Genomic DNA, 57,096 nt, shown 5'->3' with positions numbered 1-57,096 from the left:
CTCCTGGCGGCCGTGCGGGGCGTGGCCGGCCCGACGTGGGACGTGCTCGTCCCCGGCGTCGCCCGTGCGGGCGCGCGCTGGGCGACCGGCTGAGCCCCGGCGCGGGAGCGCCGCTCCTCCGTCGCGCCGCTCGCGGCGGCTCCGGACCCGGACGGGTGACCGCGCCCACGCCCGGTGCCGCGGGCGGGCCCGGTGCTACAGTCGGGATGCCGGACCTGCTCCGGGTACGACACCGGGCGCCTCCTCGACGAGGCGCCGGCACCTCGGACCCGTGGGAGCCCCCGGCGACACTCACCCCCACCCGGTGCCCACCGCGCCGGACGACGCATCCACGACGGACGCGGACCCCGTGCCCGCACGGGCCGGGCTCCGAGCCACCGGTGCGTCGAGCAGGGGGTGGTCCCTGCCGGCAAGTCAGCCCGGCGCACCCTGCGGCCGCCATCTGCCGAGCCGCTGACGAGGGGGAAGGACCTTCGTGACAGACACCACCGACATCGCGCAGCCCGCGACGGCCGACGGGGACGGCGCCGCGCCGGCGCGGCGCGCCCCCCTGTCCCAGCTGCGTCTGGGTCAGCTGCAGGAGCTCGCCTCCTCGCTGGGGGTCGCCGGGACGGCGACCATGCGCAAGAGCGACCTCCTCGCCGCGATCCGCGCCGAGCAGGGCACCTCGTCGCGCGCCCGCCGCGCCGACCGCGAGACCGAGCCGCCGGCGTCCGGTCGGTCCCGGCAGGAGACCTCTCCGGCGCAGGGGGCCCAGGCACCCGCGGCCGACGCGGGCACCGGCCGCACCTCCGGGCCGCCGCAGCCGCGACGGGGCGACGACGACGGCGTCTCCGGCGCGGCCGGGCCGGCCGGCGCCGCCACGGGCCCGGCACCCGCCGGGGACGACGCCGGTGCGGACCAGGGCCCGTCGCGGCGGACCCGCGGTCGCCGCGCCGAGCGCGCCGCCGGCGCCCCCGGGGCCGGGGGACCGGCCACCGAGGACCGGCGCGGGGAGACGGACGGCCGCCCCGAGGGCGGTCGTCCCGACGGCCGCAGCCACGAGGGCACCCCGCAGGTCCAGGAGCGGACCCCGGAGAGGGCCCAGGAGCGGACGCAGGAGAGGACCACGGAGCGCCCGACCTCCGAGCGGGGGACGTCGGAGCGCGGCGGTCGCCCCGAGGCCCGGCTCGACGCGCGCGCCCAGCTGGAGCAGTCGCTCGACCTGCGCGAGCGCGCCCGGCACCGTCGGGGCGAGACCTCCGAGGGCGCCGACGGCGCCGGCCGGGAGGGTCAGGGCGGGCAGGAGTCCCGCCAGGACCGCGGTGACCAGGGGGACCGCCAGCGCCAGCGCGACGACCGCCCGCGCGACGAGCGTCAGCGCGACGACCGTCAGGGGGGCGGCCAGCAGGACCGTGGCCAGGACTCCCGCGAGACCTCGGACGACGACGAGCTCGGCGGTCGCCGCGGCCGCCGCGGCCGCTACCGGGACCGCAAGCGCCGCGGGCGCGACGGCGTCGGCGGGCAGGGGGGCCAGGGCGGCCAGGCGCAGGACGCCGAGCCGGAGGTCTCCGACGACGACGTGCTGACGCCCGTCGCCGGCGTCCTCGACGTGCTCGACTCCTACGCCTTCGTCCGCACGTCGGGCTACCTGCCCGGGCCGAACGACGTCTACGTGACGCTCGCCCAGGTCAAGAAGCACGGCATGCGCAAGGGCGACGTCGTCACGGGGGCCGTGCGGGCCCGCGGCGACGGCGACGGCGACGGCCAGGACGCGCCGGGCGGCAGCGGTCGCGGCGGCCGCCAGCAGCGCCAGCAGCGGGCGCAGAAGTTCAACCCGCTCGTCCGCGTCGACACCGTCAACGGCCTGCAGCCGGACGGCGCCCGCCGCCGTCCGGACTTCACCAAGCTGACGCCCCTGTACCCCCAGGACCGGTTGCGCCTGGAGACCGAGCGCGGGCAGTACACGCAGCGCGTCATCGACCTCGTCGCCCCGATCGGCAAGGGCCAGCGCGGCCTCATCGTCGCGCCGCCCAAGGCCGGCAAGACGATCGTCATGCAGCAGATCGCCAACGCGATCACGCGCAACAACCCGGACGTCCACCTCATGGTCGTGCTCGTCGACGAGCGCCCCGAGGAGGTCACCGACATGCAGCGGACGGTGAAGGGCGAGGTCATCGCCTCGACCTTCGACCGGCCGGCCGAGGACCACACGACCGTCGCCGAGCTCGCCATCGAGCGCGCCAAGCGGCTCGTGGAGCTCGGCCACGACGTCGTCGTGCTGCTGGACTCGCTCACCCGGCTGTCGCGGGCCTACAACACCTCGGCGCCGGCGTCGGGCCGGATCCTGTCCGGCGGGATCGACGCGTCGGCGCTCTACCCGCCGAAGCGCTTCTTCGGCGCCGCCCGCAACATCGAGAACGGCGGCTCGCTGACCATCCTCGCCTCGGCCCTGGTCGAGACCGGCTCGAAGGCCGACGAGGTCATCTTCGAGGAGTTCAAGGGCACCGGGAACATGGAGCTGCGCCTGGCGCGGCACCTCGCCGACAAGCGGATCTTCCCGGCCGTGGACGTCAACGCCTCGGGCACGCGGCGCGAGGAGATCCTCATGTCGCCCGAGGAGCTCAAGGTCGTCTACAAGCTGCGTCGCGTGCTCGGCGCGCTGGACTCCACCCAGGCGATCGAGCTGGTGCTCGGCAAGCTGCGCGAGACGGGCAGCAACGCGGAGTTCCTCATGCAGGTGCAGCGCACGGCCCCCGCCGGGCCGGGCGGCGACGCGGCGAGCGAGCTCACGCCGCGCGGCTGAGCGCCGTCCCCGCCCGCCGTCCCCGCCCGCCGGACCGGCCCGGAGGTCGGCCCAGGAGCGGGCGGGGAAGCGGTCGGGCGTCTCCGGCGTTGGAGGGGGCGTCCGCCGCTCTGGCAGGATGGGACGACGGGTACCGGTTCACGTGCGCGCACCGCGCTGCACGACCCGGCGCCGAGACGGAGAGGAACCACCATGAAGGCCGGACAGCACCCCGACTACGTGACGACCACCGTGTCGTGCACGTGCGGCGAGACGTTCACGACCCGCAGCACCGACACCCGCGGTGAGATGAAGGTCGACGTCTGCTCCGCGTGCCACCCGTTCTACACGGGCAAGCAGAAGATCCTGGACACCGGTGGCCGTGTGGCCCGGTTCCAGGCGCGCTACGGCAAGACCGCCGCGAAGAAGTAGCCGCGGCCACGACGGCGCCGGTCCGCCCCTGCCGGGGTGGGCCGGCGCCGTCGTCGTGCCGGGGTCGCGGCGCCCGTTCCGCCCCGTCCCCCTCGCCCGGCGCCTCTGCCGCCCCACCCCTGCCCCTGCCGAGCCCGCCGGCCGGCCCCCGCCCCGCGAAGGAGCCCGCGTGCGCGACGTCGTCGCCCCGCTGCTGGAGGAGCACGCCGCCCTCGAGCAGCAGCTCGCGGACCCGGCCCTGCACGCCGACGCCGCCCGCGCCCGACGGGTCGGGCGCCGCTACGCCGAGCTCGGCGCCGTGGTCCGCGCGGAGGCCGGCTGGCGCGCCGCCGCGGACGACGTCGCCGCGGCGCGGGCGCTGGCGGTCGAGGACGCCTCCTTCGCCGAGGAGCTGCCCGGCCTCGTCGAGGCCGAGGCCACCGCGGCCGAGCGACTGCGCCGGCTGCTCGTGCCCCGTGACCCCGACGACGGGCGCGACGTGATCCTCGAGGTCCGGGCGGGGGAGGGCGGCGAGGAGTCGGCCCTGTTCGCCGGGGACCTGCTGCGGATGTACCTGCGCTACGCCGAGCGGCGGGGCTGGCGCGCGGAGGTCCTCGACAGCGCGCCCTCCGACCTGGGCGGCGTCAAGGAGGCCGCGCTCGCCGTGCGGGGGCGCGGCGGCGAGCCCGGCGACGGCGTCTACGCGTCGCTGAAGTTCGAGGGCGGGGTCCACCGGGTGCAGCGCGTGCCCGTCACGGAGAGCGCCGGACGCATCCACACCTCCGCGGCGGGGGTCCTCGTGCTGCCCGAGCCGGAGGAGGTCGACGAGGTCGAGGTCGACCCCGCCGACCTGCGGGTGGACGTCTACCGCTCCTCGGGCCCGGGGGGCCAGAGCGTCAACACGACCGACTCGGCCGTGCGCCTCACCCACCTGCCGACGGGCCTCGTCGTCTCCTGCCAGAACGAGAAGAGCCAGCTGCAGAACAAGGAGCAGGCGCTGCGCATCCTGCGGGCGCGGCTGCGGGCGCTGGCCGCCGACGAGGCGGCGCAGGCGGCCTCCGGCGCCCGGCGGGCGCAGGTCCGCACCGTCGACCGGTCCGAGCGCATCCGCACGTACAACTTCCCGGAGAACCGGGTGAGCGACCACCGCACGGGGTTCAAGAGCCACACCCTCGACGCCGTCCTGGACGGCGACCTCGACGCCGTCGTCGCCTCCTGCGTGCAGGCGGACGAGGACGAGCGGCTGCAGGCGGCCGAGACGTCGCGCGGATGAGCACGGGAGCGGGCGGCCTCCCCGCGGGCGCGGGGGGCACGGACCTCGCGGCCCTGCTGCGGGCCGCCGCGGCCCGCCTCGCCACGGCCGGCGTCCCGAGCCCCCGCGCCGACGCCGAGCAGCTGCTCGCGCACGTGCTGGGGCGTCCCCGGGCCGCGGTCGTGACGGCCGCGCTGCGCGGGGACGCCGGCCCGGACGAGGGGGCGCGGCGCGTCCTCGCCGGGCTCGTGGCGCGCCGCGCGCGGCGCGAGCCCCTGCAGCACCTCACCGGGACGGCCGGCTTCCGCGGCCTGGAGCTACGGGTGGGGCCCGGGGTGTTCGTGCCGCGCCCGGAGACCGAGCTCGTCGCCGGTGCCGCCGTGGCCGCGGCGCAGGAGGTGCAGGCGCGCGCCGGGCGGCCCGCCGTCGTCGTCGACCTGTGCACGGGCTCCGGGGCGATCGCCCTCGCCGTCGCCGCCGAGGTGCCCGCCGCCCGCGTGGTCGGGGTCGAGCTCGAGGAGGACGCCCTCGTGTGGGCGCGCCGCAACGCCGGCGCGCAGGGGTCGTCCGCGGGACGGCCCGGCGGGCCGGTCGAGGTCGTCGCCGGGGACGCCGCCACCGCCCTGCCCGGGCTCGAGGGCGCCGTCGACGTCGTCGTCAGCAACCCGCCGTACGTGCCGCCGGGCGCCACGCCCGTGGACCCGGAGGTGCGCGACCACGACCCGGCGCCGGCGCTCTACGGCGGCGGGCCGGACGGCCTCGCGGTCCCCCGCGCGGTCCTCGCCCGCGCCGCCGCCCTGCTGCGCCCGGGCGGCGTGCTGCTCGTCGAGCACGCCGACGTCCAGCAGGACGCGCTGCTCGCCGCGCTCGCCGCCGGGCCGTGGGAGGACGCGCGAGGGCACGCCGACCTGACGGGGCGGCCCCGCTGGGTCCGTGCGCTCCGCGCCGACGGAGCCGACCGCGCCGGGGCCGCCGCGCCTGCCGACGCCGGGCCGCGGCCGTGCCACGATGCGACGTCGTGAGCACGCTCCACGACTGCCGTGACCCCGAGGGCCGCGACGCCGGCCTCCGCGAGGCCGTCGACGCGCTGGAGCGGGGCGAGCTCGTCGTGCTGCCGACGGACACCGTGTACGGGGTCGGGGCCGACGCCTTCGACGCCGACGCCGTCGCGGCGCTGCTCGCGGCGAAGGGCCGCGACCGGACGATGCCGCCCCCCGTGCTGGTGCACGACGTCCGCTCCGTCGACGCGCTGGTGGAGCGGTCGGGGAGCGCGGCGTCCTCGTCGGTCGACGACCTGGCCGAGGCCTTCTGGCCGGGCGGCCTGACGCTCGTGTGCTGGGCCCGGGGCTCGCTGCGCTGGGACCTCGGCGACACCGGCGGCACCGTCGCCGTGCGCGTGCCCGACGACGACCTGGCGCGGGAGCTGCTCGCCCGCAGCGGGCCGCTCGCCGTCAGCAGCGCCAACCTCACGGGGCGCCCACCGGGGCAGACCGCCGCAGCGGCCCGCGAGCAGCTCGGGGAGGCGGTGACCTGCTACCTGGAGGGCGGCCCGCGCGAGGGCGGCGAGCCCTCCACGGTGCTGGACCTCACCGGCCCCCGCCCGCAGGTCCTGCGCCAGGGCGTCGTCGCGCTGGAGGACCTGCGCCGCGTCGTCCCCGACGTGCGCGCCGTCCGGCCGCCGTCGCCGTCGCCGGTGGAGGCCGCGGGCGACGAGGGCGGCGCCCCGCCCGCCGGCGCGACGCCGGGGGAGGGCGTCCGGGCCGACGACGTCCGGGCCGACGACCGGGCCGACGACCGGGCCGACAACCGGGCCGGCGACCGGGCCGACGACCTGGCCGACGACCGGGTCGACGACCGGGCCGACGCCCGGGCCGACGACCGGGCCGACGACCGGGCCGACGACCGGGGCGAGGACGAGCCCGGTGAGGGCGGTCCCGCGCCCGGCACGCGGTGAGGGCCTACCTCCTCGTGCTCGTCACCGCCGCGGCGGTGACCTACCTCTGCACGCCCCTCGCCCGCCGGCTGGCCGAACGGCTGGGGGCGATGTCGCCCGTGCGCGCCCGCGACGTCCACAGCGTCCCCACCCCCCGGCTCGGCGGGACGGCGATGCTCGCGGGCCTGGCCGCCGCGCTCGTCGTCGCGAGCCGGCTGCCCTTCCTCGACGCCGTCTTCGCCGACTCGAGAGGTCCGTGGGCGGTGCTCGGCGCCGGCGCCCTGCTGTCCCTCATCGGCGTCGCGGACGACGTCTGGGGGCTCGACGCGCTGGCCAAGCTGGGCGGGCAGGTCCTCGCCGCGTCGCTGCTGGCGTGGGGAGGGGTGCAGCTGCTCTCGCTGCCGGTCTTCGGGGTCACGGTCGGCTCGGGCCCGACCTTCTTCGCCCTGACGGTGCTCGGGGTCCTCGTCGCCGTCAACGCCGTCAACTTCATCGACGGGCTCGACGGTCTCGCCGCCGGCGTCATGCTCATCAGCGGCTCCGCCTTCTTCGTCTACACCTACCTGCTGAGCCAGGACGCCAGCCCCGACGACTACTCCAACCTCGCCACGCTCGTCGCCGCGGCGCTGGTGGGCTGCTGCCTGGGCTTCCTGCCGCACAACCTCCACCCGGCCCGCATCTTCATGGGGGACTCGGGCTCCATGCTCCTCGGGCTCCTGCTCGCGGCGACCGGCGTCGCCGCCTCCGGCGTGGACCCGGCCGTCCTGTCCCGGGTGCAGGTCGCCCCCGTGTTCCTCCCGCTGCTGCTGCCGCTGGCGGTGCTGCTGCTGCCGCTGCTCGACCTCGTGTGGGCGGTCGTGCGGCGCCTCGCCAAGGGGCAGTCGCCCTTCACGCCCGACCGGCTGCACCTGCACCACCGCCTGCTCGACCTCGGCCACAGCCACGCCCGCGCCGTCGGCGTCATGTACGCGTGGGCCGCGGTGGTCTCCTTCGGCGCCGTCTCGACGGCCTTCGTCCCCCTGACGACCGCGCTGCCCGTCTGGGGGGCCGCCGTCGTGGTCGTCGCCGTCGTCACCCTCCGCATCCGTCGCGGGGCCCCGGAGACCGCTGCGGCCACGCTCGGCGAGGGGCGCCCGAGTCGCTTGTGATAATGTTCACAAGCGCTGCAACGGCCACGACGGCAGTCCCCGTGGCCCGCCGAGGCAGCCCCGACGCCCCCTCGACCGAGCGCTGGAGCCCACCCTGAGCACCCACGACGACGCGGTCGCGCCCCCGCCCGAGGCCTTCGCCGGGATGCTCCGTGCCGCCCTCGCGCCGGCCCTGGTCGCGGGCGCCGTGTGCGCCGTCGTCGCGCTGGTGGTCTCCGGGCCGGCCGGCCTGGTGGCGGCCCTCGTGGGCGTCGTGCTGGTGGTCCTCTTCTTCGGGAGCACCCTCGTCGTCCTCGCCCGGGTCGCTCGGCGCGCGCCGCAGACGGTCATGGTCGTGGCGCTCGGGACCTACACCGCGAAGGTCGTGCTCCTCGCCGTCGCCTTCGTCGTCCTCGCCCGCGTGACGTCGCTGCCGGGCCCCGCCCTGGGCCTGACGACGATCGTCGTCACGGCGGTCTGGCTCGGCTTCGAGCTGCGCGGCTTCCTGCGGGCCCGTCACCCCGTGGTGGACGACCCCGGTCCCGCCCGGGGCACGGGTGGTGGACGGTGACCCGCCGCCCCGCTGCTAGCGTCTGCCGCACCATGGCCGACGACGACAGCCGCCGACCCTCGCCGGGCGCGACCCGTGGCGGTGACCGCCCGGGCCCGGACGCGTCGGCGTCCCCCCGCCCCCACGGTCGCGACGACGTCTGGGGGGCCACCTCCTACCTCGTCGCCGGACCCCTGACCTTCGGGGCCCTCGGCTTCGGCCTCGACCACCTGCTGGGGACGGCGTTCTTCGGCCCGGTCGGCATCATCGGCGGCATCGTGCTCGCCGTCTGGTACGTGTGGTTCCGGTACGGTGACGCGGGCGAGGCCATCTCCGCGACGGACCGACCGAGCCGCCCGCACCCCCGTACCCACGACGACGTCCGCGCGGAGGAGACCACGTGAGCCCCGCCCTGATGGCCCCCGTGCTGACCGCGGAGAGCCACACCTACGAGCCCCCGGGCACCGAGATCTTCTGGCAGCCCCTCTTCGGCACCGAGGGGGCGCTCGCCGTCACCCGGCCCGCGATCGTCGCCCTCATCTCCGTGGCGGTGCTCGTCGTGGTGCTGCTCGTGGGCACGCGCCGGATGTCGGTGGTCCCCGGCAAGGGCCAGATGGCGCTCGAGACCGTCTACGGCGCCATCCGGAACACGGTGGGCCGCGACATCATCGGCGAGCAGCACTTCCGCCGCTTCATGCCCCTGCTGTTCGGGCTCTTCGTCTTCATCTACGTCAACAACCTCTTCGGCGTCCTGCCGCCCTTCCAGTACCCGACGATGGCGCGCATCGCCTTCCCCCTCGTGCTGGCGCTGGTGGTCTACGTCGTCTACCACGCGCTCGCGGTGAAGAGGAAGGGCGTCGGCGGCTACCTGAAGGGGCTCGTCCCGGCCGGCCTGCCGGGCTGGATCGTGCCGATCGTCTTCGTGCTCGAGGTCGTCACCTACTTCGTCACCCGGCCCGTCACCCTGGCCCTGCGGCTGTTCGGCAACATGTTCGCCGGCCACCTCATCCTCGTGCTCTTCGTCGGGGGCGCCGAGTACATGCTGGTCGACGGCGGCGCCCTGCTGAAGCTGGTGTCGATCCCGACCTTCCTCATGGCGTTCCTCATGACGCTGTTCGAGATCCTCGTGCAGTTCCTGCAGGCCTACGTCTTCGTGCTGCTGTCGGCGACGTACATCGCCGACGCCTACGCCGAGGAGCACTGACGCCCCACGGCGTCCACAGACCGCACCACCCGCTCGACCGCACCACCCGCAGGACCACCGGGCGCACACCGCGTCGCGGCACCACGGACAGAAGTTGGAGAGGACCATGACCGGAGACCTCGCGATCGTCGGCTACGGCCTGTCGGCCATCGGCCCCGGCGTCGGGATCGGCCTGATCTTCGCCGCCTACATCAACGGCGTCGCCCGCCAGCCCGAGGCCCGCGGCATGCTGCAGAGCATCGCCATCCTCGGCTTCGCCCTCGCCGAGGCGCTCGCGATCTTCGGCATCGCGCTCGCCTTCGTCTTCGCCGGCGGCTGACCACCCGGTCAGGACCAGGGCACCCCCACCACCGGGCTCAGGAGGAGCAGTGACCTTTCCCGCCACCGCGGTGCTCGCGGCAGCCGCGGAGTCGGACCCGCCGGGCGACCCGCTCTACCCGATCCTCCCGCACCTCGGGGAGCTGATCTTCGGGATCATCGCCTTCGCCATCATCCTCGCGGTGGTGGCCGTGAAGGTGGTCCCGCGCCTCGAGGCCGTCTACGAGGAGCGTCGGGCCGCCATCGAGGGCGGCGTCGAGAAGGCCGAGCGCGCCCAGGAGGAGGCCGAGCGCACGCTCGCCGAGTACAAGGCGCAGCTCGCCGACGCGCGCGAGGAGGCCGGCCGCATCCGTGAGGAGGCGCGCGCCCAGGGCGCGCAGATCCTCGAGGAGATGCGCCAGCGTGCCGAGTCCGAGGCGCAGCGCGTCGCGGAGTCGGCGCAGCGGCAGATCGCCTCGGAGCGCCAGCAGGCGATGCTGTCGCTGCGCAGCGAGGTCGGCGGCCTCGCCACCGACCTGGCCTCGCGCATCGTCGGCGAGTCGTTGTCCGACGAGGCCCGCCAGTCACGCGTCGTCGACCGCTTCCTCGAGGACCTTGAGCGCGGCGACGCGGCGGGTTCGGCCGCACCGGGGCAGCGCAGCGAGCAGGGCGTCTGATGCGGGGGGCGAGCCGCACCTCGCTCGGCGCGGTCACCGAGGACGTCCGCCCGGTGCTGGAGGGCGCGCGGGGCACGGAGCTCGGCGAGCAGCTGTTCGGGGTGGTCGACCTGCTCGACTCCTCCGGACCGCTGCGGCGGGCGCTCACCGACCCGGCACGGGCGGTCGACGACCGCACCGGGCTCCTCGAGCGGCTGCTCCGCGGGCAGGTGGGGGACGAGGCGCTCGACGTCGTCCGCCGCCTCGTGCAGGGGCGCTGGTCGGCGGCCCGGGACCTGCCCGACGCCGTCGAGGAGCTCGCCGTCCTGGCCACCGTGTCGGGCGCCTCGCAGGCCGACGACTCCGGCGACGGCGTGGACCGCGTCGAGGAGGAGCTCTTCCGGGTGGAGCGCCTGCTCTCCGGCGACCGGGCGCTGCGCGCGGCCGTCGCCGACCGCTACGCCCCCGAGCAGGCCCGCCGGGACCTGCTGGACCGGCTGCTCGGCGACCGCGTCGCCCCGGGGACCCTCCTGCTGGTCCGCCGCGCGGCGACGCGCTCCCGCGGGCTCACGCCCGAGCGGGCGCTGACGCGGTACGGCGAGCTGGCGGCGGAGTGGCGGCGCCGCGTCGTCGCGCTGGTCACCACCGCGGTGCCGCTGCGCGACGACCAACGTCAGCGGCTCGTCGAGCTGCTGACGCGCCAGTACGGGCGTCAGGTCCACGTCGACTCGGCGGTGGACCCCTCCGTCGTCGGCGGGGTCCGGCTCGAGGTCGGCGGCGAGCTGGTCGACAGCACCGTCGCCTCCCGCCTGGACGAGACCCGGCGGCGCCTCACCCGGTAGCAGCAGGCACCATCGGGCCAGGGCACCGGACCCCGAAGCGCCCGACCCCGAAGCACCGGACCCGAAGCACCGAGCACCAGAGCACGGCACCACCCGCGGGGCCGCCGGCACCGCACCGGCAGGACCCGCACCGCCCCTCGCGCACGTCGGGGGAGCGGACGAGACGAGGAGGAGCACCCATGGCGGAGCTGACCATCCGGCCCGAGGAGATCCGCGACGCGCTGGACTCCTTCGTCCAGTCCTTCGACCCGACCGGCGCGGAGCGGGAGGAGGTCGGCCGCGTCACGGAGACGGCGGACGGCATCGCCCGCGTCGAGGGCCTTCCGAGCGCGATGGCCAACGAGCTGCTGCGCTTCGAGGACGGCACGCTCGGCCTCGCGCTGAACCTGGACGTCCGCGAGATCGGCGTCGTCATCCTCGGCGACTTCGCCGGCATCGAGGAGGGCCAGGCCGTGCACCGCACCGGCGAGGTCCTGTCCGTGCCCGTGGGCGACGGCTACCTCGGCCGCGTCGTCGACCCCCTCGGCCAGCCGATCGACGGCCGGGGCGAGATCGAGACCGAGAGCCGCCGGGCCCTCGAGCTCCAGGCCCCGTCGGTCGTGCAGCGCAAGTCGGTGCACGAGCCGATGCAGACGGGCATCAAGGCCATCGACGCGATGACGCCGATCGGCCGGGGCCAGCGCCAGCTGATCATCGGCGACCGCCAGACGGGCAAGTCCGCCGTCGCGATCGACACGATCATCAACCAGCGCGCCAACTGGGAGTCGGGCGACCCGACGAAGCAGGTGCGCTGCGTCTACGTGGCCATCGGGCAGAAGGGGTCGACGATCCAGTCCGTCCGGGGCTCGCTGGAGGCCGCGGGCGCGATGGAGTACACGACCATCGTCGCGGCCCCCGCCTCGGACCCGGCGGGCTTCAAGTACATCGCCCCCTACACCGGCTCGGCCATCGGCCAGCACTGGATGTACGGCGGCAAGCACGTCCTCATCGTCTTCGACGACCTCTCCAAGCAGGCCGACGCCTACCGCGCCGTGTCGCTGCTGCTGCGCCGCCCGCCGGGCCGCGAGGCCTACCCGGGCGACGTCTTCTACCTGCACTCCCGGCTGCTCGAGCGCTGCGCCAAGCTCAGCGACGAGATGGGCGGCGGCTCGATGACGGGCCTGCCGATCATCGAGACCAAGGGCAACGACGTCTCGGCGTTCATCCCGACCAACGTCATCTCGATCACCGACGGCCAGATCTTCCTCGAGTCGGACCTGTTCAACGCGAACCAGCGGCCGGCGGTGAACGTCGGCGTCTCGGTGAGCCGGGTCGGCGGCGACGCCCAGACCAAGGCCGTCAAGAAGGTCTCCGGCACGCTGAAGATCGACCTGGCGCAGTTCCGCTCGCTCGAGGCGTTCGCCATGTTCGCCTCGGACCTGGACGCGGCCTCGCGCCAGCAGCTCGGCCGTGGCCAGCGCCTCATGGAGCTGCTGAAGCAGCCCCAGTTCTCCCCCTTCCCCTTCGAGGAGGAGGCGGTGTCGATCTGGATGGGCACCAAGGGCATCCTCGACGACGTGCCCGTCGACGACGTGCGCCGCTTCGAGGCCGAGGCGCTCGAGTCGCTGCGCGGCGGGGACCTGCTGCGGACCATCCGTGAGACGGGCCGCCTCGAGGACGACACGACGGCCGAGCTCGAGCGCCAGCTGCGCGACTTCAAGCAGGGCTTCCGGACCAGCGCGGACGCGCCGGTCGAGCCGGAGGACGTCGAGGCCAGCGACGCCGACGAGGAGTCGCAGGAGAAGATCGTCCGCCAGAAGCGCTGAGGCGCGCTCCCGGCGGGCCGCGAGCACGGCGGCCCGCCGGGGACCGACCCCGCCGTCCGCCCGGAGCGGGCGCGCGGGGCCACCCACCAGGCAGGAGGAGCAGGACCGTGGCAGGCCAGCAGAGGGTCTACAAGCAGCGGATCGGGTCGACGCGGTCGATGCAGCAGATCTTCCGCGCCATGGAGCTCATCGCGACCTCGCGCATCACGCGGGCGCGTCAGGCGGTGCAGGCGTCGACGCCGTACGCGCGGGCCATCACCCGCGCCGTCTCCGCGGTGGCCACCTACTCCGACGCCGACCACCCCCTCACCACCGAGCGCGAGGACGTGCGGCGCTCGGCCGTCGTGGTCGTGACGAGCGACCGCGGCATGGCCGGTGCGTACTCGGCCAGCGTCCTGCGCGAGGCGGAGCGCCTGGTCTCGCGCCTGCGCGAGGAGGGCCGCGAGGCCGTCCTCTACGTGGTCGGCCGCAAGGGGATCGCGTACTACCGCTTCCGCCGGCGGGACGTGGCGCAGGAGTGGAGCGGCTTCTCGGAGGCGCCGCGCTTCGACGACGCGCGGGAGATCGGCGAGGCCCTCGTCGAGCAGTTCGTCCGCAGCTCCTCCCCGGAGGACGGCGGGGCGCCCGGCGTGGACGAGATCCACGTCGTCTCGACCACCTTCGTGAGCATGGTCACCCAGGAGCCGCAGGTGAACCGCCTGCTGCCGCTCGAGGTGGTCGAGGGCGTCGAGCCCCCCAGCAGCGACGACCTGCTGCCGCTCTACGAGTTCGAGCCCTCCGGCCCGGAGGTGCTCGACGCGCTGCTGCCGCGATACATCTCCAGCCGCATCCACAACGCGCTGCTGCAGGCCGCGGCCAGCGAGCACGCCGCGCGCCAGCGGGCCATGAAGACCGCCGGCGACAACGCCGAGGACCTCGTGAAGATGTACACGCGCCTGGCCAACCAGGCGCGCCAGGCGGAGATCACGCAGGAGATCACCGAGATCGTCGGCGGCGCGGACGCGCTCGCCGCGAGCTCGAGGTCCTGACCCGCGCGCACCGCCCGCACCACGCTCCGCACCCCACGCTCGGAACAGGCCCGGCACCACCGGGCACCCCGCCCGCCGGCACGGCCGAAGGAGAGCACCGCACATGACCGCCACCGCCACCGAGGACCGCACCCAGGGCGGCGCCGCCGCCACCGGGCGCGTGAGCCGCGTCATCGGCCCCGTCGTCGACATCGAGTTCCCGCCGGACGCCATCCCGGACATCAACAACGCGCTGACGATCTCCTACGAGCTGCTGGGCGAGCAGACGTCCATGACGCTGGAGGTCGCCCAGCACCTCGGTGACGGCGTCGTCCGCGCCATCGCGCTCAAGCCGTCGGACGGCCTCGTGCGCGGCACCGACGTGGTCGACACGGGGAGCCCGATCACGGTCCCGGTCGGCGACGTGACGCTCGGCCACGTCTTCGACGTGACCGGCAACGTCCTCAACCTCGAGGAGGGCGAGCGGCTCGAGATCACCGAGCGCTGGCCGATCCACCGTCAGGCGCCGGCCTTCGACCAGCTCGAGTCCAAGACGCAGATGTTCGAGACGGGCATCAAGTCCATCGACCTGCTCACGCCCTACGTCCAGGGCGGGAAGATCGGCCTCTTCGGGGGTGCGGGCGTCGGCAAGACCGTCCTCATCCAGGAGATGATCCAGCGGGTCGCCCAGAACCACGGCGGCGTGTCCGTCTTCGCGGGCGTCGGCGAGCGCACCCGCGAGGGCAACGACCTCATCGGGGAGATGGCCGAGGCCGGCGTCTTCGACAAGACGGCGCTGGTCTTCGGCCAGATGGACGAGCCCCCGGGCACGCGGCTGCGCGTGGCCCTGTCGGCGCTGACGATGGCGGAGTACTTCCGCGACGTGCAGAACCAGGACGTCCTGCTCTTCATCGACAACATCTTCCGGTTCACGCAGGCCGGCTCCGAGGTCTCGACGCTGCTCGGACGCATGCCCTCGGCGGTCGGCTACCAGCCGAACCTCGCCGACGAGATGGGCGTGCTGCAGGAGCGGATCACCTCGACCCGCGGCCACTCGATCACCTCGCTGCAGGCGATCTACGTGCCGGCGGACGACTACACCGACCCGGCTCCGGCGACGACCTTCGCCCACCTCGACGCGACGACCGAGCTCTCCCGCGAGATCGCCTCGCGCGGCCTGTACCCGGCGATCGACCCGCTGACCTCGACGTCGCGGATCCTCGACCCGCAGTACATCTCCCGCGAGCACTACGACACGGCGACGGCGGTCAAGCAGATCCTCCAGCGCAACAAGGAGCTGCAGGACATCATCGCCATCCTCGGCGTCGACGAGCTGTCCGAGGACGACAAGGTCATCGTCAACCGGGCCCGCCGCATCCAGCAGTTCCTGTCCCAGAACACGTACATGGCGGAGAAGTTCACGGGCGTCGTCGGCTCCACGGTGCCGCTGGACGAGACCGTCGAGTCCTTCAAGCGCATCACCGAGGGCAAGTACGACCAGGTCGCCGAGCAGGCGTTCTTCAACGTCGGCGGCATCGAGGACGTCGAGCGCAACTGGGACCGCATCCAGAAGGAGACCGGCGCCTGATGGCCGGTCTCAACGTGGAGCTCGTCTCCGCCGAGCGGCAGGTCTGGTCGGGAGGCGCCTCGCGCCTGTCGGTGCGCACCGTCGAGGGCGACCTGGGGGTGCTGCCCGGCCACGAGCCCGTCCTGGCCGTGCTCGTCGACGGCGAGGTCCGGATCGAGGCCACGGAGGGCGAGTCCCTGCGCGCCACGATCGGCGGGGGCTTCCTGTCGGTCGACCACGACCGCGCCGTCGTGGTGGCCGAGGACGTCGACGTGCAGGGAGCCGGCGGCTCCGCCGGTCGCTGAGGCGGGTCGGCGGTCGTGGGCGGTGTCCTCCTCCCGCTGGAGGTCGCCGCCGGCCTGCTCGCCCTGGTGGTCCTGGGCGTGCTGCTCGTCTCGCTGAGGCGCCGGGTGCTCACCCGGCGCCTCGGCGCGTTCGACTGCTCCGCGCGTCGTGAGGGCGGTCGGTGGGTGCTCGGCGTCGCCGGCTTCCGCCACGACGAGATGGCCTGGTACCGCGTCTTCGGCGTCGACGTCGGTGGCGGGCGCACCTGGGGCCGTCACGACATCGAGGTGCTCCGGCGCCGACGGCCGCAGGGCAGCGAGGCCTTCGCGGTGCTCCCCGACGCCGTCGTCGTGGAGTGCCGTCACCACGAGCGGCAGCTGGACCTCGCCATGAGCGAGGAGGCGTACACCGGTTTCGCGTCCTGGTTGGAGAGCTCCCCGCCGGGGTACCGCGTCGACGTGGCCTGACACCTGCGGGAGCACCCGCGCGGCGCGGTGGTGCCCGCGCCGTCGGGGGCCGGACGTAGGGTCGTGGCCCATGACCACGACCGACGCGCACCGCAGCGCCGAGCCCGCGGCCCGTCCCGGCCCCCGGCCGCAGGACGACCTCTTCCGCGCCGTGAACGGCAGCTGGCTCGCGGACGCGCGGATCGCGCCGGACCGGTCCGTCGCCGGCGTCTTCGTCGACCTGCGGGACGCGGCCGAGGAGGCCGTCCGGGTCATCTGCGAGGACGCCCGCGACGCGGGGGAGGCGGGGTCCGCGACGGAGCGCCTCGTCGGGGGCCTGTACGCGAGCTTCCTCGACGAGGCGGCCGTGGACGCCGCCGGGACGTCACCGCTCGCGGGGCCGCTCGCCCGCGTCGCCGAGGTGCAGGACGTCATCGGCCTCCTCCGGCTGCTCGGCGAGCTCGACCGCGTCGGGTCGGGCGGGCTCGTCGGGCTCTCCGTGGACACCGACCTGGGGAACCCCGACCGGTACCTGCCCTACCTCGGGCAGGGCGGGCTGGGCCTGCCGGACGAGGCGTACTACCGCGAGGAGCAGCACGCCGAGGTGCTGGCCGCCTACCGCCCGCACGTCGCCGCGATGCTCGCCCTGGCCGGGTGCCCGGACGCCGACGCGCTGGCGGGCGAGGTCGTCGGCCTCGAGACCGAGCTGGCGGCCGAGCACTGGGACCGGGTCCGCCGCCGCGACGTCCAGCAGATGTACAACCTGCTCGACGCGGAGGGGCTGCAGGCCCTGGCTCCGGGGCTGCCCTGGTCGGCCTGGCTGGAGGGCCTCGGCGCGCCCGCGTCTGCGCTGGCCGAGGTCGTCGTCGCGCAGCCGTCCTTCGTCGAGGCCCTCGGGCGCCTGCTCGTCCCCGAGCGGCTGCCCGCCTGGCGGGCCTGGCTGACCTGGCGGGTCGTCCACTCCGCGGGCCCGTACCTCACGGCTCCCTTCGTCGAGGAGGGCTTCGCCTTCTACGGCCGCCGCCTGTCGGGCACCGAGGAGATGCGCGAGCGCTGGAAGCGGGGCGTCTCCCTCGTCGAGGGCGGCGTCGGCGAGGCCGTCGGCCAGATCTACGTGCAGCGCCACTTCCCCCCGCAGGCGAAGGCCCAGGTGCAGCTCCTCGTGGACCGTCTCGTCGAGGCCTACGCGCAGGAGATCGCCGCGCTGTCCTGGATGACGCAGGAGACGCGGGACCGCGCCCTGGAGAAGCTCCACCTGTTCACCCCCAAGGTCGGCTACCCGGAGGAGTGGAAGAGCTACGAGGGGCTCGTCGTCGACCGCTCCGACCTCGTGGGCAACGTCCGCCGCGTCACCGCCCACGAGAGCGACCGCGAGCTCGCCAAGCTCGGGCGACCGGTGGACGCCGGCGAGTGGTTCATGACGCCGCAGACCGTCAACGCCTACTTCAACCCGGGCATGAACGAGATCGTCTTCCCCGCGGCCATCCTCCAGCCGCCGTTCTTCGACCCGGCCGCCGGCGACGCCGCCAACTACGGGGCCATCGGCGCCGTCATCGGGCACGAGATCGGGCACGGCTTCGACGACCAGGGCTCCCGGTTCGACGGCCGCGGGCAGCTGCGCGACTGGTGGACCCCGCAGGACCGCGCCTCCTTCGACGCCCTCACGCAGCGTCTCGTGGCCCAGTACGACGCCCTGGAGCCCGAGCAGACGCCCGGCCACACCGTCAACGGAGCCCTCACCGTCGGGGAGAACATCGGTGACCTGGGCGGCCTCGGCATCGCCCTCGTGGCCCTGCGCCTCGCCCGCCGCGCCGACGGGGACGACCTCACCCCCGACCAGGTCCGCGACGCCCTCACGTCCTGGGCGACCGCCTGGCGGGCCGTCGCCCGCCCCGAGGAGCGACTGCGGCGCCTGGCCACGGACCCCCACTCGCCCGAGGAGTTCCGCTGCAACCAGGTGGTGAAGAACCTCGACGAGTTCCACGCCGCCTTCGGGACCGAGGCCGGCGACGGCATGTGGATGGAGCCGGCCGAGCGCGTGCGCATCTGGTGACGTGAGCCGCGGCTCCGGCGCGCGCCGGCTCGGCCGCGCTGTCCGGAGGGGCTGGGCTGGCGGGGCGGTGGCGGCTCGTCCGGACGCACTGGCTCGATCCACGGCGGGGCTCGCGCCCCGCGCCATGGGTCGGCCTGACGTGCCACCGGACGACCCGCCACCGCCCTGGCCCGTCACCTGCCGGGCACGTCCGCCTGCCGGAGGTCCGCCACTGTGTGGCTGGGGCGCCGGGGGCGCGCCCGCTACCGCTCGGTGTGCGTGCCCCCCGGGCGCCAGAGGACGTCGCCGTCGCCGCCGAGGTCGGGGGTGTTGGCGGTGCGGGCGAGGACGAAGAGCAGGTCCGACAGGCGGTTGAGGTAGCGCGCCGTCAGGGGGTTGACGCCGCCGTCGCCGTCGCCGTGGGCGGCGATCGCGGCCCACACCGAGCGCTCGGCGCGGCGTGCCACCGTGCGGGCCAGGTGCAGGTGGGCCGCGGCGGGGGTGCCACCGGCGAGGACGAAGCTCGTGAGCGGGGGCAGCGCCTCGGTGAGCGCGTCGATCTCGCGCTCCAGGTCACCCACCCACGGCTCCTGGACGCGCAGGGGGGTGTGCTCGACCCGCGCGCCGACCGGCAGGCAGAGGTCGGCGCCGACGTCGAAGAGGTCGTTCTGGACGCGGCGCACGACCGCGCGCACCCGTCCCAGGACGGGCGGCGGGGCGGCGCTCTCGTCCGGGGAGCGGGACGGGGTCGGCAGCGCCGCGAGCACGAGCCCGAGCGCGGCGCCCGTCTCGTCGACGTCGGCGAAGGCCTGCAGCCGGGGATCGGTCTTGCTCGTCCGGGAGAAGTCGCCCAGACCCGTCGTCCCGTCGTCCCCCGTGCCCGTCCAGATCCTCGTCAGCCGCACCGCCATGCCCGCAGCGTCGCAGAGGTGGGCGCTCTCGACGCGTCGGGCACCCGCCCGTCCGGGGAGTCCTGGGGCGCACGTCGACGACGTCTTGCGGTGGGTGGGCGGTCAAGGGCGCACTTCGACGACTTCTTGCGGTGGGTGGAGCCTCTGGGGCGCACTTCGACGACTACTCGCGGTGAATGGGTGCCCTGGGGCGCACTTCGACGACTTGTCGCGGTGGGTGGGTGTCCTGGGGCGCGTTTCGACGACTTCTTGCGGTGGGTGGGTGTCCTGGGGCGCACTTCGACGACTTCTTGCGGTGGGTGGGGCTCCTGGGGCGCACGTCGACGACGTCGTGCGGTGGGTGGGCGGTCCGGGGCGCACGCCGACGACGTGCGCCGGGGCCGCGCGGTGAGGCGGGCGGCCGGGGAGCGGGCACCTACGCTGCCCGCCGTGGAGCGCATCCTCGTCACCGGCGGAGCCGTCCTGGAGGGGGCGGTCCACGTGCCCGGCGCCAAGAACAGCGTCCTCAAGCTCATGGCGGCGAGCCTGCTCGCCACCGGGCCGACGGAGCTCACGTCCGTCCCCGGCATCGTCGACGTGCGGATCATGGCCGAGCTGCTGCGCCGGCTGGGCGCGGACGTGGAGCACGACGCGGCAGCGCGGACCTGCCGCATCGACGTCCCGGAGGAGATCGGCCACCGCGCCGACTACGAGCTGGTGCGGGCCATGCGCGCCTCCATCAGCGTCCTCGGCCCCCTCACCGCCCGGGTCGGGCGCGCCGACGTCGCCGTGCCGGGCGGGGACGCCATCGGGTCGCGGGGGCTGGACCTGCACGTGGACGGCCTGCGGGCGATGGGGGCCGAGGTCCACGTCGACCACGGGTACCTCGTCACCGAGGCCCCCGCCGGTGGCCTGCGCGGGGCCGACATCTCGCTGGCCTTCCCGAGCGTGGGCGCCACCGAGAACCTCCTCATGGCCGCCACGCTGGCGCGCGGGCGCACCGTCCTGTCCGGCGTGGCCCGGGAGCCGGAGATCGACGACCTCGTCGACCTCCTGCTCGCGATGGGGGCGCGGGTCGAGGGCCGCGGCGGCTCCCGGCTCGTCGTCGACGGCGTGGACGCGCTCTCGCCCGTGCGGCACCCGGTCGTGCCGGACCGCGTCGTCGCCGGGACGTGGGCCTACGCCGCCGCGATCACCGGAGGTCGGGTGGACGTCCGCGGCGGGCGGCTCGAGCACCTCGGCATGGCGGTGTCCAAGCTGGAGGCCGCCGGGGCCCGGGTGGAGCCGGTCGAGGGCGGCTTCGTCGTCGAGGGTCCCCGGCGGCCGCGCCCCGTCGACGTGGCGACGCTGCCCTACCCCGGCTTCCCCACGGACCTGCAGCCCTTCGCCCTGGCGCTCGCCGCCGTCGCCGACGGCAGCTGCGTCCTCACCGAGAACCTGTTCGAGGCGCGCTTCCGCTTCGCCCACGAGCTCGAGCGGCTCGGCGCCGACCTCGTCGTCGACGGCCACCACGTCCTGGTCCGCGGTCGGCCGGGGCTGTCCGCCGCCCCCGTCGAGGCGAGCGACATCCGCGCCGGGGCGGCGCTCGTCGTCGCGGCGCTGCGGGCCGAGGGCACCACCGCGGTCCACGGCGTCGCCCACGTCGACCGGGGCTACGAGGACGTCGTCGCCTCGCTGCGCGGGCTCGGCGCCGACGTCCGCCGCGAGGTCGTCCCGGACGACGCCGGTGTGCCCGGCCTCGCCGGCGGCTGAGCCGCCCGGTCCGCGGGCGGGCGCCTCAGGCGCTGCGCCGCAGGATGTCCCGGGCGACGTGCTCGTCCCGGGGGAACACGAGCACCCGCGGCCCCTCGGTCGTGGGGGCGAGCGTCGCGCGCAGCCCCTCCGCCTCGAGCCGGCGTCGCAACGCCTCGGCCTCGACGAAGGTCGCCGGCTCGGCGACGGGCACCAGGAGCCCGTAGTCGGCCGGCGCGCCCGCGCGCGCCCGGCCCGGCACCAGCGAGTGCCCCCGGCTCCACCCCCAGCGCAGGAGCAGGGCGATGAGGGCCACGGCGGCGAAGGCGACGAGGGGTCCGAAGAGGATCGAGTAACTGCCCCAGCCCGTCACCCGAGGAGTGTGCGCCCCGGTCGGTCCGGGCGGCGGTCGGACCCGTCCGGCGGACGACGGACGCCGCTGTAGTACGCGCGTACCACTCGTCTGGTACGGTCGTACCGATCGGGCGTCGCGAGGGCGCCCCGGAGGAGGAGGTCCTCGTGGCCTGGGTGCTCGTGGTCGTGGCCGGCCTGCTCGAGACGTGCTTCGCGGTCTCGCTGAAGCTCTCCGACGGGTTCAGCCGGCACGGCTGGACCGCCGCCTTCGTCGTGTTCGCGGTCGGCAGCTTCACCCTCCTGTCCCGGGCGCTGGGCGACCTGCCGGTCGGCACCGCCTACGCCGTGTGGGTCGGCATCGGCGCGGTGGGGACGGCTCTCGTCGGCATGGTGTGGCTCGGGGACCCGGTGAGCACCGGGCGCCTGGTGGCGCTCGGCCTCGTCGTCGCCGGCGTCGTCGGCCTCCAGCTGACGTCCGGCGGGTCGGCGCACTGATGGCCGCCCCGGGGTCGGACGTCGAGGGGCCGGACGTCGGGGGGCCGGGTGGCGCGCCGCGGGGCCGGCAGCGACGGGTCGCCCTCGTCGAGGCCGCGGCCGGGCTCCTCTCCGAGGGCGGGCCCGAGGCGGTGACGGCGCGGGCCACCGCCCGGGCCGCTGGCCTGCCGCTCGCCGCCGTCAGCTACCACGTCGAGGACGTCGCCACGCTCGTGCGCGAGGGGGCCGACCTCCTGCTCGACCGCCTCGAGGAGCAGGTGCGACGTCGGGTCGAGCGACCGGCCCCGGGCGCCGCGCACGACCCGGCGGGTCGGCTCCTGGCCGCGGCGCTCGTCGACCTCGTGCTCGGCTCCTACGCCGGGCGCGGGCCCGACGGCGTCCGCGCGCTGTACGCGCGCACGCTGGAGCTCTCGGACGACCCGGCGCTCGCCGGCCGGCTGCGGCGCTTCGACGCCGCCTGCGCCGAGGGCGTGCGGGCCCTGCTCGCCGCCGCGGGGCGTCGCACCGACGCCGCGCGCGCCGTGCTGGCGCTCGTGGACGGCTGGCTGGTCGCGGCCCTCGTCGCCGGGGGCTCGGGGTCCGGGACGGGGACCGCCGGCGCGGGGGACGACGGGGACCGCACGGACCTGGCGGGCTGGGCCGCCGAGCGGCTCGCCCCCGGCCTCGTCGCGCTCGCCCCGCCGACGCACCCCTAGCCGCCGCCCCTCGGCCCCCGTCGTCCTCCCCGTGCTCCCGGCGGCACGATGCCCTCGTGGAGACCGCGCTCGAGCTCGTCGTCATCGCCGCCGTCGTGGTCGCCGCGGAGCTCGTGGTCCGGCGGACGGGCGGGTCGGCGCCGCTGCTGCTCGTCCTCGTCGGGGTGGTCGCCTCCTACCTGCCGTTCGTGCCGTCGCTCGTGCTCGACCCGGAGCTCGTGCTCGTCGGGCTCCTGCCGCCGTTGCTGTACTCCTCGGCGCTGCAGACGTCGATCGGGGACCTCAAGCACAACGTGCGGGCGATCTCGCTGCTGTCCGTGGGGCTGGTCGTCGTCACGGCGCTGGTCGTGGGCGTCGTGGTCAGCGCGCTGCTGCCCGTCCCGCTCGCCGTCGGCGTCGCGCTCGGCGCGGTCGTCGCGCCGCCGGACGCGGTCGCGGCCACCGCGGTCGCCCGGCGCGTGGGGCTCCCGCGCCGTCTCGTGACGGTGCTCGAGGGGGAGAGCCTCGTCAACGACGCGACCGCCCTCGTGCTGCTGCGCACGGCCCTGCTCGCGGTGACGGGCACGGTCACCGCCGTGGACGTCGGGGGTCGCTTCGTCCTCGCGGCCGGCGGCGGCGTGGCGGTCGGGCTCGTCGTCGCCCTCCTCGCCGGGCGTCTGCGCCGACGGCTGGACGACCCCGTCCTCGACACGACGCTCTCCTTCGCCGCACCGTTCGCGGCGTACCTGCCGGCGGAGGAGGTCGGCGCGTCCGGCGTCCTCGCCGTCGTCGTCACCGGGCTGGTGCTGGGGCACCGCTCGCCCGTCCAGCAGACGGCGCGCTCGCGCATCGCGGAGCGGCTCACGTGGCGGACGGCGTCGTTCCTCCTCGAGGGCGGCGTCTTCCTGCTCATCGGGCTGCAGGCCGCCGACGTCGTCGGCGGCGCGCTGGAGGGCGGGCTCGGCCTGGGGCGGACCCTGCTCGTGTGCGGGGTGGTGCTCGGCCTCGTCGTCCTGCTGCGGCTCGTGTACGTCGCGGTGGTGCTGCGGCTCGCGCGGCTCGCCGGCCGCCGCGGGGAGGCGCCGTCGTGGCGGGTCGTCGCCGTCATCGGCTGGGCCGGGATGCGCGGCGTCGTGACGCTCGCCGCCGCGGCGTCGCTGCCGACGTCGACGCCGCAGCGCGAGGTGCTGGTGCTCGCCGCGCTCGTCGTCGTCGGCGGCACGCTGCTGCTGCAGGGGACGACGCTGCCGGCCCTCGCGCGTCTGGTGCGCCTGCCCGCGCCCGACCCGGGCGAGGACGCCCTCGCGCACGCCGCCGTGCTGGAACGCACGCGGGAGGCCGCCCAGCGGCGGCTGGAGGAGGTCCGGCGGCAGGGCGACCCCCAGGACGTCGTCGACGCCCTGCACGACCGGCTGCGCCGCCGGGGGGACCGGGCGTGGGAGCGGCTCGGCCGCGGGGGCGACCTGCGGGCGCCGGGCCAGGCGTGGGTGCGTCTGCGCCTGGAGATGCTCGACGCCGAGCGCGCGGAGCTGCTGCGCGTGCGCGGCGAGCAGCGGGTGCCCTCCGACGTCCTGCGGCAGGTGCTCGCCGAGCTCGACGTCGAGGAGTCGCTGCTCGACGCCGCCGACGAGGACTCGACCCAGCGGCCGCAGCCCCTGCGCTCGCCGCGCGAGGGCGGGTGCGAGCACCTCGACGCGGCCCCGACCGCCGAGGGGGACGTCGGCGCCGACGCGTGCGAGGACTGCCTGGCCCTGGGCGAGACCCGCTGGGAGCACCTTCGCCAGTGCCTGACCTGCGGGTTCGTCGGGTGCTGCGACTCCTCGCCGCACCGGCACGCGGCCGCCCACGCCCGGCGCGAGGTCCACCCCGTCGCCCGCAGCGCCGAGCCGGGGGAGGCGTGGCGCTGGTGCTACGTGGACCGGGTGCTCGGGTAGCGGCGGGCCGCGGCGCCTGCGGCCGGACGCACGAGACCCCCGGCGCGCAGGGCGCCGGGGGTCTGCGAGGTCTCGGGTGCTCCGGGCGTCAGCCGTCGAGCGCGACGAGGTCCACGTGCACGTTGCCGCGGACGGCCTTCGAGTACGGGCAGAGCTGGTGCGTGCGCTCCACCACCCGCTGCGTCGTGGCCTTCTCGACGCCGGGGATGCGGACGGTGAGCTCGGCCGTGATGGCGTAGCTCTCGCCCTCCGGGCCGAAGCCGATGTCGGCGCGCACCTCGGCCTGCTCGGTGTCGACGCCTTGCTCCTTGCCCGCGAGCCCGAGGGCGCCGGTGAAGCAGCTGGCGTAGCCGGCGGCGAAGAGCTGCTCGGGGTTGGTGCCGGTGCCCGGTCCGCCGGTCTCCTTCGGCGCGGTGAGGCGCACGTCGAGCACGCCGTCGTCCGAGACGGCGTGGCCGGCCTTGCGGCCGCCGCTGGAGGTGACGGAGGCGGTGTAGACGATCTTCGAGGGGGTGAGCTCGCTCATGCCCGCAGCAGCCGCGGCGCGGCGCGGGGCATTCCCGCCGCAGGCAGCCCGGGGGCGGCCCGCGTCGGCCGGCGCCTAGAAGAGGCGCGTCGTGGGGTCGTCGACGCCGCGCATGGCCTCGTAGTCGAGGACGACGCAGCGGATGCCGCGGTCGGTGGCGAGCGTGCGCGCCTGCGGCCGGATCTCCTGCGCGGCGAAGACGCCGGCCACGGGCGCGAGGTGGGGGTCCCGGTTCATCAGCTCGAGGTAGCGCGTGAGCTGCTCGACGCCGTCGATGTCGCCGCGCCGCTTGATCTCCACGGCGACGCTCCCGCCGCTCGCGTCCCGGCACAGGATGTCGACGGGGCCGATGGCGGTGGGGTGCTCGCGCCGCACGAGGGCGTAGCCGCTGCCGAGGTGCTCGATCTGCTCGGCCAGCAGGCGCTGGAGGTGCGCCTCGACGCCGTCCTTGACCAGGCCCGGGTCGACGCCGAGGTCGACGCTGGAGTCGGAGAGCACCTCGTGCACCGAGACGACGAGGACGTCGTCGGTCTTCGTGCTCGCCACGCGCCACGTCTCGACGGCGCCGGCCTCCGCCGCCGTCCCCTCCGCCGGGGCGGTGAGCAGCGTGCAGGGCGGGCTCATCCAGTTGAGCGGCTTGTAGGAGCCGCCGTCGGAGTGCACGAGCACGCTGCCGTCGGCCTTCACCATGAGCAGGCGGGTGGCCAGCGGCAGGTGGGCGGTCAGCCGTCCCGCGTAGTCCACGGAGCACCGGGCGACGACGAGCCTCACGGACGGCGACCCTAGCCGCCGCCGGGCCGTCCTCCGGAGGCCGCTCGTCCGCGTCCGTCCGCGCGGTCGGGCTCCCGCCGGACCCACGTGTCCTCTGCTCGTCCCTCTGCTCGTCCCTCTGCTCGTCCTCCCTGCTCGTGCCCCCTGCTCGTGCCCTGGTCAGGTGGCGCCGCGCGGCTGCGGGCACGATGGGCCCGTGCCGCGCAGCAACCGACCCCGTCGCGGAGGCAGACCCGCGCCCCGCGCCCCTCGGGGCGGCGGCGGACCGTCGACGGAGGACCGGCCGCTCGGCGGCGGGATGCGTCGCGTGGAGGACCACGCCGACGGCGAGTGGGTCGTCCAGGTCGTCACGGGCGGTGGCGCGGGCAGCGGTCAGGGGCGCAGCTACCGCTGCCCCGGCTGCGACCAGCTCGTGCCCGGGGCGGCGCCGCACGTCGTCGCCTGGCCCGCCGACGGGCTGCTCGGGGCCGAGGCCGCGCTCGCCGACCGTCGCCACTGGCACCGGCCGTGCTGGGACCGCCGTGCCACCCGGGGCCCGCGGCGCTGACCGGCCCCGTCGGTCCGGTGGCCCGTGCGGCGGACGGTGCTCAGCCCGCGGGGGTCGGCGCCGGCTCCACCAGCTCCACCAGCACGCCGCCCGCGTCGGCGGGATGCACGAAGTTGACGCGGCTGCCCGCCGTCCCCCGGCGTCCGGCGTCGTAGAGCAGCCGCAGCCCGCGCCCGCGGAGCACGTCCGCGGCGGCGTCCACGTCGGCCACCCGGTAGGCGACCTGCTGCAGTCCCGGTCCACGGCGGTCGAGGTAGCGGGCGATGGTCGACGTCGGCGTGAGCGGGGCCAGGAGCTGGACCCGCGGGGCGCCGGGGGAGGCGTCCCCGACGGCGAGCATGGCCTCGCGCACGCCCTGCTCCTCGTTGACCTCCTCGTGCACCAGCTCCATGCCGAGGACGCCGGTGTGGAACGCGAGCGCGGCGTCGAGGTCGGGGACCGCCAGGCCCACGTGGTCCAGGGCGAGCAGGAGCGCCTCGTCCCCGGGGACGCCGGGGATCGACCCCGCGGGCTCGTCGGGGGCTCGCGAGGCGGTCGCCCTCGGGACGTCGGTGCCGCGCGCGCGTCCCCCGGCGGTGCTCCCGGTGCCGTCGTGGGTGCCGTGCTCCATGCCGGGCAACCTACGCAGGCGACGGCTCGGCCGAGGCCTGCGGGCTCCCCGGCCCCGCCGAGGGCGTGCCTTCCGACGACGACCTCGCCGTCCGCACCTCCCACCGCCGGGGGACGTCGACGTGACGACCCCGGGGACCGGCCCGCCGGAGCTCCCGGAGGGACGAACCGGTGATGTCACGAGCCGGTCACGGCGGCGGGTACCGTGGTGCTGTGCTCGTCGCCTTCTCCGTCGCGCCCTCGGGCGTCGGCGACTCCGTCGCCGCGGCCGTGGCCGACGCCGTGCGGGTCGTCCGCGAGAGCGGTCTGCCGCACCGCACGGACAGCATGTTCACCACCGTGGAGGGCGGGTGGGACGAGGTCATGGACGTCGTCCGCCGCGCCACCGAGGCCGTCGGTCGCCACGGCGACCGGGTGTCGCTCGTCCTCAAGGCGGACGTGCGCACGGGAGCGGCGGCCGGTCGCACCGGCGAGATGCGGGGCAAGGTGGACCGCCTCGAGGCGGCCCTCGCCGCGCCCGCTGCCGGGTCCACCACCGCTTCCACCACCGCTTCCACCACCGGGCCCGCCGAGCACGACTGACCACGCCGTCCGACGCCGGTCCCGACCGGGAGGGGCGTCCCCGACCGCGGCCGGCGGCCCGGACGGATCGGCGCCGGCGCATCCCGCCGCGCGCGGACCGCCCGCCGCTCTGCGGGACGGCCGAGCCCAGCAGACGCAGCGCTCCGCGCGCCGCCGGAGAGGAACCATCGTGCCCCAGACCGTCGACGTGCGCCGCACGCCCCCCGTGCGCGCCGCGCGGCGCCGCACCGTCGCAGGCTGGGTCGCGGTCGCCGTGCTGGCCGTCCTCGGCCTCGTGGCCGTCGGCCTGGGCGTCGCCCAGCGCACCGTGTGGCTGCCGGACGACCAGGTGAGCGCGACCGCCACGACGACGGGCGGTGACGTCGATCCCCTCCTCGTCGTCACCGCGCCGGGGGTCCTCGAGACCCGTCCGGGTCCCGTCACCGTCACGGCGACGTCCGACGACGGCGGACCTGTCGTCCTCGCGCTCGGCCACGAGGTGGACGTCGCCGCCTGGACCGCGGACGTGCCCACGGCCGTGGTCGGCGGGCTCGAGTCCGAGGGCTCGCTCGCCGTCGAGGAGCCCGCGGCGGCGGCGTCCTCCGTCGACGTGCCCGACCCGGCCTCGTCGGACCTCTGGACGCAGGTCGAGACGGGGGAGGGCAGCGCGACGATGCGGCTGGACGTCCCCGAGGGCCGGTGGCTGCTGCTGGCCGCCTCGGACGGCAGCGCCGCCGCGCCGGACGAGCTCCGCCTCACCTGGCCCCAGGAGGTCGAGACCCCGGCGGCCGTGCCGCTGGTCGTCGGCGGGGGCGTCGCCCTCCTGCTGGCCGTCGTGCTCGCGGTCGTGCACGCCCGCGCCTCGCGCCGGCGTCGCGACCGGGCGGTCGCGACGGCCACGCAGACGACCCAGAGCACCGAGACGACCCAGAGCACCGAGACGACCCGGAGCACCGAGACGACCGGGGAGACCCGATGAGCCGCCGCCGCACCACCACCCGCAGCGCGACGACCCGGGCCGGCGCCCTCGGGGGGGCCGGCGTCGCCCTCGCCGTGCTGCTCGGCGGGTGCGCCGACGCCCCGCTGCCCGAGCCGCAGCCGCAGGAGGTGGCGGGTGCGTACCCGGCGGTCACGGCGGAGGAGTCCGCCTCCGTGCACGAGGCCGTCGCCGCGGACGCCGCCGAGGCCGACGCGGCCCGGGACGCCTCGCTGCTGGAGCCCCGCGTCGCCGGGTCGGCCGCCGAGCTGCGCGCGGCCCGCTACCGGCTGCAGGAGCTGCTGCCGGACGCCCCCGCGCCGTCCCCGCTCGGGGGCACCGTCGAGCGTGACGTCGTGCCCGCCGTGACGCTGCCCGGCGCGCAGGAGGGCGAGACGCCGGGGCGCGCCGTCGCCCCCGCCGAGGCCGCGGCGACCTTCCCGCGCGCCTGGACCACCATCACCCAGGCCGACGGGGGCGTGGCGCCGCAGCTGTCCGTCCTCGTGCAGGAGGACGCGCGCAGCCCCTACCGCGTCGTCACGACCACGCCGCTGCTCCCGGGCGCCGTCGTCCCCGAGACGCTCGCGCCCGAGGAGGGGGTGGCGCCGCTCGCCCCCGACGCGGGCGGGCTGGTCCTCTCCCCGCAGGACGCCGTCGGCCAGTACGCGAGCGCGCTGGGGGACCCCGACGCCCCCGAGGCGGCCCGGTTCGCCGACGACCCGTTCCGGCAGGTGCTGCTCCAGGAGCGCGCCGCGGCGGACGCCGTCGAGTTCTTCTCGCTCGCGACGAGCCGGTCCGTCCGCCCCGGCTCCGTGGTGGCGACGCCGACGGCGGACGGGGGCGCGCTCGTCGTGGGCGTGATGGAGAGCCGCAGCGTCCAGGCCGTCGAGGAGGACGGGGCCGTGCTCACGCTCTCCGAGCCCGTCGCCGCGCTCGCGGAGACGCAGGAGGCGCGCGAGAGCGCAGCCGTGTCGTGGCTCGAGGTCGTGGCGCTCGCCGTGCCGCCGGCCCCGGCGGACGGCGAGCAGGCGCAGCCCGTCCGGGTCGTCGGCGCCGACCGGGTGCTCTCCGGGGCGCAGGCGCGCTGAGGGACGAGGCACGCCGGGGCGTCGCCGCGGCCCGGGGAGCCACCGGGGTCGCCGTGGGAGCATCGCGACCGCAGCCGTGAGGACGAGGCACGAGGACGAGAGAAGGACGGGGACAGCACGCATGAGCCAGCGCACGTCAGGACCGGGCGGTCCGAGCGGCCCGGGAGGGACCGCCGGCCTCAACCTGCGGGGGGCGGTGGACCTCTCCGGGCTCGGACGGCCCCCGCAGCAGCCGCCCGCGCCGCCGACGGGCGACGCCGCGGGCGTCGTGGTGACCGTCACCGAGGAGTCGTTCCAGCGGGTCGTCGAGCAGTCGACGAGCGTCCCGGTCGTCATCGCCCTGTCCTCGCCCCGCGCCCAGGGCGCCGACGACCTCACCGCCGTGCTGCGGCGGCTCGCCGTGCAGGACGCCGGTCGCTGGCTCCTCGGCGAGGTCGACGCCGACACCAGCCCGCGGATCGCCCAGGCCTTCCAGGTCGAGACGGTGCCGTCCGTGCTCGCGGTGGTCGGCGGCCAGCCCGTCCCCCTGTTCCAGGGCGTCCTGCCCGAGGAGCAGGTGCGCCAGTACGTCGACGCGCTCCTGGACCTCGCCCAGCGCCAGGGCGTGACGGGGCGCCTCGACGTCGGGGGCGGCGAGGAGGAGCCGCAGGGCGAGCCCGAGGAGCCGCCGCTGCCGCCGCTGCACGCCGAGGCCTTCGACGCCATCGAGCGCGACGACCTCGACGCGGCGGCGGACGCCTACCGGCGGGCCCTCGCCGAGGCCCCCGCCGACGAGGACGCCCGCATCGGGCTCGCCCAGGTCGAGCTGCTGCGCCGCTCGCGCGGCGCCGACCTCCAGCAGGCGAGGGACGCCGCGGCCGCGGACCCCGCCGACGTCGACGCGGCGATGCTCGTGGCGGACCTGGACGTGCTCGGCGGCCACGTGGAGGACGCCTTCGCCCGCCTCGTCCAGGCGGTGCGCGCCACGTCCGGCGACGACCGCGAGCGCGTCCGCGCCCGGCTCGTCGAGCTCTTCGAGGTCGTCGGCGCCGCGGACCCCCGCGTCACGACCGCGCGGCGGGCCCTGGCGAGCGCGCTCTTCTGACCGACCGTCGCACCCGTACGACGAGGGCCCCGCACCAGCAGGTGCGGGGCCCTCGTCGTGAGCGGTGGACGGACGTCAGCTGACGTCCTCGTCCACCCAGTCGAAGGTCTTCGTCACGGCCTTCTTCCACAGCCGCAGGACGCGCTCGCGCTCGGCCTCGTCCATCTGCGGCTCCCACCGCTTGTCCTCGGCCCAGTTGCTCCGGACCTCGTCGAGGTCGGACCAGAACCCGACGGCGAGGCCGGCGGCGTACGCGGCGCCGAGCGCGGTCGTCTCGGCCACGACGGGCCGCACGACCGGGACACCGAGGACGTCGGCCTGGAACTGCATGAGCAGGTCGTTGACGACCATGCCGCCGTCCACGCGCAGCTCCTCCAGCGGGACCCCGGAGTCGGCGTTCGCCGCGTCGAGCACCTCCCGGGTCTGGAAGGCGGTGGCCTCGAGCGCGGCCCGCGCGATGTGCGCCTTCGTCACGTACCGCGTGAGGCCGACGACCACCCCGCGCGCGTCGCCGCGCCAGTAGGGCGCGAAGAGGCCCGAGAAGGCGGGCACGACGTACACGCCGCCGTTGTCCTCCACGGTCGCGGCGAGCGTCTCGACCTCGGGCGCCGAGGAGATGAGCCCGAGGTTGTCGCGCAGCCACTGCACGAGCGACCCCGTGACGGCGATGGCGCCCTCGAGCGCGTACACCGGCTTCTCGTCGCCGAGGCGGTAGGCCATGGTCGTCAGCAGGCCGTTGTCGCTGAAGACGAGGTCCTCGCCGGTGTTGACGATGAGGAAGTTGCCCGTGCCGTAGGTGTTCTTGGCGCCGCCGGGCGCGAAGGCGGTCTGGCCGAAGGTCGCGGCCTGCTGGTCGCCGAGGATGCCCGCGATCGGCGTCTCGCGCAGCAGGTTCGAGGCCTCGACGGTGCCGTAGACCTCCGAGCTGGACCGGATCTCGGGCAGCATCGCCTTCGGGATGTCCATGGCGGCGAGCACGTCGTCGTCCCACTGCAGCGTCCTCAGGTCCATGAAGAGCGTCCGCGAGGCGTTGGTGACGTCGGTGAGGTGCTTGCCGCCGTCCGTGCCGCCGGTGAGGTTCCACACGACCCACGAGTCGGTCGTGCCGAAGAGCAGGTCGCCCGCCTCGGCGCGCTCGCGGGCCCCCTCGACGTTCTCGAGGATCCACATGATCTTCGTGCCGGCGAAGTAGGGGTTCAGCGGCAGCCCGCAGACCTGGCGGAAGCGGTCGACGCCGCCGTCGGCCGCGAGCCGGTCGACGATCGGCTGGGTGCGCACGTCCTGCCAGACGATGGCGTTGTAGACCGGCTCGCCGGTGTTCTTGTCCCACACGACGGTGGTCTCGCGCTGGTTCGTGATGCCGACGGCGGCGACGTCGTGGCGGGTGACGTCGGCGCGCGAGAGGGCCTGGCCGATGACCTCGCGGGTGTTGCGCCAGATCTCCTTCGGGTCGTGCTCGACCCAGCCGGCGCGCGGGAAGATCTGCTCGTGCTCGAGCTGGCCCGTCGAGACGATCGTGCCGGCGTGGTCGAAGACGATGGCGCGGGTGCTCGTCGTGCCCTGGTCGATGGCGACGACGTAGCGGGCGCCGCGGGTCTGGCTGGTGGTCTGGCTCATGGGACGTCGGTGTCCTTCCGGGACGGTGGTCGGGTCGGGAGACGGGGCGGACGGCTCAGCTCGCGGTGGCCGCCACCGGCATGACGTAGAAGACGAGGCCGGCGAGCACGCCGCCGACGACGGGGCCGACGACCGGCACCCAGGCGTAGGACCAGTCGGAGCCGCCCTTGCCGCGGATCGGCAGCAGCGCGTGGGCGATGCGGGGACCGAGGTCCCGGGCGGGGTTGATCGCGTAGCCGGTGGGCCCGCCGAGCGACGCACCGATGCTCACGACGAGGAGGGCGACGGCGAGCGGGCCGATCTGGGCCGGCGTGTTGCCGAAGAGGAGGATCACGAGGACGAGGACGAAGGTCCCGACGACCTCGGTGAGGACGTTCCAGCCGTAGCGGCGGATCTCCGGGCCCGTGGAGAAGACGGCGAGCTTGAGGGACGGGTCCTCCGTCGCGTCGAAGTGGTTCTTGTAGGTCAGCCACACGACGACGGCGCCCAGGGCGCCGCCGAGCATCTCCGCCGCGAAGTAGACCAGGGTGTTGGCGAGGTCGGGGGAGACGCCCGGTGCGTAGTCGTTGCCGGAGACCAGGAGCCCGATCGTGACGGCCGGGTTGAGGTGCGCCCCGGAGGCGTAGGCGACGTAGACGCCGGCGAAGACGGCGAGCCCCCAGCCGAAGTTGATGAAGAGCGGTCCGCCGGCGAAGCCCTTCGTCCGGGACAGCAGGGCGTTGGCGACGACGCCGCAGCCGAGCAGCGTGAGGGTGGCGGTGCCGAGCACCTCGGACAGGAAGATGTCGGGCAGGGACGGTGGCATGGATCACTCCTGGTGACGACGGTGTCAGGGGCGTCGGCCCGGACGTCGGGCGCGAGGGAGGAGCGGCGGGGGGCTGCGACGCTGCTGCGCACCCCCCCGCCCGGGGGACGGGTCCGGCTCAGGCCGCGCCGGTGGCCGCCTCGACGGGGACGTCGGGGCGGATGTCGGGGGCCTCGAGGCGGCGGCGCTCGGCGGCGGCGTCGTCGTCCTCGACCTCGGCGGCGCGCTCGGCCTCGACGCGGGCGAGGTAGGAGGAGACCTCCTCCTCGACGCGGGCGGCGTCCCAGCCGAGGGCCCCGGCCATGAGGTCGGCGACCGCGCGGGCGCTCGCCGTGCCGCGGTCGGCCTGCTCGTAGGACAGCCGGGTGCGGCGGGTCAGCACGTCCTCGAGGTGCAGCGCGCCCTCGTGCGTGGCGGCGTAGAGCGCCTCGGCGCGCAGGTAGTGCGGCGCGCCCTCGAGCGGCTCGCCGAGCGAGGCGTCGTCGTCGACGAGCGCGAGCAGCTCGTCCACCTGGGCGCCGTAGCGGTGCAGCAGGTGCTCGACCCGGTCGAGCGACCAGCCGCGCTCGGCGGCGACACGGTGGCGCTGGGCCCAGCGGACGCCGAAGCCGTCGGCGCCGGCGAGCGGCAGGTCGGCGGTCAGCGAGGGGCCCGCCGGGCGCTCTCCCGGGGCGACGTCGGCGAGCGCCGCGTCGACGACGTCGCGGGCCATCACCCGGTAGGTCGTGTACTTGCCGCCCGCGACGACCGTGAGGCCGGGGCGCAGGGTCGCCACGGTGTGCTCGCGGCTGACCTTGGTCGTCGTCGTGGGGTCGCCGCCACCCTTCCCGCCCTTCCCGCTCCCGCGCTCGCCGGGCAGCGACCCCTTCGCGGTCGGCTGCAGGAGCGGGCGCAGACCGGTGTAGACGCCCATGACGTCGTCCCGGCCCAGCGGGCGCGTGAGCACCGCGTTGGCGTGCTCGAGCAGGTACTCGATGTCCTCGGCCGTCGCCACGGGGTGGTCCTTGGCCAGGTCCCACGGGGTGTCCGTCGTGCCGATGACCCAGTGCGTCTCCCACGGGATGACGAACAGGACGCTCTTCTCCGTGCGCAGGATGAGGCCGGACTCCCCGTCGACCGCGTCCTTCGGGACGACGACGTGGACGCCCTTCGAGGCGTTGACCTCGAGGCCCTGGGCGGCGAAGAGCTCCTGCATCTCGTCGGTCCACACCCCGGTCGCCCCGACGACGTGGCGGGCGCGGACGGCGATCTCGCGGCCGGTCTCGAGGTCGACGGCGCGGACGCCGACGACGCGGCCGCCCTCCTCGAGGTAGCCGACGACCTGGGTGCGCGTGGCGGCGAGCGCCCCGTGGCCGACGGCGGTGCGCACGATCACGTGCACGAGCCGGGCGTCGTCCACCTTGGCGTCCCAGTACTGGATGGCGCCGACGGCGGCGTCGCGCCGGAACCCGGGGAAGCGCCGGTGCAGGCCCGTGCGGGTCACGTGCCGGTGCAGGGGGACGGTGCGTCCGTCGCCGGTGCGGCCGACCAGGCCGGCCATGGCGTCGTAGAGGGCGATGCCGGCGCCGATGTAGAAGCGCTGCCAGTGCTTCTCGAGCGGGAAGAGGAAGGGCACCGGGTGCACGAGGTGGGGGGCGAGACGGTCGACGAGCAGGCCCCGCTCGTGCAGCGCCTCGTGGACGAGGTGGAAGTCGAGCATCTCCAGGTAGCGCAGGCCGCCGTGGATGAGCTTGCTCGCGCGGCTGGACGTGCCCGCGGCCCAGTCGCGCCGCTCGAGCACGCCGACGGTGAGCCCGCGGCTGGCGGCGTCGAGGGCGGCGCCGGCGCCGGTGACGCCTCCGCCCACGACGAGCACGTCGAGCTCCTCGGTGGCCATCCGCTCGAGCGCCTCGGCGCGGGTGGCGGCGGACAGGGTGGTGCTGGTCATCGCTGACGGGCCTCCTGCTGCGGGCCGTCGTCGGTCCGCGGACGACCGGGGAGGGGCGCCCCTGCGGCGTCCTCGTCCGGCCGGCCGAGCATGCTCCTCCGCCACCGCGTGCGGCCACCAGGTGCACGGACGTGCACACTGGGCCGTCCGGCCGGTCCGTGCCGGGCGGTCGCGTGGTCGTGGGGGAGGAGCGCGCGTGGACGAGGAGGACCTGGAGCGGGTCGCCCGGCGCTACTGGCTCGACCGCGTCACCATGGACGTGGTCGCGCGGGAGGAGGGCGTCTCCCGCAGCACGGTGTCGCGCATGCTCGAGGCGGCGCGGGCCCGGGGTGTCGTGCGGATCAGCGTGGAGCCCGTGCACGGACGTGCACCGGCTCTGGCGTCCGCGCTGCACGAGCGGTTCGGCGTCGACGCCGTCGTCGCGCCGGTCCCGCGCGACGTGACGGACCTCGCCCGCCTGGAGGCCGTGGCCGCCGCGACGGGCGCGCTCCTCGGCGAGCTCATGGGCAGCGGCCTGGTGCTGGGCGTCGCCTGGGGGACGACGACGAGCGCCGTCGCGCGCCACCTCGTGGCCCGCTCCAGCGTCGACGCGCACGTCGTCCAGCTCAACGGCGCCGCCAACACCCGCAGCTCGGGCGTCGGCTACGCGGGTGAGGTCGTCGAGCGCTTCGGCGCGGCCTGGGGCGCCGAGGTGCACCAGTTCCCCGTGCCCGCCTTCTTCGACGCCGTCGCGACCCGTCGCGCCATGTGGCGCGAGCGCAGCGTCCGCGGCGTGCTCGCCGTCCAGCAGCGCTGCGACATCGCCCTGTTCGGGGTGGGCACCGTCGCCGCCGGCGTCCCGAGCCGGGTCTACACCGCCGGCTACCTCACCGACGCCGACCGCCTGTCCCTCGTCGAGGAGCACGTGGTGGGCGACGTGTGCACCGTCTTCCTGCGCGCCGACGGCAGCTGGCAGGGCGTGCCGCTCAACGCCCGCTCGAGCGGACCCCCGCCGCCGGCGCTGCGGCGCATCCCCCGGCGGGTGTGCGCGGTCGCCGGCACGGGCAAGGTGCCCGCGCTCGCCGCGGCGCTCGCCGCCGGGCTCGTCACCGACCTCGTCGTCGACGGCACCACCGCGCGGCGCCTGCTCGCGCACCGCTGACCCGGAGACCACCGACGAGCCCGGCGCAGGAGGAGAGTCTGCCCCGGCGGGTGCGCCGCGCCTCGACGCGCCCAGGCCCGACCCGACGCGCCCCGACCCGACGCGCCCCGACCCGACGCCCCCCGACCGGACGCACCCGCGCCCGGACGCCCCGCACAGCACGACCGAGGAGACGCCATGACGCAGGACCGCCCCAGCAGGATCACGACGACGCTCTGGTTCGACGGCCGGGTCGAGGAGGCCGCCGAGCTGTACACCTCCCTGCTCCCCGGGTCCCGGGTGGTGCGGCTCACGCACTACCCCGAGGGGGCCCCCGGGCCGGCCGGAGGGGTCCTCACCGCGGAGCTCGTGGTCGCGGGCATGCCCCTCGTGCTGCTCAACGGCGGCCCGGGCTTCCCGCAGACCGAGGCGGTGTCCCTGTCGGTCGCGTGCGCCGACCAGGAGGAGGTCGACCGTCTCTGGTCCGGCCTGCTCGCGGGCGGGGGCGAGGAGTCGCAGTGCGGCTGGCTGAAGGACCGGTTCGGCGTGTCGTGGCAGGTGGTCCCGGACGCGCTGCCGGAGCTGCTCTCGGACCCCGACCCGGAGCGCGCGCGCCGCGCCACCCAGGCGATGCTCGGCATGCGCAAGCTGGACGTCGCGGCGTTGCGGCGCGCGGCCGACGGCGCCTGAGCCAGGGCCGGCAGGCCCGTCGGCCGGGGGTCCTCGCCGGGGAGGCAAGGAGGCACGGGCGGTGCCGGTGACCGGCCGGCGCTACGCCCGTTCGGGCGATCCTGGACAGTGTCCCGGACGCGGCCGTGCGGGACGCGGTGAGATGCCGACGCCCCACCCGGCGCCCAGCCGGTCTCGCCCGTCGACGGACCACCACACGACCAGGAGCCCCACCCATGTCGACCAGCCCCCAGTACGCGGGCGGTGCCTCCGCCCCCGCCACCGGCGCCCAGCGGACGAACACGCTCGCGATCGTCGCCCTCGTCCTGTCCTTCTTCGTGTCGCTGGGCGGCATCATCTGCGGCCACATCGCCCGCCGGCAGATCCGCGAGACCGGTGAGAAGGGGGCGGGGCTCGCGCTGGCCGCGTTGATCATCGGCTACGCCTCCCTGGCGATCGGCCTGATCGTCTTCATCGTCCTCGTCGTCGCCGCGGGCTCCTCCGGCCAGATGTGACAGCGGAGTCCCCGACGCGGCGGCCGCCGCGTCGGGGACGAACCCGCAGCCGGACGTGCGGGCCCGGGCGCCGCTACGTGGCGGCCGCCGGCAACGGTGCAGGTCAGCGGTCCGGGGTCAGCGGTCCGGGGCGCCGTCCACCAGCAGCTCGGGGGCGGGGTCGTCGGCGAGCAGGCGCGCCAGGGCCGCCTCGACGCGCGTCGCGAGGCCGGCACCCGTGCGCGCGCGCACCTCCTGCGCCCCGCACCACGCCGCCTCGAGCACCTCGCCGTCGAGGAAGCGGCACCGGGCGGGCAGGTCGACGTCGTGGACGCCGCCGTCGAGGAGGGCGAGGAGCCGCTGGGGCTGCGGCCCGTCCGCGCCGCGGCGCTCCAGGACGAGCAGCCGCCCCGGGTCGAGGTCGAGCCCGAGCTCCTCGTGGGCCTCGCGCGCGGCGGCGCCCCGCAGGCCCTCGCCGTCCTCGACGACGCCGCCGGGCACCTCCCACGGGACCTTGTAGGACGTCCGCAGCAGGAGCACCCGCCCGGCCGGGTCCCGCAGCACGAGCCCCGCGGAGACGAGGGACGTCGGGAAGAGCGGGACGACCGCCGCGAGCACGTCTCCCCCCGGTGGCTCGTCCCCGACGACGTGCGCCACGACGGCGAGGTCCCGCACCTCGTCCGGAACGTCCGACGACGGGACGCCGCGCAGCACGCCCTCGCGGCGCAGGCCGGCCCTGGCGCAGGCCCAGGCGGTCGCGGCGTCCTCGACGGCGTGCACCGCCTGCACCCGTCGCGCACCCTCCCCGAGGGCGAGCCGCACCCGCTCCCCGAGGGCCTGCGCGGCGTCGCCCCCCGAGGATCCGCCCCCCGAGGATCCGCCCCCCGGGGAGCCGTCCCCGGAGGATCCGCCCCCCGGGACGCCGACCCCGGTCAGGTCACCGAGGTCGACCGTCCCGGCGACGCCCCCGAGGCCGGGCACCGCGGCCGCTCGGGTGCCGGCGGCGGGCCGGCCGCCGCTCGCCCCGGGGTCCGGTGCGCGCAGGAGAGGGCGGCTCAGGCCGGCGCCCCGTCGCCCACGCCCGCCGACGCGGCCACCTGGTCGACGCCCTCGGGCACGAGCCACAGCGCCCCGAGCGGGGGCACCCGCAGCGCGAGGGAGGCCTCGCGGCCGTTCCACGGCACGTCCTCGGCCTGCAGCGTCCCGGTGTTCACCACGCCCGAGCCGCCGTAGGCCTCGTCGTCGGTGGACAGCACCTGGCGCCACGACCCGCCCTGCGGGAGCGCCACGCGGTAGCCCTCGTGCGGCGCCCCGGCGAAGTTGACGACCGCCACGAGCGGGCGGCCGGCGGCGTCCCGCCGCACGAAGGAGATCGTGTTGCGGCCGGCGTCGTCGGCGTCCAGCCACTCGAAGCCGTCCCCGTCGAAGTCCCGCTCCCACAGCTGCGGGTGCTCGCGGTAGAGCGCGTTGAGGTCGCCGACGAGCCGCTGCACCCCGAGGTGCGCGGGGTCGTCGAGGTGCCACCAGTCCAGGCTGCGGCTCTCGCCCCACTCCTGGTCCTGGGCGAACTCGCTGCCCATGAAGAGGAGCTGCTTGCCGGGGTGCGCCCACATGTACGCGAGGTAGGCGCGGACGTTCGCGAGCTGCTGCCAGCGGTCGCCGGGCATCTTGCGGAGCAGGGAGCCCTTGCCGTGCACGACCTCGTCGTGGCTGATCGGCAGGACGTACTGCTCGGAGAAGGCGTACACCAGCGAGAACGTGAGCCGGTGGTGGTGGTGCACCCGGTGCATCGGGTCCTCGCCGACGTAGTCCAGCGAGTCGTGCATCCAGCCCATGTTCCACTTCAGGCCGAAGCCCAGGCCGCCGGCGTCCGTGGGCCGCGTGACGCCCGGCCAGGCGGTGGACTCCTCGGCGATCGTCACGATGCCCGGGACGCGCCGGTAGGACACGGCGTTGAACTCCTGCAGCAGCTCGATGGCCTCGAGGTGCTCGCGGCCGCCGTACCGGTTGGGGACCCACTGCCCCTGCTCGCGGGAGTAGTCGAGGTAGAGCATCGAGGCGACGGCGTCGACGCGGATGCCGTCGATGTGGAACTCCTCGAGCCAGTACACCGCGTTGGCGACGAGGAAGTTGCGCACCTCGGGCCGGCCGTAGTCCGGCACGAGCGTGCCCCACTCGGGGTGCTCGCCCTTGCGCGGGTCGGGGTACTCGTACAGGGGCTCGCCGTCGAAGCGCGCGAGCGCGAACTCGTCCTTGGGGAAGTGCCCGGGGACCCAGTCGAGGATGACGCCGACGCCGGCCGCGTGGAGCGCGTCGACGAGGTGCCGGAACTCGTCCGGCGAGCCGAAGCGGGACGTCGGCGCGTAGTACGAGGTCACCTGGTAGCCCCACGAGCCGCCGAAGGGGTGCTCGGCGACGGGCAGCAGCTCGACGTGGGTGAAGCCGAGGGCCGTGACGTGGCCGACCAGCTGCTCGGCCAGCTCGGTGTAGGACAGGCCCTGCCGCCAGGAGCCGAGGTGCACCTCGTAGACGCTCATCGGCCCGGAGTGCGGGTCGCGCGCCGCGCGCTCGCGCAGCCACGCGGCGTCGCCCCAGGCATAGGAGGACTCGGTGACGACGGAGCCGGTGGCGGGCGGCACCTCGGCCAGCCGTGCCATGGGGTCGGCCTTCTGCCGCCACACGCCGTCCTGGCCCTGGATCTCCAGCTTGTAGACCTCGCCGTCGCCCACCCCCGGGACGAACAGCTCCCAGACGCCGCTGCCGCCGAGCGAGCGCATCGCGTGCGAGCGCCCGTCCCAGTGGTTGAAGCCGCCGACGACGCGGACGCCGCGGGCGTGCGGCGCCCAGACGCCGAAGGCGGTGCCGGTGACGTCGCCCATCGCCCCGCCGGGGTAGCGCAGGACACGAGCGCCGAGCGCCGTCCACAGCTGCTCGTGGCGTCCCTCGCCGATGAGGTGCAGGTCGACCTCGCCGAGCGTGGGCCAGAAGCGGTAGGGGTCGTCGGCGGTGTCGGTGGTGCCGCCCGACCACGTCGTCTCGACGCGGTAGTCGGGGACGTCGGCGACGGGGAGCACGGCCACCCAGACGCCGTCGTGCTCGTGCTCGGCCTCGACGGACCCGTCGGCGGTGACGACGACGACCCGCTCGGCGAGGGGACGGCGCACGCGGACGGTGACCCCGCCGTCGTGCGGGTGCGGCCCGAGGGCGTCGTGCGGGAAGGGCGTCGCGCCGTGGGCGGCGGCGTCGAGCAGCCCCGGGTCGACGGGGGCCCGCCCCGGCGCGCGCGCACCGTCGGCGGCACCCCTCCCGGCGGGGGCGGCAGCGGTCTGGTCCACGGGTGTCTCCTCGGGACGGGGGGCGGGGTCGTCCACCGGGGGGTGGGCGGGGGCGGCGCCGAGCAGGCGCTCGACCGCTCCCAGGGGTACGGGCAGCCACTGCGGGCGCTGGCGGGTCTCGTAGACCACCTCGTACAGCGCCTTGTCGAGCAGGAGCGCCCGGTGCAGCGGGCTGCCGGGGCCGTGCCGCGGGTCGTCGTCGACCTCGGCGTAGCCCTCGAGCAGGGCCCGCGTCGCCTCGGCCGTCCAGGCCTCGGCCCGGGCGGTCAGCGCCGCGTCGCCGCGACCGGCGCTGACGTGCGCACCGGCGTAGTCGAGGGAGCGGACCATGCCCACGACGTCGCGGACGGCGACGTCGGGGCGCACGCGCTCGGCGAGCGGGCGCAGCGGCTCGCCCTCGAAGTCCAGGACGACCCAGCCCCGGCCGGGCACGGAGAGCACCTGCCCCAGGTGGTAGTCGCCGTGGACCCGCTGCAGCGGTGGCAGGTCCGCCGCCGCGGGCAGCTCCTCGAGCGAGCCCACGTGCTGCTCCAGGGCGTCGGCGTACGGCGCGAGCGCCGGCGCGGAGGCCAGGGCCCAGCGGACCCGGTCGGCCAGCCCGCGCACGAGCTGCTCCCTCCCGTCCTGCGTGACGGGGGTCTGCCCGAAGGACTCGGCGAGGGCCCGGTGCACGAGGGCCGTGGCGCGGCCGAGGGAGCGGGCCCCTCCGGCGAAGGACTCCCCGTCCTCGACGGCCCGGCACGCCTCGCGCCAGGCGTCCTGCGCGCCGGTGAGGAACTCGCTGACGACGGCGAGGTGGCCGCTGACGGCCGCCCCGTCCGGCGTCGTCCACGCGCCCTCGACCCAGCCGAGCGGCTGGGCCACCTGCTCGCAGCCGGCGGCCCACAGCGCCGCCGCGACGACGACGTCGGGGTTCTCGCCGGGCGACAGCACCCGGAACACCTTGAGGATCGACGGTGCGTCGCCCCCGGCGCCGATGACGACGCTGGTGTTCGACTGCTCGCCGCCGAGGACCTTCGAGCCGGCGGAGGGGTCGAGCCGGGCGCCCGGGGCGAGGTGGCCCCGCGCCGCGGTGGCGCCGCCCTGCACCGACCCGCCCTCGTCCATCAGCCGCAGCAGCGCCGCGACGAGGTCGGGGTCGGCGGTCCCGTCGTGCACGCCCCGGCCGTCGGCGAGGACGCCGACCAGCGAGGGGTCGGGCGCGGCGCCGGCCGCGTCGTCGCGCGGCGGGCGCACCGCGAGCGGGACCTGCGTCAGCGTCGTCTCCTCGACGGTCCGCACGGCCACGAGGTGGACGGTGCAGCGCGTGGACGAGCCGGCCGGGGCGGGCAGGTCGACCGAGCCCAGCAGCTCGTGCTCGGCGGCGGCCCCCTTGGCGGGGTACCAGCGCTGCGCCGGCATCCACGCGTCGAGCAGCCCGCGGAGCTCCTGCGGGTCGACGTCGGCCGGCCCGCCGTCGACCGGACCCCGGTCCCTCGCGGCGGGGCTCATCGGTCCACCACCGAGAGCCAGAGGAAGTCACGGGCACCGAGCGTCACCGGGAACCTCCCGTCGTCGTCGACGCGCGGGAAGCCCGCGCCGCCGAACAGGTCCTGCAGGTCGTGGCCCTCCCGGCCGGGCAGGCGCAGCGCGCTCGCCTGCGGGGTGGCGGCCATGTTGGCGACGCAGAGCACCGTCTCCGGCGCGAGGCCGGAGCGGGCGGCCTCGTGGTCGTCCAGGACCCGCAGGAAGGCGAGCACCGCCGGGTTGTCCGCGTGCAGCGGCACGTACGTGCCGACCCCGAAGACCGGGTGCTGCCGGCGCAGCGCCAGCAGCGCGCGCACCCAGTGCAGCAGCGAGGAGGAGCTCGCGAGAGAGGCCTCGACGTTGATCGCGCCGTAGCTGTAGACGAGCGACTGCACGGTCGGCAGGTAGAGCTTGCCCGGGTCGGCGGTGCTGAAGCCGGCGTTGCGGTCCGGCGTCCACTGCATCGGCGTCCGGACGCTGTCGCGGTCGTCGAGCCAGATGTTGTCGCCCATGCCGACCTCGTCGCCGTAGTACAGGCAGGGCGAGCCGGGCAGCGAGAGCAGGAGGGCGTGGAGCAGCTCCACCTCCGCGCGGGACCCGTCGACGAGCGGGGCCAGGCGGCGCCGGATGCCCACGTTGGCCCGCATGCGCGGGTCCGGCGCGTACCAGCCGTACATCGCCGCGCGCTCCTCCGTGGAGACCATCTCGAGGGTGAGCTCGTCGTGGTTGCGCAGGAACGTGCCCCACTGCGCCCCGGCCGGGATGTCCGGGGTCTCGGCGAGCGTGTCGAGCACGGGGGCCGCACGGCCCTCGCGCACCGAGGAGTACAGCCGCGGCATCACGGGGAAGTGGAAGCACATGTGGCACTCGGGGTCGTCCGCCTCGCCGTAGTAGGCGACGACGTCGTCCGGTGGCTGGTTGGCCTCCGCGAGGAGGATCCGCCCGGGGAACTCGCGGTCCACCATCCGCCGCAGCTGCTTGAGGAACTCGTGCGTGCGGGGGAGGTTCTCGCAGCTCGTGCCCTCCTCCTCGAAGAGGTAGGGCACGGCGTCCAGCCGGAACCCGTCGATGCCGAGGTCCAGCCAGTAGCGGACGACGTCGAACATCGCCTCGGCGACCGCCGGGTTCTCGAAGTTCAGGTCCGGCTGGTGGCCGAAGAACCGGTGCCAGAAGTACTGCCGCCGCACCGGGTCGAACGTCCAGTTCGACGTCTCGGTGTCGACGAAGATGATCCGGGCGTCCTGGTAGCGCTCGGTCGTGTCGCTCCAGACGTAGAAGTCGCCGTAGGGCCCCTGCGGGTCGCTGCGGCTGGCCTGGAACCACGGGTGCGCGTCGCTGGTGTGGTTCATCACGAGGTCGGTGACGACCCGGATCCCGCGGGCGTGCGCCTGCTGCACGAGCTCGGTGAAGTCCGCCAGCGTCCCGAACTCCGGCAGCACGGAGTAGTAGTCGGAGATGTCGTAGCCGCCGTCGCGCAGCGGCGAGGCGTAGAAGGGGGGCAGCCACAGGCAGTCGACGCCGAGCCACTGCAGGTAGTCGAGCCGTCCGACGAGGCCGGTGAAGTCCCCGGAGCCCGAGCCGTTGGAGTCGGCGAAGGCGCGCACGAGCACCTCGTAGAAGACGGCCTTGCGGTACCAGTCGGGGTCGTCGGACAGGCCGCTGCCGACGTGGCCGAGAGCCGAGGCCGTCCCCCCGGCGAGGCCGGGCTCGTCGCCGGCACTCGCCCCGCCGCCGACGACGGGCGTGGGGCCCGTGGTCGGGTGGGTCCCCGGCGACGCCTGGACGGGCACCGTCCCGGTGGTCGGGGCGGGCCCGCCGACCGCGGGGGACGGGCCGGTGTAGGGGCTCGAGGAGGGGGTGCTCATGCGGCACCACCGCCGCGGGTGAGCGTCGCGACGTGGGCGGGGCGCCCGGGGCCGAGGTCGACGTACACGTCGCGCCCCCACGTCCAGCGGCCGCCCGTGAGGCCGTCCGCGGCGAGGACCTGCTCGTCGTCGGCGAGGCCCAGCGCGCCCATGTCGAGGTGCACGTGGGTCTGGTGCCACTGCTGCGGGTCGATGCAGACGACCACCAGCACGAGGTCCTCCTGCCCCGTCGGGGAGACGTCCGCGGGCAGGTGCCGGCTGTAGGCGACCACCTGGTCGTCGTCCGTCGGGTGGAACACGGTGCCGCGCAGCCGCTGCAGGGCCGGGTGCTCGCGGCGGAGCTCGTTGAGGCGGGCGAGCAGGGGCCCGACGCTGCGGCCCTCGAGGACGGCGCGCTCGAAGTCGCGCGGCTTGTACTGGTACTTCTCGTTGTCGATCTGCTCCTGCGCCCCGGGGCGCGGCACGTCCTCGACGAGCTCGTAGCCGGCGTAGACGCCCCACGTCGGCGACATCGTCGCGGCGAGGACGGCGCGCAGCTCGAACGCCGGCCGCCCGTTCTGGCTCATGAAGGGCGTGAGGATGTCGTGCGTCGTCGGCCAGAAGCTCGGCCGCATGTAGGCGGCGGCCTCGCCGGAGACCTCCTCGCCGTACTCGACGAGCTCCTCCTTGGTGTTCCGCCAGGCGAAGTAGGTGTAGCTCTGGTGGAACCCGACCTTGGCCAGGGTGTGCATCATCGCCGGCCGCGTGAAGGCCTCGGCGAGGAAGAGCACGTCGGGGTGCTCCCGGTTCACCTCCGCGATGAGCCACTCCCACAGCTCGACCGGCTTGGTGTGCGGGTTGTCGACGCGGAAGAGGGTCACCCCGTGCTCGACCCACAGCAGGACGACGCGGAGGATCTCCGCGTAGAGCCCCTGGGGGTCGGTGTCGAAGGCCAGCGGGTAGATGTCCTGGTACTTCTTCGGCGGGTTCTCCGCGTAGGCGATCGACCCGTCGGCGCGCTGGACGAACCACTCGGGGTGCTCGGCGACCCAGGGGTGGTCGGGCGAGCACTGCAGAGCCAGGTCGAGCGCGACCTCGAGCCCCTCGCCCCGGGCCCGGGCGACGAAGGCGTCGAAGTCCTCGAAGGTCCCGAGGTCGGGGTGGACGGCGTCGTGCCCGCCCTCGGGCGCACCGATCGCGTAGGGCGAGCCCGGGTCCTCGGGGGTCGGGTCGAGGGAGTTGTTGCGGCCCTTGCGGAAGGTCGTCCCGATGGGGTGGATCGGCGTGAGGTAGACGACGTCCCAGCCCTGCTCGGCCAGCGCCGGGAGCCGCTCGGCCGCCGTCCGCAGGGTGCCGGAGACCCAGCGCCCCTCCGCCTCGTCGTAGTACGCGCCCTCCGAGCGGGGGAACAGCTCGTACCAGGAGCCGAAGAGGGCCAGGGGGCGCTGCACGACGAGGCGGGCGTCCGGCGTCGCGGTGACCAGCTCGCGCAGCGGCAGCCGCTCGAGCGCGTCCAGCACCTCGCGCGAGGTGCCGGCGGCGAAGCGGGCCCGGTGCGGCCGCCCCGTGTCGCGCAGGCCGCTGGCGCCCGCCTCCAGGTGGGCGACGTCGGCGGGGGAGCGCCCCGGGACGGCGGCGGCGCGCTGGAGGACCAGCGCGCCGTCGGCCAGCGCCAGCTCGACGTCCTCGGGAGGCAGCCCGGGCGTGGTGACCTTGACGCCGGCTGCGTGCTCCCACGAGCCGAACGGGTCCGACCACGCCTCCACGCGGAAGGTCCACCCGCCGACGGCGTCCGGGACCACGTCCGCCCGCCAGGCGTCGAGGCCGGGGTTGGTGCACGTCATCCGGGCCCGGGTCGCCTCCGAGCCGTCCGGGCGCAGGAGGACGACCTCGGCGGCGACGGCGTCGTGGCCCTCGCGGAAGACGGTCGCCGTCACCGGGACCGCCTCGCCGACGACCGCGCGTGCGGGCCAGCGCCCGCCGTCGACGACGGGGGCCAGGTCGACCACGGGGATGCGTCCGACCACGCACGAGGCCGACTCCTGCGCCGGTGAGGGGACGCCCGAGGGGGGCGGCGGGACGGCGGCGGTGGCGTCGTCGGCCGCCACGGGGGCGCCCGGGCCGCCGGCGGCGCCCTCCACGCTGACCGGGCCGTCGGCGTCGCCGCGCCCGGGGGAGGGGGGTGGCGTGGCGCCGGGGCGGGCGGTGGACGGGCGTCGCGAGGTCGGCACCGGAGGAACGTACCGAGAGGAGCGGCCGGTGACACCCGGGTCCCCCGGCGGCGGCGGGCCGGGACCGTCCCCCCCGGGCGGGTGGCCGTCCCCCGGCGCGCAGGGGAGCCGGTCCTCGGACACGGGCCCGGTGGCCCGTCCCGCTCGTTACTCTCCCCGCCCGTGAGAGCCATCCGACGGTTCACCGTCCGCACCGCCCTGCCGGCGCCGCTCGCCGCGCTCGAGCGGCTGTCCCTGAACCTGCGCTGGTCGTGGCACCCGCCCACGCGGGACCTGTTCCGCGACCTCGACCCGCAGGTCTGGGACGCGGTGCGCCAGGACCCGGTGGCCCTGCTCGCGGAGCTCGGGCCGGACCGGCTCGCCGAGCTGGCGGCCGACGACGCGCTGGTGCGGCGCGTCCGCGCGGCCGAGGCCGACCTCGACGCCTACCTCACCCAGCCGCGCTGGTACCAGGGCGCGGCGACCGCGTGGGAGGGCGGCGGGCCGACGTCCGTCGCCTACTTCTCGCCCGAGTTCGGCGTGACGACGGTGCTGCCCCAGTACTCGGGCGGGCTCGGCATCCTCGCGGGCGACCACCTGAAGAGCGCCTCCGACCTCGGGGTCCCGATCACGGGCGTGGGGCTCCTGTACGGCCAGGGGTACTTCACGCAGTCGCTGTCCCGCGACGGCTGGCAGACCGAGACCTACCCGGTGCTCGACCCGGGCGACCTGCCGCTCACGCTGCTGCGGGAGGAGGACGGGGCACCGTGCCGCGTCGCCCTGGCGCTGCCCGGCGGCCGGACGCTGCACGCGCACGTCTGGAAGGCCGACGTCGGCCGCGTGCCGCTGCTCCTGCTCGACTCCGACGTCGAGGAGAACGACCCGGACGTCCGGTCCACGACGGACCGCCTCTACGGCGGCGGCGGGGAGAAGCGCCTGCTGCAGGAGATGCTGCTCGGCATCGGCGGCGTGCGGGCGCTGCGCCTGTGGTCGCGCCTGTCCGGCGCCCCGGCGCCGGAGGTGTTCCACACCAACGAGGGGCACGCCGGCTTCCTCGGCGTGGAGCGCATCGGCGAGGCCCTCGGGGCCGGGCTCGGCTTCGAGGCCGCGCTGCAGGCGGGCCGCGCCGCCACGGTCTTCACCACGCACACGCCCGTACCCGCCGGCATCGACCGCTTCGACGCGGCGCAGGTCCGCGAGTACGTGACGTGCGCCGTGCCCGCCGTGGACGGCGAGCGGCTCGTCGCGCTCGGCGCCGAGGACTACCCGGGCGGCCAGCCCGGCATCTTCAACATGGCCGTCATGGGCCTGCGGCTGGCGCAGCGGGCCAACGGCGTCTCGCAGCTGCACGGCAGCGTGAGCCGCGGGATGTTCGACGGCCTCTGGCCGGGCCTCGACGCCCCCGAGGTCCCCATCACGTCGGTCACCAACGGCGTGCACGCCCCGACCTGGGTGGACCGGCGCCTCGACGACGCCGTCCACGCGGCCACCGGCGCCCGCCCCACCACGGAGCCGGGGGCGTGGGCACGCGCGGGCGAGGTGCCCGCGGCGCAGCTGTGGTCCGCGCGCCGGCAGATGCGCTCGGCGCTCGTGACCGACGTCCGACGGCGCCTGCGGGCCTCGTGGCTGGAGCGGGGCGCGACCGCCGCCGAGCTCGGCTGGGTCGACGACGTCCTCGACCCGGACGTCCTGACGGTCGGCTTCGCCCGCCGCGTCCCCACGTACAAGCGGCTCACGCTCATGCTGCGCGACCCGGAGCGGCTGCGGGCGCTGCTGCTGCACCCGGAGCACCCGGTGCAGCTCGTCATCGCCGGCAAGTCGCACCCCGCCGACGACTCGGGCAAGCGCCTCATCCAGCAGCTCGTCCGCTTCACCGACGACCCGGCCGTCCGCCACCGCATCGTCTTCCTGCCGAACTACGACATCGGCATGGCCCAGACGCTGTACCCGGGCTGCGACGTCTGGCTCAACAACCCGCTGCGTCCGCTCGAGGCCTGCGGCACGTCGGGCATGAAGGCGGCGCTCAACGGCGGGCTCAACCTCTCCATCCTCGACGGCTGGTGGGACGAGTGGTTCGACGGCGAGAACGGCTGGGCGATCCCGACCGCGGACGGCGTCGAGGACGCCGACCGCCGGGACGACCTGGAGGCCGCCGCGCTCTACGACCTCGTCGAGACGCAGGTCGCGCCCCGCTTCTACGACACCTCCGGTGCCGGCGGCACCCCGGCGCGCTGGCTGGAGATGGTCCAGCACACGCTGTCGACGCTGGGGCCCAAGGTGCTCGCGACGCGCATGGTCGCCGAGTACGTGGAGCGGCTCTACGTCCCGGCGGCCACGAGCGGGCGCACGGTCGCCGCGTCCGGGCACGCCGGCGCCCGTCGGCTCGCCGCGTGGGTCGACGAGGTCCGCGGCGGCTGGGGCGGCGTCCGCGTCGACCACGCCGAGTCCGTCGACCTCTCGGACAGCCCCCAGCTCGGCGAGGTCCTCGCCGTCCGGGCCTGGGTCTCGCTCGGCGGCCTCTCGCCGGAGGACGTCGACGTCCAGGTCGTGCACGGGCGGGTCACGCAGACCGACGAGCTGGTGAGCACGAGCACCGTCGCGCTGACCCACGTCGAGGCGCTGGAGGACGGCCGGCACTCCTACGCCGGCGACATCCCGCTGCGTCGCACCGGCGCGGTCGGCTACACGGTGCGCGTCCTGCCCCGGCACGAGCTGCTGGCGTCGCCGACCGAGCTGGGGCTCGTCGCCAACGCCTGACCCCTCGTCGTCACCGGCGCCCGGCCCCGCCCTCCGGCGGGGCCGGGACCGGGCGGTGGGCGTCGAGACGGAGGCCTGCGTCGGGGNCCCCCCCCCCCCCCCCCCCCCCCCCCCCCCCCCCCCCCCCCCCCCCCCCCCCCCCCCCCCCCCCCCCCCCCCCCGGGACCGGGCGGTGGGCGTCGAGACGGAGGCCTGCGTCGGGGACCGGGCCCCCGGACGACGACAGGCCCCCGGTCGGCGACAGGCCCCGTCTCGCCGACCACCGTGCGCCTACGGGCGGTCCGCGGCGTAGACCCGCATCGACGTCGGCCCCACCTCGACCACCTCGCCCGGGGCGCACGCGGCCGGGGGGACGTCCTCGGGACGCTCGCAGGTGCTGTCCCACAGCAGGTCCCAGCCGAGGGCCCAGGGCTCGGCCGGCAGCCGCACGGGCGTGCTGCCCGCTCCGGAGTGCAGGACCACGAGCAGCGAGCGCCCACCGGTCGGACCGCCGTGGTGGACCATCTGCAGGGTCCGCAGCTGGACCTCGTGCCAGCGCTCCTCGCTCATCGGGCGGCCGTCGGGGCCGAACCACGCGAGGTCGACCGTCCCGTCGTCGTGCACGGGACGACCGCTCGCGAAGGTGTCCTGGCGCAGCACCGCGTGCTCGCGGCGCAGGGCGAGCAGGCGCGTCGTCGTCGCGAGCAGGTCCGCCTCGGGACCCCCGCGCCGCAGCGCGGGCCAGTCGAGCCAGACGGCCTCGTCGTCGACGACGTAGGCGTTGTTGTTGCCGTGCTGCGTGCGCAGCATCTCGTCCCCGCCCAGCAGCATGGGGACGCCCGTGGAGACCGTCAGCGTCCCCAGGAGGTTGCGGACCGAGCGGCGCCGGGCGGCGAGGACCTGCGGGTCGTCGGTCGGTCCCTCGACGCCGTGGTTGTCGGACCGGTTGTCGCCGTGCCCGTCCCGGTTCTCCTCGCCGTTGCCCTCGTTGTGCTTGGACTCGTGGGCGCACGCGTCGGCGAGGGTGAAGCCGTCGTGCGCGGCGAGGAGGTTGACCGACGCGAGCGGACCCCGCCGGGAGGCGTCGGTGCTCGCGCCGTGCGCGAAGAGGTCGGCCGAGCCCGCCAGGCGGGTCGCGAGGTGCCGCACCCCGTCACCCGGGTGCTGACCGCGCCGGGCCCGGGCGGCGTCCGCGAGCCAGAAGCTGCGGACGTCGTCCCGGTACCGGTCGTTCCACTCGGCGAAGGGCGGGGGGAACTGCCCCGTCCGCCAGCCGCCGGGCCCGACGTCCCACGGCTCGGCGACGAGCTTCACGTCCGCCAGCACCGGGTCGGCCCGGGCGGCGACGAGGAACGGGTGCTCGGGGTCGAAGGCCGCGTCGCGGCCGCGCGCGAGCGCCGGGGCCAGGTCGAAGCGGAAGCCGTCGACGCCGTAGGCGTCGACCCAGTGGCGCAGCGAGTCGAGGACCAGGGCGACGACGCGCGCGGAGGAGGCGTCCAGGGTGCCGCCGCAGCCGGTGACGTCGACGTCGAGTCCCGCGGAGTCGAGGCGGTAGTAGGCCTCGGCGTCGAGCCCGCGGAACGACAGGGCCGGGCCCTCGACACCGCCCTCCGCCGTGTGGTTGTAGACGACGTCGAGCAGCACCTCGAGCCCCGCGGCGTGCAGCGCCTCCACCGCGCCGGCCAGCTCCGCGGTGACGGCGGCCGGACCGAGGGCCCGGGCGGCCGCGCTGGCGTAGCGCGGGGCCGGCGCGAAGTAGGACAGCGTGCTGTAGCCCCAGGCGTTGCGGCGGCCCCGCCGCACGAGGTGCGGCTCCTCGGCGATCGCGTGGACGGGCAGCAGCTCCAGGGCCGTGACCCCGAGCTCGACGAGGTGCGCGACGACGGCCGGGTGGCCGAGCGCGGCGTACGTGCCCCGCAGCTCCGGCGGGACGTCCGGGTGCCGCATGGTGAGGCCGCGCACGTGGGCCTCGTAGACGACGGTGTCCCGCCACGGGGTGCGCGGGCGCACGGCGCCCTCGGCCCGGCGGGGCGGGAGGACGACGCCGTGCGGGGCCCACGGGGCGGAGTCGCCGGACGAGCGCCGGCGGGCGCCGCCGGTGCGCGCGGGTCCGTCGACCGGCCGCCACTGGTCGTCCACCTCGTGGGCGAAGAGCGCGGCGTCCCAGCGCACCTCGTCGTGGACGGCCCGGGCGTACGGGTCGAGCAGCAGCTTGGCCGGGTTGAAGCGGTGCCCGCGCTCCGGCTCCCAGGGGCCGTGCACCCGCAGGCCGTACCGCTGCCCCGCGCCGACGCCGGGCAGGGACCCGTGCCAGACGCCGTGCGTGCGCCCGGCGAGGTCGACGCGCTCCTCGACGAGCCCGCCGTCGCCGTCGGCGAGGAGGGCGACCTGCACGCGCTCGGCGTGCGGCGCGTAGACGGCGGCGGACGCCCCGCCCTCGGCCAGCAGGTGCACGCCGAGGGGGTGCGGGCGGCTTCCGGCGCCGCTCGCCGCGGAGGTGGTCACGGGACGTCCATCGGCAGGCACGGGCGTCCACTGTGCCACCGGGACGACGGCCGCCCGACGCGACGACCGTGCGGCCGACCGTGCGACCGACCGGGGGCCGGGCGCACGGCGCCTACCCTCGCCCCGACCCGTCCACCACCGCCCCGGAGGAGCCGTGACCGAGAGCCCGGCCGCCGTGCTCGTCACGGGGGAGGACGGCGTCGCCGAGCTGCGGCTGCAGCGCCCGCCGGTCAACGCGCTCGACGCCGCGGCGCAGGACCTCGTGGCGGCGCTCGCCCGGCGGGCGGACGGGCGCGAGGACGTCCGCGCGCTCGTCGTCACCGGCGGGGACCGGTTCTGCGCCGGGGCCGACGTGCGCGAGATGGCGGCGATGACGGGGGACGACATGGCCCTGCGGGCGCCGTCGCTGCAGGCGTTCACGGACGCCGTCGCCGCCGTCGGCGTGCCCGTCGTCGCGGCGCTGGAGGGGCCCGTGCTCGGCGGCGGCCTGGAGCTGGCCCTCGCCTGCGACGTCCGGGTGTGCGCCCGGGGGGCACGGCTCGGCCTGCCCGAGGTGGGCCTCGGCGTCCTGCCCGGCGCCGGCGGCACCCAGCGGCTGGCGAGGCTCGTGGGCCCCTCGCTCGCCAAGGACCTGCTGTGGTCCGGTCGCTCCCTGGACGCCGACGAGGCCCTCGCGGTCGGCCTCGTCGACGAGGTGGTGGAGGCGGGCGAGGGCGAGACGGCGGCTCGCCGACGCGCTGCCGGGTACGCGGAGGCGGGTCCGCGCGAGGTGCTGCGCGCCGCGAAGCGGGCCGTCGACGAGGGGGCCGCGCTGCCGCTGGCGGCCGGCCTGGCGCTCGAGCGGCGCCTGTTCACCGAGCTCTTCGCGGGCCCCGAGCGCGCGCGCCGGATGGGCGCCTTCGCCGCCCGCCGGCGTCCGGCGGGGCCGGCGGGGCCGGCGGGGGGCTGAGGGCCGCGTCGCCCGGCGCCTACCCTCGACGCGTGCTCGAGCAGGGGGAGCGGCACCTCGCCGCCCGCGACGCCGCCGGCCCGTCGACCCGGCGGGTCTACGCCGACCACGCCGCGAGCACGCCGGTCCTGCCCGCCGCCGCGGCCGCCGTGGCCGAGGCGCTGCTGCTGCCCGGCAACGCCTCCTCGGCCCACGCCGAGGGGCGCGCGCTGCGTCGCGTCCTCGAGGAGTCCCGCGAGCAGGTCGCCGCGGCCCTCGGCGCCGCCCCCGACGAGGTCGTGCTGACCTCCGGCGGGACGGAGGCCGACAACCTCGCCGTCGCCGGCCTCGTGCGCGCCCGGCAGCAGGAGGACCCCCGCCGGCGGCGCCTGCTCGTCAGCGCCGTCGAGCACCCGGCGGTCCTCGAGCCCGCCCGCCGGCTCGCCGCCGAGGGCGAGGTGGAGCTCGAGCTGCTGCCCGTGGACCGCCGGGGTCGTCTCGACGTCGCGGCCGTGGAGGCGTCCCTCGACGTGCACGGGGACGAGGTCGCCCTCGTCAGCGTCATGTGGGCCAACAACGAGACGGGCGTGCTGCAGCCGCTCGACGACGTCGTGGCGGCCTGCTCGGCGCGCGGCGTCCCCGTGCACAGCGACGCCGTGCAGGCGCCGCTGACGCAGCCCGTCGACCTGGCGTCGTCGGGGCTCGCGGCCGTGTCGGTCTCGGGCCACAAGGTCGGCGCGCCGGTCGGCACGGGGGCGCTGCTGCTGCGCCGGGGCACACGGCTGCGCGCGCTGGCGACCGGCGGCGGGCACGAGCGCGGGCTGCGTCCCGGCAGCTCCGCCGTGGCGCTCGCACGGGGGCTCGCCGTCGCGCTGGAGGCCTCCGTCGCGTCCCGCGAGGAGGAGGCCGCCCGGCTCTCCACGCTGCGGGCCGAGCTGGTCGGGGGTGTCCGGCAGGCGGTCCCGGACGCGGTCCTGGCGGGGGACGACCGTCCCGGGGCCTCGCTGCCCGGGACGGCGATGCTCCTGCTGCCCGGCTGCGACGGCGACGCGCTGCTGTACCTCATGGACGCCCGCGGCATCGCCATCTCGACCGGGAGCGCCTGCAGCGCAGGCGCGACCACCGGCAGCCACGTCCTCGCCGCGATGGGCGCCGACCCCGACGACGCGCGTGGTGCGATGCGGGTCAGCCTGGGTCGCACCAGCTCTCGCGCCGACGTGGGCGCGCTGGTGGACGCCCTGCCCGGCGTCGTGGCGGCGGCGCGTCGCGCCCGTGCCGCGTCGGCGCCCGCGCAGGCCCTCGCGGTGCCGTCGCCGGTCGGGGCGGGCTGAGCCGTGCGCGTCCTGGCCGCCATGAGCGGCGGCGTCGACTCCGCCGTCGCGGCGGCACGCGCCGTGGACGCCGGTCACGAGGTCGTCGGCGTCCACCTGGCGCTGTCCCGCGGCGCCACCCCGGCCGGTGGGGCCAGGGCCCGGGGCTGCTGCACCGTCGAGGACGCCGGCGACGCCCGTCGCGCCGCGGACGTCCTCGGCATCCCCTTCTACGTCTGGGACCTCTCCGAGCGCTTCGCCGCCGACGTCGTCGACGACTTCACCGCCGAGTACGCCGCGGGTCGCACGCCCAACCCGTGCGTGCGGTGCAACGAGCGGGTGAAGTTCGCCGCCCTGCTCGACCGCGCGCTCGCGCTCGGCTTCGACGCGCTGGCCACCGGGCACTACGCCCGGCTCGAGCCGGACGCGGCCGGGGGGCCGCCGACGCTGCACCGTGCGCGGGACGCCGCGAAGGACCAGTCGTACGTCCTCGCCGTCGTGCCCCCGCACCGCCTGGCGCGGGCGCTGCTGCCCCTCGGGGACGCCCCCGCCAAGGCGGACGTGCGCGCCGAGGCGGCCGGGCGCGGGCTCGCCGTCGCCGACAAGCCCGACAGCCACGACATCTGCTTCGTCCCCGACGGCGACGCGCGCGCGTGGCTGGCGCAGCGCGTGCCGTCGCGCCCCGGCCTCGTCCGCGACGAGGAGGGCGCGGTCCTCGGCGAGCACGACGGCGTCACGGGTCTGACCGTCGGCCAGCGGCGGGGCCTGCGCGTCGGGCGACCGGCGGCGGACGGGCGCCCGCGGTACGTGCTGTCGCTGTCCGTCGTCACCGGCGACGTCGTCGTGGGGCCCGCCGAGCGGCTGGACCGCACCGTCGTGACGGGTGGCCCCCCGACGTGGACGGGGCCGCCCGCCGCGGTCGGGGACCGCCTCGGGGCCCAGCTGCGGGCGCACGGGGCGGAGGCGGCGTGCACGGTGACGGCGGCCGACCCCCTCGAGGTGGTCCTCGACGCGCCGGTGCGCGGGGTCGCCCCCGGGCAGACGCTCGCGCTCTACGACGGGACCCGGGTGGTCGGGTCCGCGACCGTCGAGGCCGCGCGCTGAGGTCGCGCCGGCGCCCCCGGGCCGGCGCCCCCGCGCAGGACGCGGCGGGCGTCGGCCCGCGGCGGGCACGGCTACCGTCGCCGGGGTGACCCCCGCGGACCCCGACCTGCTCCGGACCGAGGACGGCCCCGCCGGCGACCGGGGAGAAGGGGAGGGCCGGCGCGCGCTGCGGGGTCGGCTCAGCGGCACGGGCGCCTGGCCGGTGGAGGACGTCCTCGAGGCGGCGCGCACGGTGCTCGGGGAGCTCGGCGCGCCCCCCGGGCTGCCGCACCTCGTCGAGCAGCCCGGCCGGGGGCCCGGCGCCGAGCTCGTCGGGCGGACGGCGTCCGTGCTCGTCGAGCTGCCCGTGGACCTGCAGCCGTCGGGGTGGCGCTTCGTGGACCACCCCGGCCGGGACGCCGAGCGGGCGCGCAGCCTGCGGCGCGGGGACGTCGACGCGCTCGCCGAGGCCGCGGACGGCTACGCCGGGGAGCTCAAGGTCCAGCTGGCCGGCCCCTGGACGCTCGCCGCCTCGGTGCGCCTGGGGCGCGGCGAGCGCTCGAGCACCGACCCGGGGGCCCGCCGTGACGTCGTCGCCTCGCTCGCCGAGGGGGTGCGCGACCACCTCGCCGAGGTGCGCCGCGCCGTGCCGGGCGCCGAGCTCGTCCTCCAGGTCGACGAGCCGTCGCTGCCCGCCGTGCTGGCCGGCGAGCTCCGTCGTGCCAGCGGCTTCGGCCGCCTCGAGCCGGTGGCCGCCGAGGAGGTCGAGACCGGGCTGCGCGTCGTCGTCGACGCCGCGCGCGACGCCGGTGCGCACCACGTCGTCGTCCGGTGCGCGACGGCCGGTGCCCCTGTCGAGCTGCTCGCACGCTCGGGGGCCGACGGCGTCGCCCTCGACCTGGCGCTCCTGGACGAGCCGGCCTGGGAGCTCGTGGCCGCCGCCGTGGAGGACGGGCGGACGCTGTGGGCCGGCGTCGACGTCGTCGCCGACCCGCTGCGCCGCCCGGCCGACCTCGCCGGCGACCTGCGCCGCCCGTGGGCGCGGCTCGGGCTGCCGGCGCGGGCGCTCGGCGACGTCGTGCTGGTACCCGCCGGCGACCTCTCCGGCCTCTCGCCGAGCCGGGCGCGCCCGGTGCTGCGACGGCTGCGCGAGGCGGTCGACGTCCTCGCCGACGACGCCCACGCCTGACGGCGACCCCGCCGTCGCCGCCGCGACGAGCCTCGTCGCCCGCACCCGGGCGGGCACGCACCGAGACCGACGTCGCCCGACCGGGTGACCTCCGGCGTCCCGGACGGCCGCGGGCGTCGCTCCGCGTCGACGGACGGGGGCCGTTCGGCAGGAGTTTCCGGCCAGGTCATTGCCCCGTCGTAACACTTCTGCCAACGTACGCCCCGTCCGGAAGGTCACCGTCGTCCGTTCTCGGCGGTCTCCTCGGCACGACCGAGCACCCTGCGTCCTCGACCCGAGGCCCACGAAGGAGTCCCCTCCCCATGAAGCTCATCAGCGCTCTCACCGCCGGCACCCTCATCGCCGCCGGCGGTGTCGTGGCCGTCGCCCCGACGGCGTTCAGCGCCAGCGGCCTGACGACCCGCTGCAACGGCACGGCCGCGGGCGTGACGGTGCCCGGGACGCTGGTCGTCCCGCGCGGCGCCGCGTGCGACCTGACGGACGTGACGGTCACCGGGGACGTGCGCGTCGCCGCCGGCGCCGACCTGGTCGCCACCACCTCGTCCTTCCAGGGCCGCGTGACGGTCGCCGAGGACGGCTTCGTCGGCCTCGTCGACACCGAGGCGGCCGGCCGGGTCGTGTCGCGGCAGGGCTTCGGCGTGTCCCTCGAGGGCAGCACGGCCGAGTCGGTCGTCAACCGCGCCGTCGACGGCTCCGACGTGCTCTCGGTCGTCTACCTCGAGGACGGCAGCGCGATCTCGGGGAACGTCTCCTCCACCACGGGCGAGCTGCTCCTCAGCTCCTCCTCCGTCGGGGGCAGCCTCACGGGCGACGGCACCGTCTACACCGACGTCATCGACTCCGTCGTCGACGGCGGCCTCTCGGTCATGGACAACGCCGAGGGCGGCGTGTTCTGCGAGAGCGAGGTCTACGGCGACGCCATGTACACCGGCAACATGTCGGTGCTGCAGCTCGGCGCCGACGGCCCGGTCGAGGTCTGCGACATGGCGAGCGTCTGGGGCGGGGACGTGACCGTCTCCGACAACATGGCCGAGATCCTCGTCGACCAGAACATCGTCCGCGGGACGCTCTCGGGCGAGGGCAACGACCCGGCCCCGACGGTCGGCGACTCCAACCGCGTCCGCGGCGGTCTCGGCGGCCAGTTCGCCGCCCCGGCCGAGGCCGACGCCCAGGTGGCCCCGCAGGAGCTGCAGAAGTCGGTGGCGCGCATGGCCGCCTCGCCCATGGCCGCCGAGGTGGCCGAGGAGCCCACGGTCGAGACGGTGACCGAGCGCCAGGCGGACACCGTCGCGCAGCTCGACGCGCGCCAGGCGAAGGCCGAGGCCAAGGCCGTCGCCGCCGGGCCGGCCGACCTCGTCTGACGCCTCCGCGGCGCGGGCACGCGCCGCAGCACCACCCCC

At 76.3% G+C, this 57,096-nt stretch carries 50 protein-coding genes (1 of these 50 cut by a window edge); 37 read left to right on the top strand and 13 right to left on the bottom strand.

The features are described from left to right. From thrB to WDZ17_RS06020, 19 genes are all read left to right on the top strand, one after another. Nucleotides 1–93, top strand: partial view of a homoserine kinase gene (gene thrB / locus WDZ17_RS06110; protein ID WP_339574250.1) — the 3' portion only. The gene continues 969 nt to the left of window position 1, outside the view; 93 of the gene's 1,062 nt are visible here — the last part of the coding sequence; its start codon lies beyond the left edge, outside the window; it ends in the stop codon at nt 91–93. A gap of 382 nt (nt 94–475) precedes the next feature. Further along, the gene (gene rho / locus WDZ17_RS06105) at nt 476–2,785 is read left to right on the top strand and encodes a transcription termination factor Rho (RefSeq protein ID WP_339574249.1); all 2,310 of its coding nucleotides are present in this window, start codon (nt 476–478) and stop codon (nt 2,783–2,785) included. 192 nt (nt 2,786–2,977) lie between these two features. Beyond that, nucleotides 2,978–3,196 carry a 50S ribosomal protein L31 gene (gene rpmE / locus WDZ17_RS06100; RefSeq protein WP_339574248.1) on the top strand — a complete coding sequence of 73 codons (219 nt, stop codon included), beginning with the start codon at nt 2,978–2,980 and terminating at the stop codon, nt 3,194–3,196. A gap of 169 nt (nt 3,197–3,365) precedes the next feature. Beyond that, entirely contained in the window at nt 3,366–4,448 is a 1,083-nt protein-coding gene (gene prfA / locus WDZ17_RS06095) for a peptide chain release factor 1 (RefSeq protein WP_339574247.1), read from the top strand. Further along, nucleotides 4,445–5,449 (top strand): peptide chain release factor N(5)-glutamine methyltransferase, encoded by a 1,005-nt coding sequence (gene prmC, locus WDZ17_RS06090; RefSeq protein WP_339574246.1) that lies wholly within the window; start codon nt 4,445–4,447, stop codon nt 5,447–5,449. Before prfA ends, prmC begins: the two co-directional genes overlap by 4 nt. After that, a complete protein-coding gene (locus tag WDZ17_RS06085) occupies nt 5,446–6,381 on the top strand; it encodes an L-threonylcarbamoyladenylate synthase (RefSeq protein ID WP_339574245.1) in 936 nt (311 codons plus the stop codon). Before prmC ends, WDZ17_RS06085 begins: the two co-directional genes overlap by 4 nt. Further along, nucleotides 6,378–7,508, top strand: a complete 1,131-nt coding sequence (locus tag WDZ17_RS06080; RefSeq protein ID WP_339574244.1) for a glycosyltransferase family 4 protein — start codon at nt 6,378–6,380, stop codon at nt 7,506–7,508. Before WDZ17_RS06085 ends, WDZ17_RS06080 begins: the two co-directional genes overlap by 4 nt. Nucleotides 7,509–7,653: 145 nt before the next feature. Continuing rightward, a complete protein-coding gene (locus WDZ17_RS06075) occupies nt 7,654–8,058 on the top strand; it encodes a Cg1360 family ATP-synthase-associated protein (RefSeq protein ID WP_339574243.1) in 405 nt (134 codons plus the stop codon). A 32-nt stretch (nt 8,059–8,090) separates the two neighbouring features. Next, complete coding sequence (locus WDZ17_RS06070) at nt 8,091–8,441, top strand: AtpZ/AtpI family protein (protein ID WP_339574242.1); 351 nt, start codon at nt 8,091–8,093, stop codon at nt 8,439–8,441. Further along, nucleotides 8,438–9,241 carry a F0F1 ATP synthase subunit A gene (gene atpB / locus WDZ17_RS06065; RefSeq protein WP_339574241.1) on the top strand — a complete coding sequence of 268 codons (804 nt, stop codon included), beginning with the start codon at nt 8,438–8,440 and terminating at the stop codon, nt 9,239–9,241. Before WDZ17_RS06070 ends, atpB begins: the two co-directional genes overlap by 4 nt. A 106-nt stretch (nt 9,242–9,347) precedes the next feature. Beyond that, nucleotides 9,348–9,560 carry an ATP synthase F0 subunit C gene (gene atpE / locus WDZ17_RS06060; RefSeq protein ID WP_339574240.1) on the top strand — a complete coding sequence of 71 codons (213 nt, stop codon included), beginning with the start codon at nt 9,348–9,350 and terminating at the stop codon, nt 9,558–9,560. A 49-nt stretch (nt 9,561–9,609) separates the two neighbouring features. Continuing rightward, on the top strand, nt 9,610–10,215 hold the full coding sequence (locus WDZ17_RS06055) for a F0F1 ATP synthase subunit B (RefSeq protein WP_339574239.1): 606 nt from the start codon (nt 9,610–9,612) through the stop codon (nt 10,213–10,215). Then, complete coding sequence (locus tag WDZ17_RS06050) at nt 10,215–11,036, top strand: F0F1 ATP synthase subunit delta (RefSeq protein ID WP_339574238.1); 822 nt, start codon at nt 10,215–10,217, stop codon at nt 11,034–11,036. Before WDZ17_RS06055 ends, WDZ17_RS06050 begins: the two co-directional genes overlap by 1 nt. A 179-nt stretch (nt 11,037–11,215) precedes the next feature. Then, nucleotides 11,216–12,841, top strand: coding sequence for a F0F1 ATP synthase subunit alpha (gene atpA / locus WDZ17_RS06045; protein ID WP_339574237.1), 1,626 nt, complete (start codon nt 11,216–11,218; stop codon nt 12,839–12,841). Nucleotides 12,842–12,948: 107 nt separating this feature from the next. Next, on the top strand, nt 12,949–13,869 hold the full coding sequence (locus WDZ17_RS06040) for a F0F1 ATP synthase subunit gamma (protein WP_339574236.1): 921 nt from the start codon (nt 12,949–12,951) through the stop codon (nt 13,867–13,869). A gap of 103 nt (nt 13,870–13,972) precedes the next feature. Further along, nucleotides 13,973–15,436: a F0F1 ATP synthase subunit beta gene (atpD, locus tag WDZ17_RS06035; RefSeq protein WP_339574235.1), complete on the top strand. Its 1,464-nt coding sequence runs from the start codon at nt 13,973–13,975 to the stop codon at nt 15,434–15,436. Further along, on the top strand, nt 15,436–15,720 hold the full coding sequence (locus tag WDZ17_RS06030) for a F0F1 ATP synthase subunit epsilon (RefSeq protein ID WP_339574234.1): 285 nt from the start codon (nt 15,436–15,438) through the stop codon (nt 15,718–15,720). Before atpD ends, WDZ17_RS06030 begins: the two co-directional genes overlap by 1 nt. 15 nt (nt 15,721–15,735) lie before the next feature. Then, on the top strand, nt 15,736–16,167 hold the full coding sequence (locus tag WDZ17_RS06025; protein ID WP_339574233.1) for a DUF2550 domain-containing protein: 432 nt from the start codon (nt 15,736–15,738) through the stop codon (nt 16,165–16,167). A gap of 70 nt (nt 16,168–16,237) precedes the next feature. Continuing rightward, nucleotides 16,238–18,199, top strand: a complete 1,962-nt coding sequence (locus WDZ17_RS06020) for a M13 family metallopeptidase (RefSeq protein WP_339574232.1) — start codon at nt 16,238–16,240, stop codon at nt 18,197–18,199. 242 nt (nt 18,200–18,441) lie between these two features. On the opposite strand, the gene WDZ17_RS06015 is transcribed toward WDZ17_RS06020, so the two are convergent. Then, on the bottom strand, nt 18,442–19,089 hold the full coding sequence (locus WDZ17_RS06015; protein WP_339574231.1) for a cob(I)yrinic acid a,c-diamide adenosyltransferase: 648 nt from the start codon (nt 19,087–19,089) through the stop codon (nt 18,442–18,444). A 429-nt stretch (nt 19,090–19,518) separates the two neighbouring features. Here WDZ17_RS06015 and murA point away from each other — a divergent pair, with 429 nt between their 5' ends. Continuing rightward, complete coding sequence (murA, locus tag WDZ17_RS06010; RefSeq protein WP_339574230.1) at nt 19,519–20,820, top strand: UDP-N-acetylglucosamine 1-carboxyvinyltransferase; 1,302 nt, start codon at nt 19,519–19,521, stop codon at nt 20,818–20,820. A 25-nt stretch (nt 20,821–20,845) separates the two neighbouring features. Here the strand turns inward: murA and WDZ17_RS06005 are convergent, their stop codons facing one another. Beyond that, nucleotides 20,846–21,172, bottom strand: coding sequence for a hypothetical protein (locus WDZ17_RS06005; protein WP_339574229.1), 327 nt, complete (start codon nt 21,170–21,172; stop codon nt 20,846–20,848). 146 nt (nt 21,173–21,318) lie between these two features. On the opposite strand from WDZ17_RS06005, the gene WDZ17_RS06000 reads away from it, so the two are divergent. The 3 genes from WDZ17_RS06000 to WDZ17_RS05990 are packed head-to-tail and all read left to right on the top strand — an operon-like array spanning nt 21,319 to nt 24,256. Continuing rightward, nucleotides 21,319–21,648 carry a DMT family transporter gene (locus WDZ17_RS06000; RefSeq protein WP_339574228.1) on the top strand — a complete coding sequence of 110 codons (330 nt, stop codon included), beginning with the start codon at nt 21,319–21,321 and terminating at the stop codon, nt 21,646–21,648. Next, nucleotides 21,648–22,343 carry a TetR/AcrR family transcriptional regulator gene (locus WDZ17_RS05995; protein ID WP_339574227.1) on the top strand — a complete coding sequence of 232 codons (696 nt, stop codon included), beginning with the start codon at nt 21,648–21,650 and terminating at the stop codon, nt 22,341–22,343. The genes WDZ17_RS06000 and WDZ17_RS05995 overlap by 1 nt, the downstream gene beginning before the upstream one ends. 56 nt (nt 22,344–22,399) lie before the next feature. Further along, on the top strand, nt 22,400–24,256 hold the full coding sequence (locus tag WDZ17_RS05990; RefSeq protein ID WP_339574226.1) for a Na+/H+ antiporter: 1,857 nt from the start codon (nt 22,400–22,402) through the stop codon (nt 24,254–24,256). An 88-nt stretch (nt 24,257–24,344) separates the two neighbouring features. Here WDZ17_RS05990 and WDZ17_RS05985 read toward each other — a convergent pair whose 3' ends face one another. Beyond that, complete coding sequence (locus WDZ17_RS05985; protein WP_339574225.1) at nt 24,345–24,782, bottom strand: organic hydroperoxide resistance protein; 438 nt, start codon at nt 24,780–24,782, stop codon at nt 24,345–24,347. 75 nt (nt 24,783–24,857) lie between these two features. Next, nucleotides 24,858–25,553: an endonuclease NucS gene (gene nucS / locus WDZ17_RS05980; protein WP_339574224.1), complete on the bottom strand. Its 696-nt coding sequence runs from the start codon at nt 25,551–25,553 to the stop codon at nt 24,858–24,860. Between the two features lie 196 nt (nt 25,554–25,749). Between nucS and WDZ17_RS05975 the strand changes: the two genes are divergently transcribed. Beyond that, nucleotides 25,750–26,100 carry an Rv1322 family protein gene (locus WDZ17_RS05975; protein ID WP_494516968.1) on the top strand — a complete coding sequence of 117 codons (351 nt, stop codon included), beginning with the start codon at nt 25,750–25,752 and terminating at the stop codon, nt 26,098–26,100. Between the two features lie 40 nt (nt 26,101–26,140). Here WDZ17_RS05975 and mce read toward each other — a convergent pair whose 3' ends face one another. Beyond that, nucleotides 26,141–26,710, bottom strand: a complete 570-nt coding sequence (gene mce / locus WDZ17_RS05970) for a methylmalonyl-CoA epimerase (protein WP_339574222.1) — start codon at nt 26,708–26,710, stop codon at nt 26,141–26,143. A 212-nt stretch (nt 26,711–26,922) separates the two neighbouring features. On the opposite strand from mce, the gene WDZ17_RS05965 reads away from it, so the two are divergent. From WDZ17_RS05965 to WDZ17_RS05950, 4 genes are all read left to right on the top strand, one after another. Continuing rightward, nucleotides 26,923–27,291: a thiamine-binding protein gene (locus tag WDZ17_RS05965; protein ID WP_339574221.1), complete on the top strand. Its 369-nt coding sequence runs from the start codon at nt 26,923–26,925 to the stop codon at nt 27,289–27,291. Nucleotides 27,292–27,460: 169 nt separating this feature from the next. Beyond that, entirely contained in the window at nt 27,461–28,249 is a 789-nt protein-coding gene (locus tag WDZ17_RS05960; protein ID WP_339574220.1) for a hypothetical protein, read from the top strand. After that, nucleotides 28,246–29,334 (top strand): DUF8094 domain-containing protein, encoded by a 1,089-nt coding sequence (locus WDZ17_RS05955; RefSeq protein WP_339574219.1) that lies wholly within the window; start codon nt 28,246–28,248, stop codon nt 29,332–29,334. The genes WDZ17_RS05960 and WDZ17_RS05955 overlap by 4 nt, the downstream gene beginning before the upstream one ends. Before the next feature lie 121 nt (nt 29,335–29,455). Continuing rightward, entirely contained in the window at nt 29,456–30,418 is a 963-nt protein-coding gene (locus tag WDZ17_RS05950; protein ID WP_339574218.1) for a tetratricopeptide repeat protein, read from the top strand. Nucleotides 30,419–30,493: 75 nt separating this feature from the next. Here WDZ17_RS05950 and glpK read toward each other — a convergent pair whose 3' ends face one another. The 3 genes from glpK to WDZ17_RS05935 all read right to left on the bottom strand — a co-directional run bounded on the left by glpK (nt 30,494) and on the right by WDZ17_RS05935 (nt 34,767). Further along, nucleotides 30,494–32,035: a glycerol kinase GlpK gene (gene glpK, locus WDZ17_RS05945; protein ID WP_339574217.1), complete on the bottom strand. Its 1,542-nt coding sequence runs from the start codon at nt 32,033–32,035 to the stop codon at nt 30,494–30,496. Nucleotides 32,036–32,090: 55 nt separating this feature from the next. Then, nucleotides 32,091–32,840: an MIP/aquaporin family protein gene (locus tag WDZ17_RS05940; protein WP_339574216.1), complete on the bottom strand. Its 750-nt coding sequence runs from the start codon at nt 32,838–32,840 to the stop codon at nt 32,091–32,093. Nucleotides 32,841–32,958: 118 nt separating this feature from the next. Beyond that, entirely contained in the window at nt 32,959–34,767 is a 1,809-nt protein-coding gene (locus WDZ17_RS05935) for a glycerol-3-phosphate dehydrogenase/oxidase (protein ID WP_339574215.1), read from the bottom strand. Between the two features lie 196 nt (nt 34,768–34,963). On the opposite strand from WDZ17_RS05935, the gene WDZ17_RS05930 reads away from it, so the two are divergent. From WDZ17_RS05930 to WDZ17_RS05920, 3 genes are all read left to right on the top strand, one after another. Then, nucleotides 34,964–35,908, top strand: a complete 945-nt coding sequence (locus tag WDZ17_RS05930) for a sugar-binding transcriptional regulator (protein WP_339574214.1) — start codon at nt 34,964–34,966, stop codon at nt 35,906–35,908. Nucleotides 35,909–36,085: 177 nt separating this feature from the next. Continuing rightward, the gene (locus WDZ17_RS05925) at nt 36,086–36,577 is read left to right on the top strand and encodes a VOC family protein (protein WP_339574213.1); all 492 of its coding nucleotides are present in this window, start codon (nt 36,086–36,088) and stop codon (nt 36,575–36,577) included. 215 nt (nt 36,578–36,792) lie between these two features. Further along, nucleotides 36,793–37,071 carry a DUF4190 domain-containing protein gene (locus WDZ17_RS05920; protein ID WP_339574212.1) on the top strand — a complete coding sequence of 93 codons (279 nt, stop codon included), beginning with the start codon at nt 36,793–36,795 and terminating at the stop codon, nt 37,069–37,071. Nucleotides 37,072–37,188: 117 nt separating this feature from the next. Here the strand turns inward: WDZ17_RS05920 and WDZ17_RS05915 are convergent, their stop codons facing one another. The 4 genes from WDZ17_RS05915 to WDZ17_RS05900 form a co-directional block, all read right to left on the bottom strand. Further along, nucleotides 37,189–38,031, bottom strand: a complete 843-nt coding sequence (locus WDZ17_RS05915; protein ID WP_339574211.1) for an NUDIX domain-containing protein — start codon at nt 38,029–38,031, stop codon at nt 37,189–37,191. A 74-nt stretch (nt 38,032–38,105) separates the two neighbouring features. Then, entirely contained in the window at nt 38,106–41,876 is a 3,771-nt protein-coding gene (gene glgB / locus WDZ17_RS05910; protein WP_339574210.1) for a 1,4-alpha-glucan branching protein GlgB, read from the bottom strand. Continuing rightward, on the bottom strand, nt 41,873–43,756 hold the full coding sequence (gene treS, locus WDZ17_RS05905; RefSeq protein WP_339574209.1) for a maltose alpha-D-glucosyltransferase: 1,884 nt from the start codon (nt 43,754–43,756) through the stop codon (nt 41,873–41,875). Before treS ends, glgB begins: the two co-directional genes overlap by 4 nt. Next, nucleotides 43,753–45,966: an alpha-1,4-glucan--maltose-1-phosphate maltosyltransferase gene (locus WDZ17_RS05900; protein ID WP_339574208.1), complete on the bottom strand. Its 2,214-nt coding sequence runs from the start codon at nt 45,964–45,966 to the stop codon at nt 43,753–43,755. Before WDZ17_RS05900 ends, treS begins: the two co-directional genes overlap by 4 nt. A gap of 162 nt (nt 45,967–46,128) precedes the next feature. On the opposite strand from WDZ17_RS05900, the gene glgP reads away from it, so the two are divergent. Further along, on the top strand, nt 46,129–48,702 hold the full coding sequence (gene glgP, locus WDZ17_RS05895; protein ID WP_339574207.1) for an alpha-glucan family phosphorylase: 2,574 nt from the start codon (nt 46,129–46,131) through the stop codon (nt 48,700–48,702). A gap of 270 nt (nt 48,703–48,972) precedes the next feature. On the opposite strand, the gene glgX is transcribed toward glgP, so the two are convergent. Then, nucleotides 48,973–51,186, bottom strand: a complete 2,214-nt coding sequence (gene glgX, locus WDZ17_RS05890; protein WP_339574206.1) for a glycogen debranching protein GlgX — start codon at nt 51,184–51,186, stop codon at nt 48,973–48,975. Nucleotides 51,187–51,340: 154 nt separating this feature from the next. Here glgX and WDZ17_RS05885 point away from each other — a divergent pair, with 154 nt between their 5' ends. From WDZ17_RS05885 to WDZ17_RS05865, 5 genes are all read left to right on the top strand, one after another. Then, nucleotides 51,341–52,135 carry an enoyl-CoA hydratase/isomerase family protein gene (locus WDZ17_RS05885; protein ID WP_339574205.1) on the top strand — a complete coding sequence of 265 codons (795 nt, stop codon included), beginning with the start codon at nt 51,341–51,343 and terminating at the stop codon, nt 52,133–52,135. Nucleotides 52,136–52,167: 32 nt separating this feature from the next. Beyond that, the gene (locus WDZ17_RS05880; RefSeq protein WP_339574204.1) at nt 52,168–53,445 is read left to right on the top strand and encodes a cysteine desulfurase family protein; all 1,278 of its coding nucleotides are present in this window, start codon (nt 52,168–52,170) and stop codon (nt 53,443–53,445) included. A 21-nt stretch (nt 53,446–53,466) separates the two neighbouring features. Then, complete coding sequence (gene mnmA / locus WDZ17_RS05875) at nt 53,467–54,528, top strand: tRNA 2-thiouridine(34) synthase MnmA (protein WP_422631850.1); 1,062 nt, start codon at nt 53,467–53,469, stop codon at nt 54,526–54,528. A gap of 85 nt (nt 54,529–54,613) precedes the next feature. Next, the gene (locus tag WDZ17_RS05870; protein ID WP_339574202.1) at nt 54,614–55,696 is read left to right on the top strand and encodes a uroporphyrinogen decarboxylase/cobalamine-independent methonine synthase family protein; all 1,083 of its coding nucleotides are present in this window, start codon (nt 54,614–54,616) and stop codon (nt 55,694–55,696) included. A gap of 302 nt (nt 55,697–55,998) precedes the next feature. Then, a complete protein-coding gene (locus tag WDZ17_RS05865; protein WP_339574201.1) occupies nt 55,999–57,057 on the top strand; it encodes a hypothetical protein in 1,059 nt (352 codons plus the stop codon). The last annotated feature ends 39 nt before the right edge of the window (nt 57,058–57,096 follow it).

The sequence above is a fragment of the Pseudokineococcus basanitobsidens genome, from assembly GCF_037482545.1.
Taxonomy (GTDB): Bacteria; Actinomycetota; Actinomycetes; order Actinomycetales; family Quadrisphaeraceae; genus Pseudokineococcus; species Pseudokineococcus basanitobsidens.
The sequence above is the reverse complement of the archived record's forward strand: the minus strand, read 5'-3'. Positions and strand labels throughout refer to the sequence as shown.

Coding starts and splice junctions, on each gene's coding strand:
- rpmE (WP_339574248.1), top strand. CDS start 2,978: ATGAAGGCCGGACAGCACCCCGACTACGTGACGACCACCGTGTCGTGC.
- prmC (WP_339574246.1), top strand. CDS start 4,445: ATGAGCACGGGAGCGGGCGGCCTCCCCGCGGGCGCGGGGGGCACGGAC.
- WDZ17_RS06075 (WP_339574243.1), top strand. CDS start 7,654: ATGCTCCGTGCCGCCCTCGCGCCGGCCCTGGTCGCGGGCGCCGTGTGC.
- WDZ17_RS06070 (WP_339574242.1), top strand. CDS start 8,091: ATGGCCGACGACGACAGCCGCCGACCCTCGCCGGGCGCGACCCGTGGC.
- atpE (WP_339574240.1), top strand. CDS start 9,348: ATGACCGGAGACCTCGCGATCGTCGGCTACGGCCTGTCGGCCATCGGC.
- WDZ17_RS06050 (WP_339574238.1), top strand. CDS start 10,215: ATGCGGGGGGCGAGCCGCACCTCGCTCGGCGCGGTCACCGAGGACGTC.
- atpA (WP_339574237.1), top strand. CDS start 11,216: ATGGCGGAGCTGACCATCCGGCCCGAGGAGATCCGCGACGCGCTGGAC.
- atpD (WP_339574235.1), top strand. CDS start 13,973: ATGACCGCCACCGCCACCGAGGACCGCACCCAGGGCGGCGCCGCCGCC.
- WDZ17_RS06030 (WP_339574234.1), top strand. CDS start 15,436: ATGGCCGGTCTCAACGTGGAGCTCGTCTCCGCCGAGCGGCAGGTCTGG.
- WDZ17_RS06020 (WP_339574232.1), top strand. CDS start 16,238: ATGACCACGACCGACGCGCACCGCAGCGCCGAGCCCGCGGCCCGTCCC.
- WDZ17_RS06015 (WP_339574231.1), bottom strand. CDS start 19,089: ATGGCGGTGCGGCTGACGAGGATCTGGACGGGCACGGGGGACGACGGG.
- WDZ17_RS05995 (WP_339574227.1), top strand. CDS start 21,648: ATGGCCGCCCCGGGGTCGGACGTCGAGGGGCCGGACGTCGGGGGGCCG.
- WDZ17_RS05985 (WP_339574225.1), bottom strand. CDS start 24,782: ATGAGCGAGCTCACCCCCTCGAAGATCGTCTACACCGCCTCCGTCACC.
- mce (WP_339574222.1), bottom strand. CDS start 26,710: ATGGAGCACGGCACCCACGACGGCACCGGGAGCACCGCCGGGGGACGC.
- WDZ17_RS05955 (WP_339574219.1), top strand. CDS start 28,246: ATGAGCCGCCGCCGCACCACCACCCGCAGCGCGACGACCCGGGCCGGC.
- WDZ17_RS05950 (WP_339574218.1), top strand. CDS start 29,456: ATGAGCCAGCGCACGTCAGGACCGGGCGGTCCGAGCGGCCCGGGAGGG.
- glpK (WP_339574217.1), bottom strand. CDS start 32,035: ATGAGCCAGACCACCAGCCAGACCCGCGGCGCCCGCTACGTCGTCGCC.
- WDZ17_RS05940 (WP_339574216.1), bottom strand. CDS start 32,840: ATGCCACCGTCCCTGCCCGACATCTTCCTGTCCGAGGTGCTCGGCACC.
- WDZ17_RS05935 (WP_339574215.1), bottom strand. CDS start 34,767: ATGACCAGCACCACCCTGTCCGCCGCCACCCGCGCCGAGGCGCTCGAG.
- WDZ17_RS05925 (WP_339574213.1), top strand. CDS start 36,086: ATGACGCAGGACCGCCCCAGCAGGATCACGACGACGCTCTGGTTCGAC.
- WDZ17_RS05920 (WP_339574212.1), top strand. CDS start 36,793: ATGTCGACCAGCCCCCAGTACGCGGGCGGTGCCTCCGCCCCCGCCACC.
- glgB (WP_339574210.1), bottom strand. CDS start 41,876: ATGAGCCCCGCCGCGAGGGACCGGGGTCCGGTCGACGGCGGGCCGGCC.
- treS (WP_339574209.1), bottom strand. CDS start 43,756: ATGAGCACCCCCTCCTCGAGCCCCTACACCGGCCCGTCCCCCGCGGTC.
- mnmA (WP_422631850.1), top strand. CDS start 53,467: ATGAGCGGCGGCGTCGACTCCGCCGTCGCGGCGGCACGCGCCGTGGAC.
- WDZ17_RS05865 (WP_339574201.1), top strand. CDS start 55,999: ATGAAGCTCATCAGCGCTCTCACCGCCGGCACCCTCATCGCCGCCGGC.